The sequence below is a fragment of the Arthrobacter sp. SRS-W-1-2016 genome (assembly GCF_002009585.1).
Classification (GTDB): Bacteria; Actinomycetota; Actinomycetes; order Actinomycetales; family Micrococcaceae; genus Arthrobacter; species Arthrobacter bambusae_A.
In genome coordinates this window covers 1-57,671 of the sequence record NZ_MTPV01000054.1, presented here as the reverse complement: position 1 = coordinate 57,671, position 57,671 = coordinate 1, and the positions used below count along the sequence as shown (strand labels likewise).

Annotated in this window: 45 protein-coding genes and 1 tRNA gene (1 of these 46 running past the window's edge); 26 read left to right on the top strand and 20 right to left on the bottom strand. The window is 63.8% G+C overall.

What is annotated here, in order from left to right; all coding sequences use genetic code 11:
* Window positions 1-845 carry the 5' portion of a TadA family conjugal transfer-associated ATPase gene (locus tag BMF89_RS13620; RefSeq protein WP_078107643.1) on the bottom strand. It extends 439 nt beyond the left edge of the window, so only the first 845 of its 1,284 coding nucleotides appear in the window; it begins with the start codon at window positions 843-845; its stop codon lies beyond the left edge, outside the window.
* Window positions 842-2,065, bottom strand: a complete 1,224-nt coding sequence (gene ssd, locus BMF89_RS13615; protein ID WP_078107642.1) for a septum site-determining protein Ssd — start codon at window positions 2,063-2,065, stop codon at window positions 842-844. Before ssd ends, BMF89_RS13620 begins: the two co-directional genes overlap by 4 nt.
* 218 nt (window positions 2,066-2,283) lie before the next feature.
* Between ssd and BMF89_RS13610 the strand changes: the two genes are divergently transcribed.
* From BMF89_RS13610 to BMF89_RS13600, 3 genes are all read left to right on the top strand, one after another.
* A complete protein-coding gene (locus BMF89_RS13610) occupies window positions 2,284-3,978 on the top strand; it encodes a bifunctional 3'-5' exonuclease/DNA polymerase (RefSeq protein ID WP_078107641.1) in 1,695 nt (564 codons plus the stop codon).
* A 44-nt stretch (window positions 3,979-4,022) separates the two neighbouring features.
* A complete protein-coding gene (locus BMF89_RS13605; protein WP_171983494.1) occupies window positions 4,023-4,886 on the top strand; it encodes a CHAD domain-containing protein in 864 nt (287 codons plus the stop codon).
* Between the two features lie 240 nt (window positions 4,887-5,126).
* A complete protein-coding gene (locus tag BMF89_RS13600; RefSeq protein WP_078107639.1) occupies window positions 5,127-5,327 on the top strand; it encodes a DUF1508 domain-containing protein in 201 nt (66 codons plus the stop codon).
* A gap of 58 nt (window positions 5,328-5,385) precedes the next feature.
* Here BMF89_RS13600 and BMF89_RS13595 read toward each other — a convergent pair whose 3' ends face one another.
* The 3 genes from BMF89_RS13595 to BMF89_RS21965 are packed head-to-tail and all read right to left on the bottom strand — an operon-like array spanning window position 5,386 to window position 8,047.
* A complete protein-coding gene (locus tag BMF89_RS13595; RefSeq protein WP_078107638.1) occupies window positions 5,386-6,066 on the bottom strand; it encodes a CoA pyrophosphatase in 681 nt (226 codons plus the stop codon).
* Window positions 6,063-6,854: an endonuclease III gene (nth, locus tag BMF89_RS13590; RefSeq protein ID WP_078107637.1), complete on the bottom strand. Its 792-nt coding sequence runs from the start codon at window positions 6,852-6,854 to the stop codon at window positions 6,063-6,065. Before nth ends, BMF89_RS13595 begins: the two co-directional genes overlap by 4 nt.
* A gap of 11 nt (window positions 6,855-6,865) precedes the next feature.
* On the bottom strand, window positions 6,866-8,047 hold the full coding sequence (locus BMF89_RS21965) for a hypothetical protein (RefSeq protein ID WP_078107636.1): 1,182 nt from the start codon (window positions 8,045-8,047) through the stop codon (window positions 6,866-6,868).
* A 427-nt stretch (window positions 8,048-8,474) separates the two neighbouring features.
* Between BMF89_RS21965 and acs the strand changes: the two genes are divergently transcribed.
* From acs to BMF89_RS13555, 6 genes are all read left to right on the top strand, one after another.
* Window positions 8,475-10,511 (top strand): acetate--CoA ligase, encoded by a 2,037-nt coding sequence (acs, locus tag BMF89_RS13580; RefSeq protein ID WP_078107635.1) that lies wholly within the window; start codon window positions 8,475-8,477, stop codon window positions 10,509-10,511.
* A 197-nt stretch (window positions 10,512-10,708) separates the two neighbouring features.
* Window positions 10,709-12,025, top strand: a complete 1,317-nt coding sequence (locus tag BMF89_RS13575; RefSeq protein WP_078107634.1) for an ABC transporter substrate-binding protein — start codon at window positions 10,709-10,711, stop codon at window positions 12,023-12,025.
* Window positions 12,026-12,039: 14 nt separating this feature from the next.
* Window positions 12,040-13,044, top strand: a complete 1,005-nt coding sequence (locus BMF89_RS13570) for a sugar ABC transporter permease (protein ID WP_078107633.1) — start codon at window positions 12,040-12,042, stop codon at window positions 13,042-13,044.
* Window positions 13,041-13,952: a carbohydrate ABC transporter permease gene (locus BMF89_RS13565; protein ID WP_078107632.1), complete on the top strand. Its 912-nt coding sequence runs from the start codon at window positions 13,041-13,043 to the stop codon at window positions 13,950-13,952. Before BMF89_RS13570 ends, BMF89_RS13565 begins: the two co-directional genes overlap by 4 nt.
* 6 nt (window positions 13,953-13,958) lie before the next feature.
* On the top strand, window positions 13,959-16,013 hold the full coding sequence (locus tag BMF89_RS13560; RefSeq protein WP_078107631.1) for a beta-galactosidase: 2,055 nt from the start codon (window positions 13,959-13,961) through the stop codon (window positions 16,011-16,013).
* A 29-nt stretch (window positions 16,014-16,042) separates the two neighbouring features.
* A complete protein-coding gene (locus BMF89_RS13555; RefSeq protein ID WP_078107630.1) occupies window positions 16,043-16,822 on the top strand; it encodes a DeoR/GlpR family DNA-binding transcription regulator in 780 nt (259 codons plus the stop codon).
* An 88-nt stretch (window positions 16,823-16,910) separates the two neighbouring features.
* On the opposite strand, the gene BMF89_RS13550 is transcribed toward BMF89_RS13555, so the two are convergent.
* Together BMF89_RS13550 and BMF89_RS13545 are read right to left on the bottom strand one after the other, a co-directional pair.
* Window positions 16,911-17,930: a LacI family DNA-binding transcriptional regulator gene (locus BMF89_RS13550; protein WP_078107629.1), complete on the bottom strand. Its 1,020-nt coding sequence runs from the start codon at window positions 17,928-17,930 to the stop codon at window positions 16,911-16,913.
* Between the two features lie 13 nt (window positions 17,931-17,943).
* Window positions 17,944-19,146 carry a Gfo/Idh/MocA family oxidoreductase gene (locus BMF89_RS13545; RefSeq protein WP_078107628.1) on the bottom strand — a complete coding sequence of 401 codons (1,203 nt, stop codon included), beginning with the start codon at window positions 19,144-19,146 and terminating at the stop codon, window positions 17,944-17,946.
* Between the two features lie 385 nt (window positions 19,147-19,531).
* On the opposite strand from BMF89_RS13545, the gene BMF89_RS13540 reads away from it, so the two are divergent.
* The 5 genes from BMF89_RS13540 (at window position 19,532) to aroQ (ending at window position 25,667) form a co-directional block, all read left to right on the top strand.
* Entirely contained in the window at window positions 19,532-20,353 is an 822-nt protein-coding gene (locus BMF89_RS13540; RefSeq protein WP_253190820.1) for a sugar ABC transporter permease, read from the top strand.
* A 9-nt stretch (window positions 20,354-20,362) separates the two neighbouring features.
* The gene (locus BMF89_RS13535) at window positions 20,363-21,277 is read left to right on the top strand and encodes a carbohydrate ABC transporter permease (RefSeq protein WP_078107626.1); all 915 of its coding nucleotides are present in this window, start codon (window positions 20,363-20,365) and stop codon (window positions 21,275-21,277) included.
* 77 nt (window positions 21,278-21,354) lie between these two features.
* Window positions 21,355-22,707, top strand: coding sequence for a sugar ABC transporter substrate-binding protein (locus BMF89_RS13530; RefSeq protein WP_171983493.1), 1,353 nt, complete (start codon window positions 21,355-21,357; stop codon window positions 22,705-22,707).
* Between the two features lie 165 nt (window positions 22,708-22,872).
* A complete protein-coding gene (locus BMF89_RS13525; RefSeq protein ID WP_078107625.1) occupies window positions 22,873-25,077 on the top strand; it encodes an alpha-galactosidase in 2,205 nt (734 codons plus the stop codon).
* Window positions 25,078-25,202: 125 nt separating this feature from the next.
* Entirely contained in the window at window positions 25,203-25,667 is a 465-nt protein-coding gene (aroQ, locus tag BMF89_RS13520) for a type II 3-dehydroquinate dehydratase (RefSeq protein ID WP_078107624.1), read from the top strand.
* Between the two features lie 540 nt (window positions 25,668-26,207).
* Here aroQ and BMF89_RS13515 read toward each other — a convergent pair.
* Window positions 26,208-27,392 (bottom strand): MarP family serine protease, encoded by a 1,185-nt coding sequence (locus BMF89_RS13515; RefSeq protein ID WP_078107623.1) that lies wholly within the window; start codon window positions 27,390-27,392, stop codon window positions 26,208-26,210.
* Window positions 27,393-27,639: 247 nt separating this feature from the next.
* Here BMF89_RS13515 and BMF89_RS13510 point away from each other — a divergent pair, with 247 nt between their 5' ends.
* The gene (locus BMF89_RS13510; protein WP_011775987.1) at window positions 27,640-28,317 is read left to right on the top strand and encodes a Crp/Fnr family transcriptional regulator; all 678 of its coding nucleotides are present in this window, start codon (window positions 27,640-27,642) and stop codon (window positions 28,315-28,317) included.
* Window positions 28,318-28,406: 89 nt separating this feature from the next.
* Here BMF89_RS13510 and BMF89_RS13505 read toward each other — a convergent pair whose 3' ends face one another.
* The 3 genes from BMF89_RS13505 to BMF89_RS13495 are packed head-to-tail and all read right to left on the bottom strand — an operon-like array spanning window position 28,407 to window position 30,030.
* A complete protein-coding gene (locus tag BMF89_RS13505; RefSeq protein ID WP_078107622.1) occupies window positions 28,407-29,318 on the bottom strand; it encodes an NUDIX hydrolase in 912 nt (303 codons plus the stop codon).
* Between the two features lie 17 nt (window positions 29,319-29,335).
* Window positions 29,336-29,872, bottom strand: coding sequence for a RidA family protein (locus BMF89_RS13500; protein ID WP_078107621.1), 537 nt, complete (start codon window positions 29,870-29,872; stop codon window positions 29,336-29,338).
* A gap of 2 nt (window positions 29,873-29,874) precedes the next feature.
* Entirely contained in the window at window positions 29,875-30,030 is a 156-nt protein-coding gene (locus tag BMF89_RS13495; protein WP_009359196.1) for a DUF4177 domain-containing protein, read from the bottom strand.
* Here BMF89_RS13495 and BMF89_RS13490 point away from each other — a divergent pair.
* The 5 genes from BMF89_RS13490 (at window position 30,029) to BMF89_RS13470 (ending at window position 37,449) form a co-directional block, all read left to right on the top strand.
* Entirely contained in the window at window positions 30,029-32,353 is a 2,325-nt protein-coding gene (locus BMF89_RS13490; RefSeq protein WP_253190818.1) for a transglycosylase domain-containing protein, read from the top strand. The genes BMF89_RS13495 and BMF89_RS13490 overlap by 2 nt on opposite strands.
* Entirely contained in the window at window positions 32,346-33,308 is a 963-nt protein-coding gene (locus BMF89_RS13485; protein ID WP_078107619.1) for a metallophosphoesterase, read from the top strand. The genes BMF89_RS13490 and BMF89_RS13485 overlap by 8 nt, the downstream gene beginning before the upstream one ends.
* A 336-nt stretch (window positions 33,309-33,644) precedes the next feature.
* On the top strand, window positions 33,645-35,474 hold the full coding sequence (locus BMF89_RS13480) for an ABC transporter ATP-binding protein (protein WP_078107618.1): 1,830 nt from the start codon (window positions 33,645-33,647) through the stop codon (window positions 35,472-35,474).
* The gene (locus BMF89_RS13475; RefSeq protein WP_078107617.1) at window positions 35,471-37,288 is read left to right on the top strand and encodes an ABC transporter ATP-binding protein; all 1,818 of its coding nucleotides are present in this window, start codon (window positions 35,471-35,473) and stop codon (window positions 37,286-37,288) included. Before BMF89_RS13480 ends, BMF89_RS13475 begins: the two co-directional genes overlap by 4 nt.
* 84 nt (window positions 37,289-37,372) lie before the next feature.
* Window positions 37,373-37,449, top strand: a tRNA-Pro gene (locus BMF89_RS13470).
* Window positions 37,450-37,745: 296 nt separating this feature from the next.
* Here the strand turns inward: BMF89_RS13470 and BMF89_RS13465 are convergent.
* Window positions 37,746-38,009, bottom strand: coding sequence for a hypothetical protein (locus BMF89_RS13465; RefSeq protein WP_059389476.1), 264 nt, complete (start codon window positions 38,007-38,009; stop codon window positions 37,746-37,748).
* A gap of 138 nt (window positions 38,010-38,147) precedes the next feature.
* Between BMF89_RS13465 and BMF89_RS13460 the strand changes: the two genes are divergently transcribed.
* Window positions 38,148-39,434, top strand: a complete 1,287-nt coding sequence (locus tag BMF89_RS13460; RefSeq protein ID WP_078107616.1) for a helix-turn-helix domain-containing protein — start codon at window positions 38,148-38,150, stop codon at window positions 39,432-39,434.
* A gap of 61 nt (window positions 39,435-39,495) precedes the next feature.
* On the opposite strand, the gene BMF89_RS13455 is transcribed toward BMF89_RS13460, so the two are convergent.
* Window positions 39,496-40,431, bottom strand: a complete 936-nt coding sequence (locus BMF89_RS13455) for a phosphoribosylaminoimidazolesuccinocarboxamide synthase (protein WP_078107615.1) — start codon at window positions 40,429-40,431, stop codon at window positions 39,496-39,498.
* A gap of 3 nt (window positions 40,432-40,434) precedes the next feature.
* Entirely contained in the window at window positions 40,435-41,745 is a 1,311-nt protein-coding gene (gene purD / locus BMF89_RS13450; protein WP_078107614.1) for a phosphoribosylamine--glycine ligase, read from the bottom strand.
* A 238-nt stretch (window positions 41,746-41,983) separates the two neighbouring features.
* On the opposite strand from purD, the gene BMF89_RS13445 reads away from it, so the two are divergent.
* The 3 genes from BMF89_RS13445 to BMF89_RS13435 are packed head-to-tail and all read left to right on the top strand — an operon-like array spanning window position 41,984 to window position 45,040.
* Window positions 41,984-43,561 carry a molybdopterin-dependent oxidoreductase gene (locus BMF89_RS13445; protein WP_078107613.1) on the top strand — a complete coding sequence of 526 codons (1,578 nt, stop codon included), beginning with the start codon at window positions 41,984-41,986 and terminating at the stop codon, window positions 43,559-43,561.
* A gap of 36 nt (window positions 43,562-43,597) precedes the next feature.
* Window positions 43,598-44,614: an asparaginase gene (locus BMF89_RS13440; RefSeq protein ID WP_078107612.1), complete on the top strand. Its 1,017-nt coding sequence runs from the start codon at window positions 43,598-43,600 to the stop codon at window positions 44,612-44,614.
* Window positions 44,615-44,629: 15 nt separating this feature from the next.
* Window positions 44,630-45,040 (top strand): sterol carrier family protein, encoded by a 411-nt coding sequence (locus BMF89_RS13435; protein WP_078107611.1) that lies wholly within the window; start codon window positions 44,630-44,632, stop codon window positions 45,038-45,040.
* Window positions 45,041-45,100: 60 nt separating this feature from the next.
* On the opposite strand, the gene dctA is transcribed toward BMF89_RS13435, so the two are convergent.
* From dctA to BMF89_RS13420, 3 genes are all read right to left on the bottom strand, one after another.
* Complete coding sequence (gene dctA, locus BMF89_RS13430) at window positions 45,101-46,591, bottom strand: C4-dicarboxylate transporter DctA (RefSeq protein ID WP_078107610.1); 1,491 nt, start codon at window positions 46,589-46,591, stop codon at window positions 45,101-45,103.
* Window positions 46,592-46,709: 118 nt separating this feature from the next.
* On the bottom strand, window positions 46,710-49,490 hold the full coding sequence (locus BMF89_RS13425) for a beta-eliminating lyase-related protein (protein ID WP_078107667.1): 2,781 nt from the start codon (window positions 49,488-49,490) through the stop codon (window positions 46,710-46,712).
* A gap of 104 nt (window positions 49,491-49,594) precedes the next feature.
* Window positions 49,595-51,193, bottom strand: a complete 1,599-nt coding sequence (locus BMF89_RS13420; RefSeq protein WP_078107609.1) for an amino acid permease — start codon at window positions 51,191-51,193, stop codon at window positions 49,595-49,597.
* 272 nt (window positions 51,194-51,465) lie between these two features.
* Here BMF89_RS13420 and BMF89_RS13415 point away from each other — a divergent pair, with 272 nt between their 5' ends.
* Both BMF89_RS13415 and BMF89_RS13410 read left to right on the top strand, forming a co-directional pair.
* The gene (locus tag BMF89_RS13415) at window positions 51,466-53,082 is read left to right on the top strand and encodes a helix-turn-helix domain-containing protein (protein WP_253190817.1); all 1,617 of its coding nucleotides are present in this window, start codon (window positions 51,466-51,468) and stop codon (window positions 53,080-53,082) included.
* A gap of 5 nt (window positions 53,083-53,087) precedes the next feature.
* On the top strand, window positions 53,088-53,999 hold the full coding sequence (locus tag BMF89_RS13410) for a glutaminase (RefSeq protein WP_078107608.1): 912 nt from the start codon (window positions 53,088-53,090) through the stop codon (window positions 53,997-53,999).
* Here BMF89_RS13410 and BMF89_RS13405 read toward each other — a convergent pair.
* From BMF89_RS13405 to BMF89_RS13395, 3 genes are all read right to left on the bottom strand, one after another.
* A complete protein-coding gene (locus BMF89_RS13405) occupies window positions 53,996-54,760 on the bottom strand; it encodes an SDR family oxidoreductase (protein WP_253190816.1) in 765 nt (254 codons plus the stop codon). The two genes, BMF89_RS13410 and BMF89_RS13405, sit on opposite strands and share 4 nt — an antisense overlap.
* Before the next feature lie 22 nt (window positions 54,761-54,782).
* On the bottom strand, window positions 54,783-55,541 hold the full coding sequence (locus BMF89_RS13400) for an aspartate/glutamate racemase family protein (RefSeq protein WP_078107606.1): 759 nt from the start codon (window positions 55,539-55,541) through the stop codon (window positions 54,783-54,785).
* Window positions 55,542-55,696: 155 nt separating this feature from the next.
* Complete coding sequence (locus BMF89_RS13395) at window positions 55,697-57,265, bottom strand: NCS1 family nucleobase:cation symporter-1 (RefSeq protein WP_078107605.1); 1,569 nt, start codon at window positions 57,263-57,265, stop codon at window positions 55,697-55,699.
* Window positions 57,266-57,671 lie beyond the last annotated feature (406 nt).

Here is a 57,671-nt window from a genome sequence, read left to right as displayed (position 1 = left end):
CACTCGCCCACGACCAACCGGTCCGGCCGCATCCGCAGCGCCTGCCGAACGAGTTCGCCGAGGTCGAGTGCGCCCCCGCCTTCAAGGTTTCCGTGCCTCGATTCAAGGGAAACCACGTGCGGGTGCACGGGATTCAGCTCGGAAGCGTCTTCAATCAGGACAAGCCGATCATGCGGGCTGCTCAAGCCGAGCATCGTGGACAGCAACGTGGTCTTCCCGGAACCCGTGGCACCGCTGATCAGGAAGCTCAACCTGCGGTCAACCATCGCGTGCAGCACCTGCTGGACCGGTGCTGCGAACATGCCTCCCGTACTCAGCTCGTCCATGGAGAAGACCTCCTCGCGCCGGATCCGCACGGACAACAAAGTCCCCTCAGTGGAAATCGGAGGCAGTACGGCGTGCACCCGGTATCCACCGTCGAGACGGACGTCAACGCAGGGCGAACCGTCGTCCAAACGACGCCCACCGGCCGCCACCAGCCGGGATGCCAAGGCGCGGATCTGGGGTTCACCGTCGAAATGCACCTGGGCGCGTTCCAGCCCCTTACCGCGATCGAACCACACCGAGTCCGGGCCATTCACGAAGATGTCCGTCACTGAGGCATCGCGGGCAAGCTGTTGGAGAGGTCCAAGTCCGCTCAATTCGGCGCTGATCGATTCGACGGCGGCAAGCGCCCCCGCGGTTCCGAGGAGCCGGCCCGTCGCATGGACGGCCGCGGCCACGCGCGACGGAGTGACCGGTCCGGCGTCGGCCATGACGGTTTCCCGCACGGTTTCAAGCAGCGCGGCGTCCAAGAGCCTGGTATTGCGCCAGCGTCCACCGCTGGGGAAGGCAGAAGCACTCATGCTGCTCCCTCGTCGAGTAGGTGAAGGACGGATTCCGCAAAGCGACGCACGGCCTTCCGTTTGCCGAATTCCAAAAGGCGTCCGAGCTCCGCCGCCGCGGCCGTACCGCGGAGTTCGGGGAGCACGCCGTTAAGGGGCAGACCCAGCGAATCGGCTACGAGGGGTGCGTCCAAGGCCGAACCGGCAGTTCCACGGATCACCAAGGCTGTGTCAACAGGCGGCAGATCCTGGAGAAGCCTGGCGGCGGCGACTGCTGCGCGGAGTTGAGCCGGTGCCACCATAAGGATCCTGTCGCACTCCCAGGCGAAGCAGCCAAGCGATTCTGTTCCGCGACCGATATCGACAATGACCAATTCAAATCCGCGTCTCGCCGCATCGAGGACAGCCGCGACAGCGCCGGGCTCCACGTCCAGGAAACGGTCGCGACTGCCTGGCCAAGACAAGAAGGAGAATCCTCCGGCTGTAGGCAGGGAGTCGCTTAGCTGCCCGGTGCCGATGCTCCCGCTGGCACCTGCAAGATCGGGCCAGCGCAGTCCCGGCGCATCTTCGGCAGCCAGGTAAAGCTCAAGCCCCCCTCCCCGGGGATCGCCATCGACCAGCAGCGTCCGTATTCCATGGACCGCCGCTTCCTGAGCCAGCCAGACCGCAGCCGTGGACGCGCCCGCACCGCCGCATCCTCCTGTCACCCCGAGCAACAATCCTCCAGGGTCCGGGTCGGGGGACCGACCGAGGTGCTCGGCCAACCAGGCTGCAGCTTCCGGCAAGACTGCCACGCGTTCGGCCCCCAGCGCCGCTCCCAATTGCCACAATGAATCCCCTTCACCGTCGAGGCCCAGCAAGACTGAAGGCGCACGACGACGGGGCGGAAGTTCGCGGACGTCGCTGCCGAGAAGCACCATTCCCGCGGTGTCCCACATGGGCAGCGCGGCCGATAAATCGACGACTGTCCGGAGACTGGCACCGACAGCGGCGGCGATCCTTTCGGTTTCAGCTTGTAGCCGGACGTTTCCTGTCACGAGAAGGACTTCGCTGGAATCGGCAGGAACCCACGGCTCTCCAGACGACGGGCCAGGCGCCGGGCCAGGCGCCGGTCCTGGCGGTGGACCGGATCCCCCGGATCGGGCGCGACCACCGGATCCCCCGGATCCGGGGCCGCGGCGTTGAAGCACCGACGAGCCGCGATTGGTGCCGTGGTTCCGCTCAAGATGTTGCCCGCTCATGAAGCCACTCTCTCTGTTTCGCCGCGGGCAGTGAAGGCCCGTATCGGCCTATGTGGATAAGCAACGGCAAGAACGCCTGTGGACGGGGAGTCCTCGTTCGAACCGCACCACCGCGAACCCCACCACCCCGGACGGCACCACCCCGGACAGAAGTATCGCGGACGGCAACTGTCCGCAAAGTGCAAGGTTCCACGGAATCACAAGGCAGAATTGTCAGCATGTACCTGCTGCTCGCCGCCCATCCAGACGGCGCAGCCATTCAGGAAAGCGATGCGGCCGGAGAAGCCGTCACAGAGCCGCGCGTCGTACGAAAGGCCGATCTGGCCGACGTCGTCAGCGTGTTGGAGAAGAGTCGTCCGCGCTGGGTCTGGAACCGGACCCAGGATTGGTACCCGGCGATGCTCCGGGCCGGGGTGGAACTGGAGCGCTGCCACGACCTCACACTCTGCCGCGCCATCCTGGTCCATTCCGAGTTCACGGCCCACACGGACTATGCCCGCAGCGCGGAAAAGCTCACGCAAGACGACGAAATGCCGGTTCCGCCGCGCATCCTCCAGCCACCCCCGCCGCCCGCCGATCAGGACGCGCTGTTCGACGACCTGGTCCCGCGCAGCACCCAGCCAAGCCTGAACGAGATCCGTGCCGAATTCGCGGCCCAGCAACATGCGCTCGGCCGGGCCTCCAAGGAAGACGGCCGGCAGCACCGACTGAAACTGCTGCTGGCGGCCGAATCCGCCGGCGCCATGATCGCCGCAGAAATGCAGTTCACGGGCGTGCCGTGGCAGGAGACGCTGCACGAAGAGATCCTTGAACGCCACCTGGGTCCCCGGCCTCCCGCCGGGCACCGGCCAGCCAGGCTGGAGGCGCTCTGCAACGAGCTTCGCGGGATTCTCCAGTCTCCGAAACTGAATCCGGATTCACCGCAGGACCTCATGCGTGCCCTGCACCGGAACGGCATCGAGGTAAAATCCACCCGCCAGTGGGAGCTCAAGGAATCGAAGCATCCGGCCATCGAGCCGCTGCTGGAGTACAAGAAGCTTTCCCGCTTGTTCGCTGCCAACGGCTGGTCGTGGCTGGACGCCTGGGTGAGCAAAGGGCGGTTCCGGCCCGAGTACGTCGTGGGGGGCGTGGTTTCCGGTCGTTGGGCGTCCCGGGGCGGCGGGGCATTGCAGATTCCGCGCCAGATCCGGGGTGCGGTTCACGCCGACCCGGGCCACAAATTGATCGTCGCAGACGCCTCCCAGCTCGAGCCCCGGGTTCTGGTGGCGCTTGCTCAGGACTCGAAAATGGCAGAGGCCGCACGGGACAAGGACTTGTACGCCGGTATAGCCGCCCAGGGTTTCGGTGGCGACCGCTCGAAGGCCAAGATCGCCCTGCTCGGTGCAATTTACGGCGCTACCACGGGCGAATCCGGACGCCTCATGCCGCAGCTGACCCGGACGTATCCCCGGGCAGTCGGCTTCGTCGAACAGGCAGCCCGCGACGGCGAAGGCGGCCGCACCGTGACCTCAAGGTTGGGACGCAGCAGCCCGCCGCCGTCGGAACGCTGGGTCCGCAGCCAGCAATCCACGACGGCGGAAGAGCAGCGGCGCGCGGACAGCATCGCGCGCTCGCGGGGACGTTTCACGCGGAACTTCGTGGTGCAAGGTTCCGCGGCGGATTGGGCGTCGTGCTGGCTTGCCGAACTTCGACGGCGGCTGCGCACAGCACGTGCCTGCGGCTTGCCTGCCGGGGAACTCGTGTTTTTCCTGCATGACGAGGTCATGGTCCACGCCCCTACGGAGTCGGTGGAAGCGTGCATCAAGGCCATCGAAGAGGCCGCGGCCGCAGCGAAGGAACTGCTGTTCGGGCGGGTTCCGGTCGAATTTCCGGTGAGTGTTGCCGTCGTCGATTCCTACGACAAAGCGAAGTAATCGGCGCTATTGCCCCGGGCGCAACAGCAGAGGACGATTGCCCCGTGGGACACAAAGGCCAGGCACCGCTGGCTGCATACATCGCCTTCCAACTGACGGAGTTGGAGGCACAATTGCCGCTGATCGCAGCGGCCGACCCGGAGGCCGTACACAACGCCAGGCTTGCCCTTCGCCGGCTCCGTTCAGTGCTCAGCTGCTATCGCGGCATGATCCCTCGTCTCCCCCGGACGGCCCGGGGGGAAGTCAGTTGGCTCGCAACGTCGCTCGGCGAGTCCAGGGACGCCTATGTCCTGGCACAGAGAATACGGCTGTCCCTGGACACAAAAGACTCATGGAAGAGCCCCGACACGGTGCGCCTGGCCGTGGAGGAACTGGAAGCGTCCAGCGCGCGGCTGGCTGCTTCCCTTGGCGGGCGCAAGCGCAGCAAACGCACCGTGAGGGCCGCAAGGGCGGCGCTGTTGGAAGTGCCCACAGCAAGGGAATACAAGCACCCGACGGCGGACCTCGCGGAGCGCCTCCAGGCCCGGTGGGAGCGGTTGCAGCAGAGCCTCGCGGAACAGGCAGGCAACAGCGACGCGGAGGTGCGAAACGCAGCACTCCACCAGGCGCGCAAGGACGTCAAGTGCCTCCGCTACTCGGCGGAAGCGGTCGCGGACGCCTTCAGCCATCACGCCTCAGGGGTGATTCAGCCCGCCATCGGCCTGCAGCGGTTGTTGGGCGAGCAGCATGACGCCGTCGTGGCCGGCGAATGGATCAGGGAACTGGCAAAAAGCCCGGGAATTGACGCTGGAGACGCCCAAAGGCTGGAATCGATGGAGGTCCGGCGGCGGCTCAACGCAGAGGAAGAGTTCCGCATGGCGATCGCGGAATATCCGGTGCCGGCGCCAAGGCGTGCCCTGACCTTTTGAAGCCCGGAACCATAACCGCAGGTGGGCCCCGAAAGCGAGTCATATGGCGGAAACGAACCCGGCATGACCCGGGCAAGTAATGTACCCCAAAGTAACTTCAGCACTCCCCTCTGTTCTCGATAGTCTCGCCTTGTGGTGTTCGACGTGAGGAGCGCCACAGTGCAAAGACGCACCCGCTGCGCAGGTCACTGTGCTGTGCGGATCACTATGCGAGGCAGTATCCAAGGGGGAACAGCAACGATGGCTGGACGATTCGAGATTCTCAAAGACGGCGAGGACGGTTACCGGTTTCGGCTGACGGCTGCCGATGGAACCCTGGTAGCGGAATCGCCGCGGTTCAAACACCTGAAGGCCGTAGTGGCCGGCATCAACGCCGTTCGGGAGAATGCCGCCACGGGCATCGTGGTGGATCACTCCAAGACAGCCCGACGCGCTGCATAGCCCCGGCGGCGCAGCGGTCGGAGGCCGCACTCGGCGTCCTGCCGGCTACGGCGAGAGACTAGATCTCGATTTCGAGCAGGCGCTCCGGGTCCCACGGAACAGTCCAGCCCAAGGCGTCAAACAGGCCGCTGAGCACCATCCCGGTGAATCCCCAGACCACGAGTCCGTTGACTTGGAACACCGGGCTCGAGAAAGACCTGCCGAGCCTCGTCAGCGTTCCGGTGTATCGGTTGTCGGGATCGAGCAGATCGCGCACCGGAACACGGAACACTTGGGCGGACTCGCCGTAGTCCACCACCCTCACGGGCGAGGGCGACGCCCACCACGCCAGGACCGGGGTGACCACAAAATTGCTGCGGATCAGGCCAAGTTCCGGCATGACACCGAGCACCTGCACGCCTCCGCTGTCCAGTCCGGTCTCCTCCACCGCTTCCCTGAGGGCCGCCGCCACGGCCGACTCATCGCCGGGATCGATGCTGCCGCCCGGGAACGCCACCTGTCCCGGATGGTCGTCCAGGGTGTGGGCGCGTTCCAGGAGCAAGACGTCCAGATCCGCCGGGGCCACGGGCTTCCCGGATTGGGCGGGGACGTTGTCCAGGACGCCGAAGAGCATGAGCACAGCCGCTTTCCGAGCCTTGTCCGGATCGACAGTTGCAGCTGCAATCCGCGGATCCGGGCCAGGATGGAGGCCGGAATCAATCCTGGTGATCAGGCTGACGAGATCCTCGAGCGCGGTCATGCAGGTCTCCTTTGCGATTCCATCCGAATCTCCGCCGCGCGATGCGTCTCGGCAAGCAGCTTCGCGAGAAGCGCTTCGTTGCCCGGGGCCAGTTCGTACTTGAGCAACTTGGCGGCTTTGACGGGATCCTTTTCGCCTTCGCCGTAACTCGGGCACCAATTGGCCACCGCACACGCTCCGCACGCTGGCCGGCGCGCATGGCAAACCCTCCGGCCATGGAAAACGACGCGGTGGGACAGCATGGTCCAGTCCCTGGGCTCGAACAGCTCCGCGACATCGAACTCGATCTTCACCGGATCCTCGGACGTCGTCCAGCCAAACCTGCGCGCCAGCCTGCCGAAATGCGTATCCACAGTGATTCCGGGAACCCCGAAGGCGTTGCCGAGCACCACGTTCGCCGTTTTGCGACCGACGCCGGGAAGCGTCACCAGATCTTCCAGCCGTCCGGGAACCTCGCCGTCGAACCCGTCCACCAAGCGTGTGCTGAGCGCCAGGACGTTCTTCGCCTTGGCACGGAAGAAACCGGTGGGCTGCAGGATCGCCTCCAGCTCGGCAATCTCGGCCTCGGCCATGCTCCGGGCATCCGGATAGCGCGCGAACAGGATTTTCGTTACCTGGTTGACCAGCACATCGGTGGTCTGGGCGGACAGCACCGTAGCCACGACCAGCTCGAACGGGTTCCGGAAATCAAGCTCAGCGTGGGCGTAGGGATAAAGCTCAGCGAGCGCCTTGTTGATTTTGCGCGCCCGCCGCTTCAAGGCCAGCGGGGTTTCGACGACGGTGTCCACGGCCGGCCTGGCTAGCCGCGTTCAATGTGGCTGAGGTCGCGCAGAACGCCCACTTTGCCGTCAGTGTCCTGTACGAGGAATTCCTGGCCGCGGTCTTCGAGGGCCAATACCCACGCGCCCGGTTCGATGGTGAAGGCAGGGATTCCTGTGTGCTCGTCGACAACGACGCGGGGATGGGCCACGGCGAACCAGAATGCCTCGTACCCGGCGTCGTGTTCGGAGTCGTCCCTTCGCGCGGCCGGATCAACGGTGGCGCCGATGGGCTCGTGTCTCCGGGGCTGATCGACCGTGCCGATGTACTGGGTGGCAGCCCCGGCTCCCGTCTCTGCGCCGCCGACAATCGGCGTCGCCATGGTGGCAGCGGGCAGGTGCTTGGGTTCCTCGGGCGTGGGCGCCTGCCCGCTCCGTCCGCCGTCGGCAACTGCGGGCTCGGCGGGTTCAGGGCGCACGACGGCGGCGGCTTCCGTGGCGGCGGGCTCGGGACGTACGACGGCGGCCGCCTCGGTGGCGGCGGGCTCGGCGGGTGCAGCGGCCGGTGCAGCCGGGACCTCAACGGGTGCCAGGCCGGCAGGTGCCGGTTCAGGCTTGGCCGGTTCAGGCTTAGCCGGCTTCGGCACGGCAGGCTTGCGCGTTGGAATGACCGATTCGCGGGCCACAACGTGGGCGGGCTGTTCGGCCCGGTCCTTGAAGTCGTCGCGGAGGAGCGGCAAATGGGGAGCCAGGACCGTCGCAGCCAGAAGACCTGCCGAGCCGATGAGTCCGACGAGCACGAACACGGTGAACGCGCCTGCCGCGGACAGGAAGAACAGGGTCAGGGCGAACGACGCCACGACGGAAGCGAATTGGTCAGTAGAAAGGGAACCGATTCGCACAACGTTCCTCGGCTGCAGGCGCCGGGAAACGAACAAAGCGGCAACAACCAGGGGAAGAAGGATGCCCAGAGCCAGGAAGAAAAGGTTGTTCAAGTTCCACAGGTTGTAGCGCCCGCCAAACATCGGCAGGAGGGACCCCACAAACATGAGCAAGGCGGAACCGAAAACGGTCACGTCCCGGATAGTGAACGGACCCAGGACGGCCTGGTACTTCGGGGAGGTCAAGCTGCCGGGCTCTGGCGCCCCGGATCCAGCTGCTGCTTCAGGGGCCGATCCGGGCGCTTGCGCACCGCTTTTCGGACCTTGGCTCGTCTGGTTCATGTGCAAAATCTCCTTAGTGCGGCGGTGTTCCGGACGCTGCCGCCCAAGGCTACACCCGGTATTTTCCGGGCCGGACCGGGCGGCAAGTTTCGCGTCTCGAGACTTCTTCAGCCTATGCCACCCGTCTGAGAGTCCACTAGTTGGCGCGGGGTCGGAGGCTGGGATGCCGCACCGTAATATTGGCCCGCGTTGGGAGCCCGGCCTGGAGCCTTTCGGCGCCGTTCGGCGCGGATCCAATGTCCCGCACGGTCCAGAATGTGACCGCAGACACTTGTTGTGGCCTCAAAACGCTAAGGTGGGTTCCGGAAAAGCTCTTTGCGGAATCCCGTGAGGCGCCGCAGCCCAACGCCGTGCACTTTTGGCGCGATTGGGTCGGCCTCGCCACGGGACACCCGCGCGGCAGAGATCGATGAATGAAGAGGTTCACATGTCCCAGGACGCCAATGGATCGACGACCACCGCTGCAACCGGATCCGACGAGGCAGGCAACGGCGATGCCCTCGAAAACCTTCTCCACGAAAACCGGAAGTTCGCACCCACCCCTGAGTTCGCGGCCAACGCGGTAGTCCGGGCCGAAGTCTACGATGAAGCGAGTGCGGACCGTCCCGCGTTCTGGGCCAAGCAGGCCCGGGAACTTCTGGACTGGGACACGGACTTCACCGAAGCCCTGGACTGGTCCAACCCGCCGTTCGCGAAGTGGTTCGTCGGCGGACAGGTCAACGCCGCATACAACGCCCTGGACCGGCACGTCGAGAACGGGCTCGGGGACCGGGTGGCCATCCACTTCGAAGGCGAACCCGGCGACACCCGTTCCTACACCTACGCCCAGCTCACCGACGAGGTCAAGAAAGCCGCGAACGCCTTCGAGTCCCTCGGCGTGGCCAAGGGTGACAGGGTGGCCGTGTACCTGCCGATGATCCCGGAAGCCGTGATCACCATGCTGGCCTGCGCCCGGATCGGGGCCGTGCACTCGGTGGTGTTCGGCGGCTTCTCCGCCGATGCCTTGCGCTCCAGGATCGATGACGCCGAGGCCAAGCTCGTGGTCACCGCCGACGGCACCTACCGGCGCGGCAAGCCCAGCCCGCTCAAGCCGGCCGTGGACCAGGCCCTCGCCAAAGAAGGCCACTCGGTCCGGAACGTCGTGGTGGTCAAGCGCAACGGCGAGCCGGTGGACTGGCACGAGGGCAGGGACCAGTGGTGGGAGGACACGGTCGGCGCCGCCTCCGGCGAGCACACCGCCGTCGGGCACGACGCCGAACACCCGCTGTTCATCCTCTACACCTCCGGGACCACGGGCAAGCCCAAGGGCATCCTGCACACCACCGGCGGCTACCTCACCCAGACCGCGTACACGCACAAGGCGGTCTTCGACCTGCACCCCGAAACGGATGTGTTCTGGTGCACCGCCGACGTCGGATGGGTCACCGGCCACTCGTACGTCGCCTACGCACCGCTGGTCAACGGCGCTACCCAGGTCATGTACGAAGGCACCCCGGACTCCCCACACCAGGGCCGCTGGTGGGAAATCGTGGAAAAGTACAAGGTCTCCATCCTCTACACCGCCCCGACGGCGATCCGGACGTTCATGAAGTGGGGCCGGGACATCCCGGGCAAGTACGACCTATCCTCGATCCGGGTCCTGGGCTCGGTGGGTGAGCCCATCAACCCCGAGGCCTGGATGTGGTACCGGGACGTCATCGGCGGCAACGCCGGCAAGAACGGCGAAAAGAAGGAACACCCAGCCCCGATCGTGGACACCTGGTGGCAGACCGAAACGGGCGCCCAGATGATCGCGCCCCTGCCGGGCGTGACAGCGACCAAGCCGGGCTCCGCGCAAGTCCCGCTGCCGGGCATCGCGATCGACGTCGTGGACGAGGCCGGCGAGTCCGTCCCGGACGGGCACGGCGGCTACCTCGTGGTCCGCGAACCGTGGCCCGCGATGCTGCGCGGCATCTGGGGCGATCCGGAACGGTTCAAGGACACCTACTGGTCCCGCTTCGAGGGCATGTATTTCGCCGGCGACGGGGCCAAGAAGGACGACGACGGCGACGTGTGGCTCCTGGGCCGGGTGGATGACGTGATGAACGTCTCCGGACACCGGCTCTCCACCACCGAAATCGAGTCCGCCCTCGTCTCGCACCCCTGGGTGGCCGAAGCCGCCGTCGTCGGAGCCTCCGACGAAACCACCGGCCAGGCCGTCGTCGCGTTCGTGATCCTGCGCGGGGATGCCGTGAACGACGGCGACTCCACCGTCGCCGAGCTCCGCAACCATGTAGGCAAGGAAATCGGCCCCATCGCCAAGCCCAGGCACATCCTCGTGGTACCCGAACTGCCCAAAACCAGGTCGGGGAAGATCATGCGCCGCCTCCTCAAGGACGTGGCAGAAGGCCGCGAAGCCGGCGACGCCACCACCCTCTCCGATCCGACGATCATGACCCAGATCGCTGAGTCCCTGAAGAAGTAGGCACTGCGCCGAACCACCCGGCGCCGAGCCCCGAAGCAAAAGCGGCGGTCCTCTCCCACGAGGACCGCCGCTTTTGTCTTAAAAAACCCCCCGTCGCAAGAATGTTATATTTAGTTCTTTCATGTTCTCTTTTGAGCGGTTATAGTCGAGTTCTACGTGAGAAAACTCACAAGCACCACGCTTTCAAGGGAGAGAACATGGCAGCGAATCTTGACCCGTTCCAGTCGGCCCACAATGCTGGCCCTGGACGCCGCACCATCCTGAAAACGCTCGGTATCGGTGCTGCCGGTCTCGCCGGCATTCCGCTGCTGGCCGCTTGCACCGGCGGATCCGGCCCAGCTCCGGGAGCCTCTTCGAACAGCCTGACCTTCGGCTCGGGCTCTTCCGACGATGTTCCCAAGGCCGCTTACAAAGCCGTCACCGATGCCTTCACCAAGAAGTCCGGCATCACCGTGGCCACCAACGTCGTCCCGCACAACGACTTCCAGAACAAGATCAACTCCTACCTCCAGGGCAGCCCCGACGATGCCTTCACTTGGTTCGCCGGCTACCGCATGCAGTACTACGCGGGCAAGGGCCTCCTGGCTCCCGTGGACGACGTGTGGGCAACGATCGGCAGCAACTTTTCCGACGCGATGAAGAAGGCCTCCACCGGGCCCGACGGCAAGATGTACCTCGTCCCCAACTACAACTACCCGTGGGGCTTCTTCTACCGGAAGAGCTTCTGGGCAGAAAAGGGCTACGCAGTCCCCAAGACGTTCGATGAGCTGAAGACCTTGGCCACCAAGATGAAGGCCGACGGCATCATCCCCATCGGCTTCGCGGACAAGGACGGCTGGCCGGCCATGGGCACCTTCGACTACATCAACATGCGCCTCAACGGCTACCAATTCCACGTGGACTTGACCGCCCACAAGGAAAGCTGGGACCAGAAGAAGGTCAGCGACGTCTTCGACACGTGGAAGGCCCTCCTCCCGTTCCAGGATCCTGCAGCCCTCGGCCAGACGTGGCAGGACGCGGCCAAGGCCCTCGAAGCCAAGAAGACCGGCATGTACCTGCTGGGTTCGTTCGTCACCCAGCAATTCACGGATCCCGCCGTGCTGGCGGACATTGACTTCTTCCCCTTCCCGGAAATCGCAGTGGAAGGCACCGATGCAGTCGAAGCCCCCATCGACGGATTGCTCCTCTCCAAGAAGGGCGGCGACAACAAAGCGGCGCACGACTTCCTGGCGTTCATGGGATCCGCCGAAGGCCAGAACGCCTACTCGGCCGTGGACGGCTCCAATATCGCCACCGTCAAGGGCGCCGACACGTCAAAGTTCACCCCGCTGAACAAGAAGTGCGCGGACACCATCGCCAATGCCAAGTACATCAGCCAATTCCTGGACCGGGACGCCCTCCCTGCCATGGCCAACAACGTGATGATTCCCGCGCTGCAGTCCTTCATCAAGGACGGCACCGTGGACGTCAAGAACCTTGAAGCGCAGGCCAAGACCCTTTACGCAGCCCAGTAGCTGAAGGAATCCCCATGAGTACTACCGCCGAGAAACCGGCCGCCCCGGACAGCGAACCCGGCGCGGCCGGGCGATCCATGGCCGGCAAAAGCCAGCCGGGCGCCGGCAGGCGGACCGGCAAAGCGGGCAAAGTCCGCCGCCTCACCCGCCGTGACAAATTCGTCCTCGCGATCATGGTGGGCCTGCCAACCCTGATCCAACTGCTGCTGGTCTGGCTGCCTACGCTCTTCTCCATTGCGCTGAGCTTCACCCGCTGGAACGGCCTGGACCTGAAGGACATCAAGGCCGCAGGAGCCGACAACTACCGCTATGTGGTCCAGGACTATCCCCCGTTCTGGCCCGCGATCCAGCACAACGTCCTGTGGCTCGTCTTCCTGGCCCTGATCGCGACACCCCTTGGCCTGCTGCTGGCCGTGCTCCTGGACCAGAAGATCCGCGGCAGCAAGATCTACCAGAGCATCTTCTTCACACCCGTCATGTTGTCCTTGGCCCTCATCGGCATCATCTGGCAGCTGTTCTACAACCGGGACAGCGGACTCCTGAACTACCTCCTGGGCACGGCGGGCACGCCGCAGGCCGTGGACTGGTTCGGCGATTCCAATGTCAATATCTGGGCGGCCATGGTTGCGGCCACCTGGCGTCACGCGGGCTACGTGATGATCCTGTATTTGGCCGGACTCAAGGGCGTGGACCCCTCGCTGCGGGAAGCCGCGTCGATCGACGGCGCCAATGCGGTACAGACGTTCTTCCGCATCGTCTTCCCGGCAATGCGCCCCGTGAACATCGTGATCGTGGTCATCACAATCATCGAGTCGCTCCGTGCCTTCGACATTGTGTACGTGATCAACCGAGGGACCAACGGACTTGAACTGATCAGCGCCCTGGTGATCCAGAACCTGATCGGCGAAGGCCAGGTGATCGGAGTGGGCTCGTCCCTCGCGGTGATTCTCCTGGTCATCTCGCTGATCCCCATCGTCTTCTACCTCATCCGCACCTTCGGCAAGGAGAGCAAGGCATGAGCACCCTCGCCAATCCCATCCCGCGCACGACAGCAGCCTCAGGCACAAGCCGGAATTCCGGCAAGCGCCACTACGGGACCCATATCTTCCTGACCGTCATGGCAATCATGTGGCTGATTCCGTTGGGTTGGTCCTTGTTCACAGCCTTGCGTCCCAAAGCGGATACGGACAAATACGGCTACTTCAGCCTTGGCGGCACCTTCAATTTCGACAACTTCATCACGGCATGGACCCAAGGCGGATTCTCGAAGTACCTCCTGAACTCGGTGATCATCACCGTGCCCTCGGTGCTCCTGACCTTGTTCTTCGCCTCGATGATGGCATTCGCCGTCTCCCGGGTGAGCTGGAAGTTCAACGTCACCCTCCTGATCATGTTCACGGCCGGCAACCTGCTGCCCCCGCAGGTCCTTGCGGCTCCGTTGTTCGAGATGTTCAAACATGTCACGCTGCCCTACTCCTTCAGCGATTCCGGCAACCTGCTCAACACCTACATCTCGGTGATCGCCGTGGACACGGCTTTCCAGATCGGTTTCTGCACTTTCGTGCTCTCCAACTACATGAAGGCCCTCTCGTCCGACCTGACCGAGGCCGCCCTGGTGGACGGCGCCGGGATCTGGAGGCAGTACTGGAACATCATCCTGCCGCTGTGCCGCCCCGCACTCGCGGCGCTCGGAACCCTGGAAGTCATCTTCATCTACAACGACTTCTTCTGGCCGCTGCTCTTCATCCAAAGTGGAAACCGGCTGCCGATCACCACCGCCATCAATAACCTGCAGGGCGAGTTCCTCAGCAACTACAACCTGCTGGCGGCTGGCGCCACCATCACCGTGATACCCACCCTGATCATCTACCTCGTGCTGCAGCGCCAATTCGTGGCCGGTCTCACGCTCGGTTCCAGCAAAGGATAAAAACGCATGGCAATGGACTACATCGTCGACAAGCTGGGCGGCCGCATCGCGTTCGGCGGCGACTACAACCCCGAACAATGGCCCGAAGAGGTCTGGAAACACGACGTCGCCCTCATGAAGGAAGCGGGGGTGAACCTGGTCAGTGTCGGCATCTTCAGTTGGGCGCTTCTGGAGCCCGAAGAAGGCCGGTACGAATTCGGCTGGCTGGACAGGATCCTGGACCTGCTCCACGCCAATGGCATCAGCGTGGACCTCGCGAACGCGAGCGCATCTCCCCCGCCGTGGTTCAGCCGCAAGTACCCCGATTCGCTCCCGGTGGATGCCGACGGCGTGCGGCAAAGTTACGGTTCGCGGCAAGCCTTCGCGGCCTGCTCACCCGACTATCGCCAGGCGGCAGCAGCCCTGACGACGGCGATCGTGCAGCGCTACGCCGGGCACCCCGCCGTCGTGATGTGGCATGTCCACAACGAATACGGCTGCCACAACCAGCCGGATTTCGGCCCCCACGCGGAGCGCGGCTTCCAGGAATGGCTCCAGGCCAGGTACGGGAGCCTTGACGCGCTCAACGAGGCCTGGGGCACTGCCTTCTGGTCCCAGCATTACTACGACTGGGCCGAGATCCTGCCCCCGCGCCGCTCGGGAACGTGGGTGAACCCCACGCAGCAACTGGATTTCGCGAGGTTCTCCTCCGATGCCCTCCTTGAATGCTTCATCGCAGAGGCAGACATCATCAGGGCGCATTCGAAGCACCCCGTGACCACCAATTTCATGGGTTTCAACATGGGCCTGGACGCTCCCGTTGATTACTGGCGCTGGTCCGGGCACATGGATTTGGTGTCCAATGACCACTATCTGATTGCCGCCGACGAACGGAACTTCCAGGACCTGGCCATGACGGCCGACCTCACCCGCGGGTGGGCGCTGGGCAAACCCTGGCTCCTGATGGAACACTCCACTTCGGCAGTCAACTGGCAACCCCGCAATGTGGCCAAGGCCCCGGGAGAAATGCTGCGCAACTCCCTGCAGCACGTGGCCCGCGGAACCGACGGAGTCTTGTTCTTCCAATGGCGCGCCTCCCGCGCCGGGGCCGAAAAGTACCACTCCGGATTGGTCCCCCATGCCGGCCGCGACAGCAAAGTGTGGCGCGAAGTGGTGGAGCTGGGCCGTGCGCTCGAGAGCATTTCCGAGGTGGCCGGCTCCACCGTCCAGGCCGACGCCTGCATCATCCACGACACCGACGCCCGCTGGGGCACCGAACTGGACTCGCACCCCAGCGAGGACGCCCGGAACCTCCCGGAAACGCGGCGCTGGCATGACGCCCTCTACCGGGCAGGCGTCACCACCGACATCCGGCAAAGCACCGACGACCTTTCCGGCTACAAATTGGTGATCGCGCCCATGCTTTACCTCGTCACGGACGAGGCCGCCGCGAAGCTCCACGAATATGTCGAAGCCGGCGGAACCCTCGTGATCACCTATTTCTCCGGAATCGTCGACGAGAACGACCACATCCGGATGGACCCGGTCAACGGCGGCGGCTATCCAGGGGCGTTCTCCGAACTGTTGGGCGTGAGCATGGAGGAATTCTTCCCCCTGCGCTCGGGCGATGCCGTGGGATTGAGCCGCTTCGGCGCCGGGACGGTCTGGAGCGAGCTGGGGAAGGCAACCGGGGCGGAGGTTCTTGCCACGTTCGACGGCGGTGCAGCCGCAGTCGGGTCCGGCGTCGACGGTTCTCCGGCGGTGACCCGCCGGGCGGGTTCCACCGGACGCGGCGCCGCCTACTACGTGGCCACGAGCCTGGGCCGCGAGGGGCTGGCAGAACTGGTCCAGCTCCTTTGCTCGGACGCCGGGGTGGAGCCGGTCCTGGGCGTCCGGCCTCCGGAAGACGTGGAAATCGTCCGCAGGAGCAACGGCACCAAGGACTGGACCTTCGTCATCAACCACAGTGCACAGGACGCGCAGGTGCCGCTCGACGGCGTCGAACTCCTGAGCGGGACGCCCACCGGAGGTACGCTGAACCTTACTGCCGGGGGCGTCGCCGTCGTCGCCACTCCCGCCTAGCCACCCGCCGTCCCTCCAGAAAGGCTCCGATGCTTCAGGCAGCCCGCCACACCGCCATTGTCGACGCCGTCCAGCGCGAACGGGTTGTCCGCGTCTCGGATCTCGCGCAACTGCTGGGAGTCTCGGCCATGACCGTTCGGCGCGACATCGAGTCGCTGGAGGAGTCCGGACTCGTCGAGCGCATCCACGGCGGGGCCAAGATACCCGGCGATGCCCGGACGCACGAACCCGGCTTTGAGCTGAAATCCACCCAGTTGATCGAGGAGAAGCACGCGATCGCGGTCGACGCGGCCACCTTGGTCCATGAGGGGATGGCCGTGGGCCTGAGCGCCGGAACCACCACCTACGAGCTCGCCAAGGTACTGCTGGAAGGCCCGCGGATCACGGTGGTGACGAACTCCATCAGGATTGCGGATCTCTTCCACAACGCCTCAGGTTCCAGGGAGGGTTTCCCGGTCATCGTGACGGGCGGCGAGCGCACGCCGTCGGACGCTTTGGTAGGCCCCATCGCCACGGCCGCGCTGAAGCAATTGCACCTGGACACCCTGTTCCTGGGTGTCCACGGCATGGATGCGGACGCCGGATTCACCACGCCGAACCTGCAGGAAGCCGAAACCAACCGGGCCTTCATCAGTGCGGCCCGCAACGTGGTGGTCCTGGCGGATCACAGCAAGTGGGGAACCGTTGGCATCGCCTCGATCGCCCAGCTGGAGGATGCCGACGTGCTTGTGACGGACTCGCAGCTCGGCGAGGATGCCCGGCGCATCCTCGCCGACGGCGTGGGGAAGCTCCGGATCGCCGCACCTTAGCCAGTGGGAGACCCAACTAGCTCGCAGTTGTTGTCGTTATGAGCCCTCAAAACGACAACAACTGCGACTCAGTTGGGCTGGGAACCCGCTACGGGCACCCGCACGATTGCCGGATCCGCAACTGCGTGGGGAAGACCCTGTGCTGCGGCGGTTCGTTGCGGTTCTCGCCCACCAGCGCCGACACGGCGGCCTCCGCCATGTCCCATACCGGCTGCTCCACAGTGGTCAGGGCCGGCCAGCTGTACTCGGCCTCCACCGAACCGTCGAAGGACGCCACGGCAATATCGTCGGGAACGGACAGCCCGGCCTCGCGGATTGCCCGCAGAACCCCGATTGCCTGCATATCGGAGCTGGCGAAGATCGCCGTCGGACGTTTGTCCGCGGCCAGGAGGAGTTGTCCGGCAGCGTAGCCCCCGGGCCGGTCGAACCCGCCACGTGCCAGCGGCCCGACAGGGAGCCCGGCAGCTTCGAGCGCCCGCCGCCAACCCTGCTCGCGCCCGTCGGCCTCGTCGTCGGCCGTGATCCCCATGGCGAGTCCGATGTTGGTGTGGCCGTGGCCGATCAAATGTTCCACCGCCAGGCGGGCTCCGGCTTCAAGGTCCACGCCTACGCTGTTGAATCCAGGAGCGATCGAGGCGTGGTTCAGCAGGACCGAGGGGATTTCCGCGTCAACAAGCTCCACGAAGTCGGGTTCAAACATGACGCTGGCCAGGACCACTCCATCAACCTGCCGGGCGGCGAGGTTGCGGATGTGGCGGCGTTCTGAGTCCAGCTGGTTGTCGGAATTCGTCAGCAACAAGGCATATCCACGCCCGGCGGCAGCTACTTCCACCGCATGTCCCAACAGCGCCCAGAACGGGTTGCTGGAATCCGGGATCACGAGGCCCAAGGTTTGGCTGGACCCCATTTTGAGCGCGCGTGCGGCGGCATTCGGCCGGTATCCCAGGATCCGGATGGCCTCCTGGACTTTCGCTTCCGTCGCGGGCGCCACCTTCTTGGGGCCGCCGTTCACCACATAGCTCACGACGGCGGTGCTCACCCCGGCGTACCGGGCCACGTCCTTGCGCGTCACCGGTCCGCGCGGGGTGTGCACTGCCGAAGTAGTCATTGGATCATGCTAGCTACAAAGCCTCCGGAGCATCTCCGAAATCGCGGATGGGGAGCCGTTCGCCGCCGCGGAGCGCCGATTCGTGCGCTACGACGCCGGGGAGCGTGTAGCGGGCCGCCACCCACGCGTTGACAGGCGGAAGGCTTCGCTTGTTCACGGCCGTGACGAAGTCGTCCACCAGGAACTGATGACTGCCTTCGTGCCCGTTCGGAGCTCCCTCGAATTCAACGGGCAGCCTGGCGGCGTCGTGCACCGGAGCGAGGCCGGAGATGAAAGCGCCGCGAAGTTCGGGGGCGACGTCCGCCAACGAGGGGTCATCGGGCGACATGCTCGGCTTGGTCTCCACCTGGTCCGAGATGTCGAGTACGCCCTCCTTGTCCTGCCACAACGTCGTGGTGGCCAGCTGCTCGAAGCTTGCCTCGGTGCCGAAGAAGCGGAAGCGCGATTCGCGGATATGCGAGGGGTAGCCCACGCGGCGCATCTCGTTGGTGCGCATCGCGCCGCCGTCGTTCATTTCGAAAAGCGCCGTGGCGTTGGAGAAGTCATTGTCGAACATGCTGACGTCCTTGTCGAAGACGCCGTCGCCGCGATCGTCCTTGACGCCGATGCAGCTGACGCTCACGGCGTGGCCCGGTATGGCGCCCAGTACGCCGCCGATCGCGTGGGTGGGGTACAGCATGGGCGGGTAGCTGGCGGTTGCTTTCCAGTTTTCGCCGCCGCTGTACTGGTAGGCCTCGTAGAAGCCCAGGTCCATGTCGTGGACGTAATCGCCTTCGGTGTAGAAGATGCGGCCGAACTTGCCGGCAGCGTGCTGCTTGCGGGCATAGACGGTGGCGGGGTTGTAGAAGCTGGTCTCTCCCATGGCGTAGACAAGCTTGGTCTCACGCACGGCTTCGATGATTCCGGCGATCTGCTCCTCGGAGATTGCCATCGGAACAGCCGAATAGACGTGTTTTCCGGCGCGCAGCGCCTTGATCACCAACGGCCCGTGCGTCCAGCGCTGCGTGAAGATGGCGACGGCGTCGACGTCGGAGGCCAGCAATTCGTCGAAACTTGCCATGGTGCCGTCCAGCCCCAGCTGTTCCACAGCTTTCGACGCCCGTTCGGGGAGTTCGTCCACGGCGTAGACCGCGGAAACCCCGGGGTGGAGCTTGAAGAGGTGGGCAAATTGGCCGCCGAACTGGCCAAGGCCTACTACTCCCATAGAAAACGTCATTGTTAGCCCTTCGATTCATGTAGGTGGCTTCAGAATGCCCCCGCCGCGCCGGGAGGGCTCGACGAGTGACTCAGGCCAGTGAATCACTGGGATCTACTCGAGTCAACAAAACGCAATAAATCCAAAATATTCGAACAAAACTTCACAGACTTGCTTGACCCCTTCAGATCTACTCGTGTAGATTCAGGGCAGATGTTAGCCATGTCACACTCACGAAGGGTCGAAGATGACCACCCTCACCAAACATCCTGATCCGGAGCTTTCGGCTTCTGGAAAACCCGGGAACTCGCGGAGATCACGGAAACCACATAAAAGGGGAAAGCCCGCTGCAGGCTTCCGCGGCATCGGGGACCTCAAGATCGCGCTCCTGTTCATCGCCCCGGCGATGGTCGGCTTCCTGCTCTTCTACCTGGTGCCGACCATCCGCGGCATCTACCTGAGCTTCACCGAGTACAGCATCCTCGGCGACCCCGAATGGATCGGCGTCAAGAACTACCAACAGATCGCGAAGGACCCTCTTTTCTGGAATGCCCTCGGGGTCACGTCGGAATATGTCGTCATCAATATCGTGCTCCAGACGCTCCTGGCCCTCGGCCTCGCAATCCTCATGCACCGGGTCGCCAAGTCAACCCTCATCCGCGGGGCGCTCCTGCTCCCGTACCTCATGGCGAACGTCATCGCCGCGCTTCTGTGGTTCTGGATGCTCGACTACCAGATCGGCATCGTGAACCAGTTCATCGAGTGGTTCGGACTGCCCCGCGTTGCCTTCTTCGGCAGTGAGGAATGGGCCATCCCCACGCAGGCGCTCATCAACACCTGGCGCCATATGGGTTACACCGCGCTGCTGATCTTCGCCGGACTGCAAGCCATCCCCCACACGGTGTACGAAGCCGCCAGCATCGACGGGTCCAAGGCGTTCAGCACCTTCTGGCGGATCACCCTCCCGCTGCTGCGCCCCGTTCTCGTCCTGGTGCTCGTGGTGACCGTCATCGGTTCCTTCCAGGTCTTTGACACCGTTGCCGTCACCACCCAGGGCGGCCCCGTCAACGCAACCCGCGTGCTGCAGTACTACATCTACCAGCGCGCCTTCAACGAGCAAGACTTCGGATATGGCTCGGCCCTCGCCGTGATCCTCTTCCTCATCCTGGCAATCGTGGCCTTCATCCAGATGAAGCTCCTCCGCGGCAACCAGTCGGACCTGGACTAAGGACACAACATGACCACCCTCTCCTCCCCCAAGGCAGCCACCCGCCGTCGTCCGTTCAACTGGCGCCGCACAAGCGCCTGGGTGCTGCTTGCCATCGCCATTGCCGTGAGCGTGCTGCCCTTTTACTGGGTTCTCCGCACGGCCTTCTCCACCAACGGCTCGCTTGCGTCCAACTCGGCAAGCCTCCTCCCCGCCGATTTCAGCCTTGGTGCCTTCAAGCGCGTCTTCGGCCTCCAGACCGCTTCCGAAGCCATCGCCGAGGGCGGCTCCGGGGCCTCCATCAACTTTTGGCAATATCTGTTGAACTCATTGCTGTTCTCAAGCATCACCACCGCGGGCGCCGTATTCTTCAGCTCAATGGCCGCCTATGCCTTCGCACGGTTGCGTTGGAAGGGCCGCGACGGCGTCTTCACCCTTTTCCTCGGCACCATGCTGGTCCCGCCGATCTTCACGGCACTGCCGAACTTCCTCCTCGTGAAAAACCTCGGCCTCCTCAACTCAATGCTCGGATTGGTCCTGCCTTATCTGTTCATGACCCCGTTCGCGATTTTCTTCATGCGGCAGTTCTTCCTCAACATGTCCCGGGAGGTGGAGGAAGCCGCGATGCTCGACGGCGCGAAGCACTGGCGGATCTTCTTCCAAATCGTCATGCCCAACGCCGCCGCACCCATCGCGACACTCGCCCTGCTCACGTTCATGGGCCAGTGGAACGAATATTTCTGGCCCCTCCTGGTCGGGACCTCCGAGGAATCGCGAGTGCTCACGGTGGGACTGGGCGTCTTCAAATCACAGTCCCCGCAAGGCGCCCCGGACTGGTCCGGCCTCATGGCCGCGACCCTCGTCTCCGCCCTTCCAGTGCTCATCCTGTTCTCGATCTTCGGCAAGAAGATCGTCAACTCGATCGGCTTCAGCGGCACCAAGTAATCCTTCCCGCCATCACCTCTCCACCAGGGGCCGGCCCATGCCGTGCGCCCGCCCTTCCCCACCCGAAAGGACCCATCATGAAAAAGAAAGTACTCGGCGCCGTCGCCGCTGCCGCTGTGGCCACCCTCGCCCTCTCCGCTTGCGGAAGCGGAGGAGCCAGCAGCGCCGACTCCGCCAAGGGAGAGATCAGCTACTGGCTCTGGGACTCCAACCAGCTTCCCGCCTACCAGCAGTGCGCAGACGACTTCCACAAGACCAACCCGGATATCACCGTCAAGATCACCCAGACGGGCTGGGATGACTACTGGGGCAAGATCACCAACGGAATGGCCTCCGGCACCGCCCCCGACGTTTTCACCGACCACCTTTCCAAGTACCCGGACTTCATCAAGACCAAACAGCTCGTCGCGCTCGATGACGCAGTGTCCAACGACAAGGTGGACCTCACCCAGTACAACGCAGGCCTTGCGGACCTCTGGGTGGGCCAAGATGGCAAGCGTTACGGCCTTCCGAAGGACTGGGACACCGTTGGCCTCTTCTACAACAAGAAGATGGCCGCCGACGCCGGTCTCTCGCCTGAGCAGATGGCCGCCTTGACCTGGAACCCGCAGGACGGCGGAAGCTATGAGAAGGCCATCGCCCACCTCACCGTCGACAAGAACGGCAAGCGCGGCGACGAACCGGGCTTCGACAAGAACAACGTCGCGGTGTATGGACTTGGCCTGCCGGGCTCCGACGCCGAAAACGCCGGACAGACTCAATGGAGCTTCCTCTCAGCCACCACGGGCTGGAGCGCCACGGACAAGACCCCTTGGGGCTCGCACTTCAACTACGACGACAAGCGCGTCCAGGACACCATCGCTTGGTGGGCTTCCCTTGCCCAGAAGGGCTACATGCCCAAGCTCGAAACCACGGTCGGCGCCAACGCACCCGACGCCTTCGGCGCCGGCAAGGCCGCCATCAACGCCAACGGCGACTGGATGATCGGCCAGTACAAGGGGTACAAGGGCATCGACCTCGGCATCGCCCCCACCCCCACGGGAGTTGACGGCAAGAGCGCCTCCATGTTCAACGGCCTGGCCGACTCCATCTGGGCCGGGACCAAGAAGAAGGACGCCTCCATCAAGTGGGTCGAGTACCTCGGCTCCTCTGCCTGCCAGGACGTCGTAGCCGCCAAGGCCGTTGTCTTCCCCGCGATCAAGTCCTCCACCGACAAGGCCGCCGCAGCCTTCAAGGCAAAGGGTATCGACGTCACCGCCTTCACGCAGCACGTGAAGGACAAGTCCACCTTCCTGCTTCCCATCACGGACAACGCCGCCAAGGTGGCGGGCATCATGAAGCCCGCCATGGACGCCGTCATCGCAGGCAAGGCACCGGCAAGCTCCCTCTCAGCTGCGAACGACCAAGTCAACGCCCTCTTCTCGAAATAGTCCCCGGGCGGGAGCCCATCAGCGGCCGGGCTCCCGCTATCCTGATCTGCAACGCCGCAGCCCCGCAAGCAGTCCGGGCGCCGCCGCTTTCACTCCTTTGACGGCGGCGTCCGGGCTCTCCATCCCCTCCATCGCGACACACGACTCCCTGAAAGCGAACAGCCCATGGACCCGCTCCACCTCCGTTCCGCCGGCACAAGCCTGGTGCTCAGTTTCGATAACGGAGAGGCTGAAGTCATCCACTGGGGTGCCGATCTCGGCAGCACGCTCCCCGACCTCGCCATCCTGGGCGGACCCATCCCCCACTCCGCCATCGACGTGACTGTCCCGGCCGCGCTCCTCCCCCAAGCTTCCTCAGCATGGCAAGGCCGCCCGGGCCTGCGTGGCCAGCGAATCGCCGACGGCGTCCCCGGACTGGACTTTTCGCTCCGGTTTCGCGTGGTGGACGTACAGGCTGACAGCAGCTCCGCCGTCGCCACTGCCGCGGCCGCCTCTGCAGTGATTGTCCAGCAGGATCCCGACGCCGGAATCACCGTGACGTCCGGCCTCACCCTTCACCCGGGAGGCCTTCTCGAACTGCGCCACACCGCCGTCAACGACGGCACGTCCCCTTTCCAGCTCGACGAACTGGCCACCGTCCTCCCGGTGGGGCCGGACGCCGTCGAACTCCTGGACCTCACCGGCCGCTGGTGCCGCGAGCGGCACCCGCAGCGCCGACCCGTCCAACAAGGGACGTGGGTGCGCACGGGACGCCACGGCCGCACGGGGCACGATTCCTCGCTGCTCTTCGCGGCGGGTACTGCCGGATTCGGGAACCGCCACGGGAAGGTCTGGGCCACGCACTTGGCATGGAGCGGCAACCACGAACAATTCGCCGACACCGTGGCCGATGGCCGCACCGTGATCGGCGGTTCCGAGCTCCTGGGCCCGGCCGAAATAGTGCTCCAGCCCGGCGAAAGCTACACCACGCCCGCACTATTTGCCGCCTACTCGGACCGCGGACTGGACGGCATCAGCGAAGCTTTCTACGGCTGGTTCCGGTCCCGCCCGCATCATGTCCTTCCCGCGGCTTCCACGGGGCTCCCCGCCGGCAAGCCCCGCCCCGTGGTCCTCAACACCTGGGAGGCCGTGTACTTCGACCACCGGCTGGACACCCTGCTGGAGCTCGCCGAGTCCGCGGCGGAACTGGGCGTTGAGCGCTTCGTGCTCGACGACGGCTGGTTCCGCGGCCGCCGCGACGACCATGCGGGCCTGGGCGACTGGTACGTTGACCGAACCCTTTGGCCAGATGGGCTGACGCCGCTCATCGAGGCCGTGAATTCGCACGGCATGGAGTTCGGACTCTGGGTGGAACCGGAAATGATCAACCTGGATTCCGATGTTGCACGATCGCACCCCGACTGGATCGTGGGCCCCTCGGCCCTCTCCCACAAGGACGGCGGCCGCCTTCCCCTGGAATGGCGGCACCAGCACATTATCGACCTCGTCAACCCCGCAGCCTGGCGATACGTCTTCGACCGGATCGACGCGCTCCTTCGGGAAAACAACATCAAGTACCTCAAATGGGACCAGAACCGGGACCTCAGCGAGCACGGCCATGCAGGGCGGGCCTCCGTACATGGGCAAACCCTGGCCGCCTACCGGCTCTTCGACGAGCTCCGCAAAGCCCACCCCGGCGTCGAAATCGAAAGCTGCTCTTCCGGCGGTGCCCGGGTGGACCTCGGCATCCTTGAGCGGACCGACCGGATCTGGGGATCGGACTGCAACGACGCCCTCGAGAGGCAGACCATCCAGCGCTGGACCGGCGTCGTGGTTCCGCCGGAACTGGTGGGCGGGCACATCGGACCCACCACCTCGCACACCACGGCCCGGACGCACGATCTCTCCTTCCGCGCCATCACTGCGATGTTCGGGCATTTCGGCATGGAATGGGATGTCCGGCAGGTCCAGCGAGCCGAACGCGAGGAACTCAAGCGCTTCATCGGCCTGTACAAGGAGCACCGCGGGCTCATCCACAGCGGGCGGATGGTGCGTGCGGACGTCCCGGACGACTCGCTGATGGTGCACGGTGTGGTCTCCGACGACGGCGGCTCCGCGCTGTTCGCCGTCGTCAGCACCCGGACGTCGTTTGCCGAACAACCCGGGCGCGTGGCCATTCCGGGCCTCGATCCCGAGCGTTCCTACATGGTTCAGGCCATTTTCCCGGCCCCCGGCGACGCCGACTATGCCCGCACGTTCACCCAGGTGCAGCCGCCGGCATGGCTGCCGTCCGGGGCTGAGGCAAGTGGCCGCTTCCTTGCTGAGGTGGGGCTTCCCATGCCGGTCCTGAATCCGGAACACGCGCTGCTGCTCCGGATCACGGCTGTGTAGTTGCTGTTTGGTGTTTCTTACGCTGCTTATGGGAGGGACGCAGCCGGGCGGCGTAAGCCCGGCCGCGTAAGCCCGGCGGCGTAAGAAACTCCAAGCAGGCTCGGCGCACCTATAGATTGGGAGTTATGACTGAAGCTCCCACCGCCACCGCAGCCGGTCGCGGCACCATCCTCGTCCTGAACGGCCCCAACCTGAACCTGCTGGGCACGCGCGAGCCGGAAAAGTACGGCACCTCCACGTTGGTCGACGTCGAACAGCTCGCCATGGCAGCCGCGGAGGCCAACGGCTTCACCGTGGACTGCGTCCAGTCAAACCATGAGGGCGACCTCTTGGACGCCATCCACGGCGCACGCGGAACCGCCGTCGGGATCGTCATCAACGCGGGAGCATACACGCACACTTCCGTGGCACTGCGGGACGCGCTTGCGGCAGTGCAGCTTCCCGCCGTCGAGGTCCACATCACCAACGTGCACCAGCGCGAGGAATTCCGGCACCACTCCTACCTGTCCCCGGTGTGCTCCGCGGTGATCGTCGGCGCAGGAGTTCAGGGCTACAAGCTGGCCATCGACTACCTCGCCACCGCGGTCTAGTCCCTCGAACGGAGCGGGGTTGCTTGGGGGCACACCCTGTGTCCGCACTTCCCCTCCGGACATGCCCACTCTTCAAGCCCAAGGCTGGACATGTCCGCCTCATCCCTGGGGACATGCTCACTCTTCGCAGCCAGCACTGGACATAAACGCAATATGTCCAATGCTCAAATCAAACGCAGAGCATGTCCCTTGGTGGGCAGGGCTACTTCTTCGATCCCTGGCAACGGCGCATGCTCATTCTTCAAGCCCAAGGCTGGACATGTCCGCCTCATCCCTGGGGACATGCTCATTCTTCGCGGCCAGCACTGGACATAAACGCAATATGTCCAATGCTCAAATCAAACGCAGAGCATGTCCCTTGGTGGGCAGGGCTACTTCTTCGATCCCTGGCAACGGCGCATGCTCATTCTTCAAGCCCAAGGCTGGACATGTCCGCCTCATCCCTGGGGACATGCTCATTCTTCGCGGCCAGCACTGGACATAAACGCAATATGTCCAATGCTCAAATCAAACGCAGAGCATGTCCCTTGGTGGGCAGGGCTACTTCTTGGTGCACTGGCCCGACGACACTGCCGTGCTCAGGGATGATGCTTGCTGGACCACCGGCGAGAGCTCGTCCATGGTGAGGGCGTAGCCCACGGCCACATCCGAAGTGGTCTTGGCGAAGACCACGCCGGCAACCTGCCCCTGGGTCGTCAGCAGCGGACCGCCCGAGTTGCCCGGCTGCACGTCTCCCGCAATCTTGTAGACCTGTTCCGGGGACGGGTTGTTGCCATAGATGTCCGGGACCAGCAGGGTCGAGATTCCCTCCACCGCAGCCGGTTTGGACTGGAACGGACCACCGTGGGGGTACCCGGCGAAGGCCGCGGGCGAACCGGCCGGAAGGTCGGCGCTCAACTGGAGGGGCGCCGTCGGGAGCCCGTCGACGGCGACTACGGCCAGGTCGCGCTGGCTGTCGAAGTAGACCACACGGCCTGGCAACGCACCGCCGTCGGGGATTTCCACCACGGGCTGCGACACACCAGCCACGACGTGCGCGTTGGTCACCACACGGCCAGGGGAGACGACGAAGCCGGAGCCCGTCTGGTTTTGACCGCATTGGTAGGCCGTACCGGCAATCTTCAGCACGGAATGGGCCGCATTGTTGAGTGCGGGAGTGTCCGTGCTGGTGTTCGGAATCGGCACAGGCGCCACGGGGCCGATGCCCTCGATGAGCTGCGGAATCCCGTTGCCCATGACCGTGGAACGCAGTTGCGCGACGCTTGCCTTGACAGGCGTTGGCGTCATGGTGTCGATGAAGCGGATCACCTTGGAACCTGCCAGCTGCTGCGAAACGAAGGGCACACCCAGGGAACCGATGCTGAACGCCAACAGGGACATGACCAGTGCCGCGACAACCAGGCTGACAAATCCACCCAGCAGACGGTCGAGTGCGTGCAAGGGCTGGATGCGCACGGCCTTGCGGACCTTTTGACCGATCCAGGTGCCAAGCCCATGCCCCAGGACAATGAGCACCACAGCCGAACCGATAATGGCGGTCAGCCTCCAACCGCTGTCCTTTACCCAGTCGCCGACGAGCGGAACCGCGATAAAGGCAGCCATTGCGCCCACGGCGAAGCCTGCGATTCCACCGAGCGTCACGAAGAAGCCGTTGCGCAGTCCGTAGATCAGGTAGGAAAGAAGCGTCAAAATCAACGCCAGGTCCAAGATGGTCAAGCCGAACACCAATGCTCCTCACAGCCGAGTAAGCCCCAATTGTAGTTGCACAGACTGACAGCTTCCCTTCGGAAGCAGGCGGTCGTCCAGGTCTCGAAGCCCGCGCCCAGCGGAACATTCCCATCGGGTTGAGGCCCGATTTTGGGCCTGTTCCGCGTGATTTCGGGCGTTTCGGCTGCCAAGTACGTCACAGACGCGACAAAATTCTGAAACAATGGCTGAAGCGCCCCAGCCGAACTTTTACTCAGGAGATTTCATGGATATCGAGGTATTGCGCCGCGCACCCCTCTTCGCCACCCTTGACGACGACGCTTTCCGTCTGCTGACGGACGAACTCACAGAGGTGGACCTTTCACGCGGAGCGTCTGTTTTCCGCGAGGGAGATCAGGGTGACCAGCTGTACTTCATCGTGTCCGGCAAGGTTAAGCTCGGCCGCACCTCTCCGGATGGCCGCGAATCCCTGCTGGCCATCCTGGGCCCGGGCGAGCTCTTCGGCGAAATGGCCCTGTTCGACCCGAGCCCGCGCACCGCGACGGCTACGGCCGTTTCCGAGACGCGACTGGCTGGCCTGAAGAACGAAAGCCTCAACGCCCTGCTGCGCACTCGTCCCGAGGTTTCAGCGCAGTTGCTGCAGGCACTCGCCCGACGCTTGCGCCGCACCAACGACTCCCTGTCCGACCTCGTTTTCTCGGACGTCCCGGGCCGCGTCGCCAAGGCCCTGCTGGATCTCGCCGACCGCTTCGGCCGGCCCGCGACCGACGGCGTCCTGGTGGCCCACGAACTTACGCAGGAAGAACTGGCCCAGTTGGTCGGAGCTTCCCGCGAGACGGTCAACAAGGCCCTCGCCGAGTTCGTCCAGCGCGGTTGGCTCCGCCTGGAAGCCCGCGCGGTAGTCATCCTGGACATGCAGCGCCTCCGCCAGCGCTCCCGGTAATTTCTAGCGACACAGAAAATGCCTGGCGACTCCGGAATTCCGGAGTCGCCAGGCATTTTTCGTATCGCCAGCGTCGCAGGTCGTCGTCGTCAGCGCTCCCGCTGCGGCTCCCCTGAAACCGTGCGGGCGGCTTCGACTTCGAGCATGAGCGCACCATCCTCTTCAATGAGGTGCGGCTGGTACATATGCGGCTTGCGTTTGTAGCTGAGGTACGCGATGCAGCCTTGGGCGGCAGCCATCTTTTCGAGAATGATCTCCGAGCCGGGCACCAGCAATTGGCCCAATGACAAACCGACCGTGTTTTCCTGGCCGACTTCGTTCCCAAGCTCAGTGGTCTCGCGATCGGCCATGAGTTTGGAAACGCATACCCAGCGCCCCCAGACACCCTTGCTCGCCAGCAGCGAAGGCTGTTGGTTCACGGGAAGAGTCGCCGCGAAGTAGCGGGTGTTGAACCGCCGATGCGCAAAGTCCGGGCTGAGCCAGTTGACGAGCGGCTTGAGCAGGTCCGTCCGGAGCGACAAGCCACGCTTGGCCAGGACATCCGTGAACGACTTGTCCTGGGCAGCTACGGCCTCACGCGCCTTCATCCACTCGGGAGTCGAGGTTGCCTCGACCGTGGAGGACAAGTCGGGACCGGCCAGCAGCACGCCGGTTTCCTCGAACAGCTCGCGGATGGCGCCCACCACGTGTCGGCGGGCAAGTCCGACGTCGGCGGTCCCCAGCGCGTCAGCCCAATGCTGAGGCGAGGGGCCGAGCCAGCCGAGGGCGTCGTCGTCGCTGGGTTCCAGCGATCCGCCGGGAAACGCGACAACACCCAACGGCGAGGAACCGGGACGGTAACCCATCCACGTTTCCAGGCCGGTAGGCGAATCACGCAGCAGGACAACAGATGATGCAAAGCGCGCGGCGCGGGGGGCCCGTTCGCCGAGCTCAAGCCAGTTCCGTGCTGCCCCTTCTAGTTCAGGGGGTAACGCAAACAGGCGTCGGGCAAGTTGTGGCAATTGAGTGAACCGGTTCCTTAGCTGAATTCAGCGATCAACTCGACCTCGACGGGAGAGTCGAGCGGAAGGACTGCAACGCCGACGGCGGAACGCGCGTGCTGCCCTTTGTCGCCGAAGACACGCCCGAGGAGCTCGGATGCACCATTGATAACACCGGGCTGGCCGGTGAAGGAGGCATCGGAGGCCACGAAGCCGACGACCTTCACGATGCGCGTGATGCGGTCGAGGTCTCCGATGACGCTCTTGACGGCAGCCAAGGCATTGACCGCGCAAACGGCTGCATACATCTGCGCGTCTTCCGGAGACACCGTGGGCTCTTCCGAAAGGCCTTCCTCGCCGCTGGAGACTTTGCCCGTAGCTTCGAGTTTGCCGTTAATAAAGGGCAGTTGTCCGGAAGTGTAGACGTGGTTGCCGGAGACGATGGCCGGAACGTAGGCGGCCACTGGAGCGGCTACAGCCGGCAGGGTCAGTCCAAGTTCGGCAAGGCGCTGCTCGACGGCGGATGCCGGAGTTGCGGAATCCGCGCCAACGGTGGCTTCTGCGGGGGTTGTCATTGTTACTGCTTCTCCCTCTTCAAGTATGCAACAAGTCCGTTTCCATCGGGTCCGGGGACAACCTGGACGAGCTCCCAGCCGTCCTCTCCCCATTGGTCCAGAATCTGCTTTGTGGCGTGAATGATGAGCGGAATCGTCGCGTACTCCCATTTGGTCATGAAAGAAAGACTAGCCCTTGCCGGTAAAGTGGTGAACATGGTGACTCGTAGGAACCCTCTATTCGACACTGCCACCACTCTTGGAAAGATCCTCGGATTCCTCGGTGTGAGCGCTATTTGTGGTGTCCTGGTGGCGGGCTTGCTCGTCCCCGCGGCCGCCGTTTCAGGCAGTGCGGCGAGTGGGTCCATTCAGTTCTTCGACACGTTGCCGGCGGAGCTTCAGGTGACCCCGCCCAGCCAGGCGACCACCATCCTGGCCGCGGACGGCAGCCAGATCGCCTCCATCTACTCCGAGAACCGCACGCGGGTCTCGCTCGACCAGATGAGCCCTTTCATCAAGGACGCGATCGTCTCGGTCGAGGACAGCCGCTTCTATGAGCACGGTGGCGTCGACGCCACCGGCATCATGCGCGCCATCGTCAGCACGGCGCGCGGCCAGAAGCAGGGTGCCTCCACCATCACCCAGCAGTACGTGAACAACGTCATCAACGAGTCCCTCGTGTCCCAGGGCCAGTCGGCCGATGTGAAGCTCAATGGCGTCAACAAAGGCGTTGGCGACAAACTCCGCGAAATGAAGCTGGCTATCGCCTTGGAGAAGAAGTTCTCCAAGCAGCAGATCCTTGAGGGCTACCTCAACATCGTCTTCTTCAATAAGGACGCCTACGGCATCGAGGCCGCCTCGAGGCTCTTCTTCAGCACCAGCGCCAAGGACCTCACCTTGCCGCAGGCCGCCTTGCTGGCCGGCGTGGTCAACAGCCCGTCCTACTACGACCCGGTGACCAACCCGGACCACGCGAAGCAACGTCGCGACTTGGTCCTTGGCCTCATGCTGGATCAGGGAAAGATCAAGAAGGCTGACTACGACGCCGCCATCGCGACGCCGGTGACCACCAAGGTCACTCAGCCTCGCCAAGGCTGCCCTTACTCCGCCACAGCGGCGTATTTCTGCGACTACGTGCTTCACTTGCTCTACAACAACCCTGCGTACGGCGCCACGCAGGACGATCGCATCAACCGAGTCTCACGTGGCGGCCTGACCATCCAGACCACACTGGATCCCAAGGCTCAGGCCGTGGCCCAAACCCAGGTTGACGCTTCCGCCGGTGCCAACCCGGACAAATGGGGTGCCTCCCTGGTCTCGGTCCAGCCGGGCACTGGCAAGATCGTTTCGATGGCCCAAAATACTGTCTGGTTGCCGGCTGACGGGAAGTTCCAGGCTGAGCAGAACTTTAACGTTGACAAGCTCGATGCCAACGGCAACGACCTCAATGGCTTGGGTGGTTTCCAGCCCGGTTCCACCATGAAGCCCTTCACGTTTGCCGAATGGTTGAACGAGGGCAAGTCCATGAACACGGTTCTCGACGGCACGGTTCGGCGCTACGCGCCGGGATTCCCATGGAAGAACACCTGTCCGACCCCGGAGGACGGCTTCTACGACAGCACCGTGCCGGGCAGCTTCGACCTTCAGAACGCCGAGGGCGGGTATTACAAGCCCATGACGGTAGTCGATGGTTTGGCCAACTCCATCAACACGATGACCTTTGCCACGGCCGCACGGGTTGACCTGTGCGGCATCCAGAAGATCGTCGACGCTGTTGGCATCCACGGCGGCCTCCCCAACGCAAATAATGGCGACCCGAATCCCAAGATTCCCATGACTCGTTTGTCCAACCTGATCGGCGCCACCCAGACTGCGCCGCTCACCATGGCCAGTGCTTTCGCCACTTTTGCGAACAACGGCACGTACTGCGAGCCGATCGCCATCACTTCGGTAACCGACCAGACTGGCGCCAAACTGCCGGCCCAATCCACGAGTTGCAGAAGTGCGGTCAGCCCTGAGGTCGCTCACGGCGTTGCGTACGCCATGCAAGAGGTTCTGAACAAGGGTTCTGGCTCGCTGATCCAGCCTCGAATCTCTACCAAGACCAACTTCCCGATCGCGGCCAAGACCGGAACCAACGACTCCAATAGTTCCACCTGGGTTGCCGGTTACACGTCCGGTCTTGCGACAGCCACCTGGTTTGGCGATCCGCTTGGCGACCAGCGACGACCCGGTCAAAATGTGACAATCAATGGCAAGTTCTACCAAGGCATTGATGGTTACATGATCGCTGGCCCGCAGTTCGCCAACTACATGCTCCAGGTTGCGCCCGCCTATGGCACCAATCCGTTCCCGGCTCCGCCGTCGAACTTGACGGATCCACCCGGGTACCGGACGTCGACGCCGAGCAACACCACTCCGAACAACATCCTTCCGGGCAACACGACTCCGAGCACCCAGCCGAGCAGCAACGGAAACGGCAATGGAAAAAAGAATGGCTAACGGCTCCAAGCCCGTCATTGCATCGCTGGCAAGCCGCGTCCGAAGCATCGGACGCGGCTTTGCCGTCGCCGCAGGGGCGGGTGCAACCGCGGGCGTAGCTGGCTTTGCCTATGGCCTCTGGGAGAAGAACCAGTTCGTCCTCCGGGAGGAAACCCTTCCCATCCTGCCGGCAGGCTCGGCTCCCCTCCGGGTGCTGCACATAAGCGACATCCATTTCGTACCAAGCCAACGCAAAAAGGCCGAATGGTTGCGTTCGCTCGCGGCGCTTGAACCTGACCTCGTGGTGAACACGGGTGACAATCTCAGCCACCCGCACGCCGTCGTGCCGCTGCTGGATGCGTTGCGGCCACTGTTGAAGTTCCCGGGTGTCTTTGTCCCCGGCTCCAACGACTACTACGCCCCTCGGTTCAAGAACCCGACCGCGTACTTCCTCGGACCCTCGCGCGTCAAGAACAACCCGGTGGAGCTTGACTGGCCGCGGCTTCGTTCGGGATTCGGGATGTCCGGCTGGATCGACCTCACCAACAGGCACCAGTCCCTGCCCATCAACGGGATCCGCTTCGATTTCTCCGGAGTCGACGACCCCCATCTGAACCGGGAGCGCTACGCCGGCTGGCCACGGGGCACTGCCGGACAGGACTCCCGCCCGCACCTGCGCGTTGCCGTGATCCACGCGCCCTACCAACGGGTCCTGGACCACTTCACGAACGACTCAGCAGACCTCATCCTCGCCGGACACACCCACGGCGGCCAGATCTGCATCCCCGGTTACGGCGCCTTGGTTGCCAATTGCGATCTCCCCACCTGGCGCGCCAAGGGCCTGCACGACTGGGAAAACAACGGACGCACGACGCCGGTCAACGTCTCAGGCGGCATCGGCACCTCACGCTTCGCCCCGGTCCGCATAGCGTGCAAGCCTGAGGCGGTACTGCTGACACTCACGGCCCGCCGCTAGCCATCGCCCACCACCGAGCATGCGCCCCGGTCCGTGCCAAGGATGGACATGTCCGCCCTGCACCAATGAGCATGCGCAACGCTTCGCGCCAAGGGTGGACATAACAGCATTATGTCCACCCTTTGCTTTCAAAGCTGGACATGTCCGGGGGCGGGCAAGCATTCGAAAGCCGGGCATGTCCGGCGCGGAGCCGCTCCCAATGCCTCCTATCACGGAACGCAATGGTGCTGTGAATCCCGTTACGCGATGACATAGGGTAGTTGCTACAGGAAACTACCTCCGTGCGTCGCGCCGGGAAGGCGCGGAACGCCGGGACAAAGCTGTTGAGAAGCGGGCATGGCCAAACAGACTTCATTCTTCACCTCGATCAAACGTCTCTACCCCCACGTCAGACCGATCCTCCCCAGGCTTTTCATGGGGTTGGTCAGCGCGTTGCTGGCCAGCATCATGGCGCTTGCCATCCCGCAGGTGCTGCGGGTACTGATCAACGGCTCCCTCCACCCCGGCGGCCCCACCAACGCCGTCTGGACCGCCGCGGCCGTGGTTCTGGCACTCGGCATCGCAGAAGCCGGGCTTGTGGCGTTGCGGCGGCAGTTCGTCATCAATCCCGCAACCACCGTGGAATCGAGGATGCGGGTGTCCCTCTACGGGCATCTGCAGGATCTCACCGTTTCCTTCCACGACCGTTGGGGTTCCGGGCAGCTCCTGTCCCGCGCCATGACGGACTTGAACTTCCTCCGGCGTTGGATGGCGTTCGGCGCAATCATGCTGGTGGTGACCACCTTGACGGTGGTGATCGGCGTCGGGGTGATGTTCGCGATGAGCTGGCAGCTGGCTTTGATCTTCCTCGCCGCCGCCGTGCCCATCATGATCTATTCCTTCCGCTTCCGCCGCCGGTTCAGCCAGGTCACCCGGCTGAGCCAGGACCAGGCCGGCGACCTCGCCACCACGGTTGAGGAGTCCGTTCACGGCATCCGCGTACTCAAGGCGTTCGGCCGCAGCCGCGAAGCGCTGGAGAACTTCAACGAGCAGGCCGAGGAGCTGAGGCAGACCGAGATAGCCAAAGCCAAGCACCAAGCCACCTTCACGCTGGTGGTGACGCTGCTGCCCGAGCTGGCGCTCGGCGTCGGGCTCGTGGCGGGCGTCCTGCTTGTCTCCACGGGCCAACTCAGCATCGGTTCCCTCGTAGCGTTCTTCGGCACCGCGGCGGTTGTGGCGGCACCGGTTGAATTCTCGGGGACCCTCCTGGCCATGGCCTTGACCGCAAAGACCGCCCTCGACCGCCACTTCGAGGTCATGGACACGCCCAATACGATCACCAGTCCGGCGAACCCCAGGACACCCAAGGAACTGCGCGGGGCATTGAGCTTCAAAGGCGCCGCGTTCGGTTTCGACGACGGCTCACGGCTCCTGCAAGACATCACCCTGGACATCAATCCCGGCGAAACCATGGCACTTGTGGGCATTACCGGCAGCGGAAAGAGCGCCCTGCTCCAGCTGGTCCCCCGGCTCTATGACGTGAACGAAGGATCCGTGACCATTGACGGCGTGGATGTCCGCGACTTCAGCGTCGAGCAGCTGAGGTCCATTGTGGCGGTCGCCTTCGAGGACACCACCCTGTTTTCCAGCTCGGTCCGGGACAACGTGTTGCTCGGCGCGCCCGACACGTCCGAGGAAGCCCTTGAGGAAGCGCTCGACGTCGCGCAGGCGCACTTCGCGTATTCGCTGCCCGAAGGCGTCGGGACCCTCATCGGCGAAGAAGGCCTGAGCCTTTCCGGCGGCCAGCGGCAGCGCATCGCGCTTGCCCGGGCCATCGCAGCCAAGCCCAAGATCCTCGTGCTGGATGATCCGCTCTCCGCCCTGGATGTGAACACCGAGGAACTCGTCACGGCCAGGCTCCGCGAAGTCCTCCGGGACACCACCACGCTGATCGTCGCGCACAGGCCGTCGACCGTTGCCTTGGCCGACCGGGTGGCGCTGCTCGAAAACGGAAAGATCACCGCCGTCGGGACCCATACGGAACTGTTGGCCAACAACGCACACTACCGCTATGTGATCGCGAGCCTCGACGCGGGTCCGAAGGACCTCGACCTCGAACTCGACGAGCTGGAACACGAGTTGGACTCGGAACAGCACATGGACCAAGCCGGGGAGGGCCGCCGATGAGCACGTTCGGAACCGCCAATGAAGACAACGCCCACCTGAGCCGCAGCGACAGCAAAGCAGTACGACGGCGGTCGGTAACCTTGCTGGGGTCACTCATCCGCCCGGTGCGGTTGCGGTTCTGGCTCACGCTCGGCATGGTGGTGCTCTCCCAGGCCACCCGGGTGGCCGGGCCGACGATCATCGCTTTCGGCATCGACCACGCACTGCCCTCGTTGCTCGCCGGAAACAACATGCCCGTGGTCCTGGCCGGCGTCCTCTATCTGACGGCGGCCGTCGCCACGGCGATTTTGACGGCCCTCTACGTGACCTCCACGGCGAAGCTGAGCCAATCCATGCTGCTTGATCTTCGGCTGCGGGTCTTCCGGCACACCCAACGGCTCAGCCTGGAGTTCCACGAGAAGTACACCTCGGGCCGGATCATCGCACGCCAGACCTCAGACCTTGAAGCGCTGCGTGAACTCCTCGATTCGGGCGTCAGCTCCCTGGCTTCCGGGATCCTGTTCATGCTCTTCACGGCATTTACGGTATTTGCGCTCGACTGGCGCAGCGGGCTGCTCATGCTCGCCACGGGCGTACCCGCATACTTCCTGGCCCGTTGGTACCAGAAGCACTCGCAGATCGCCTTCCGCGAATCGCGGGTGGTATCGGCGAGGCTGATTGTGCACTTCGTGGAGACCATGACCGGTATCCGGGCCATCAAGGCATTCCGCAAGGAACCCGAGAACGCCCAACGCTACGCCGAACTCTCCGAGGACTACCGAAAAGTCACGGTCCGCTCAATCAACCTCAATGGCATCTTCCAACCGGGCCTGGTCCTGATCGGCAACGTGTGCGTGGCAGTGGTCCTGTTGTTCGGCGGCTTCCGGGTGCTCTCCGGAGACCTGGCAGTGGGCGTGCTCCTGGCACTGATCCTTTCAACGAAGCGCTTCTTCCAGCCCGTGGACCAGATGGCCATGTTCTACAACTCCTTCCAGAGCGCCCAGGCTGCGCTGGAGAAGGTCTCGGGCCTGCTCGAAGAAGTCCCCACCGTCCGGCCGCCCAAGAACCCTGTGCCCTTGCCCCATGCCCGCGGCGAAATCGACTTCCGCGGCGTGGAGTTCGGCTACGGCAACGGCAAGGTGGTTGTTCCCAAACTTGACCTTCACATTCCCGCCGGACAGACCATAGCGCTCGTCGGACAGACCGGCGCCGGCAAATCGACCTTCGCCAAGCTCATCGCCCGCTTCTACGACGTCACCGAAGGATCCTTGACCCTCGACGGCGTCGACCTTAGGGAGCTCTCGACGGCGGACCTGCGCCGCGCCGTCGTGATGGTCACCCAGGAGGCCTTCCTCTTTAGCGGCTCGGTCGCGGACAACATCGCCTTGGGACGGCCTGAAGCCACCCGTGCGGAGATTGAAGAAGCTGCCCGGGCAGTGGGCGCACACGACTTCATCTCGGCGCTGCCGGACGGATACGACACCGACGTCAACAAGCGCGGTGGCCGGGTCTCAGCGGGGCAGCGGCAATTGATCGGCTTCGCCCGGGCGTTCATCGCGGCACCGGCAGTACTCATTCTCGACGAGGCGACATCATCGCTTGATATCCCTTCCGAACGGCTGGTGCAGGCCGGCCTGAGCAGCTTGTTGTCCGGCACGGACTCCGAACGGACCGCCATCATCATCGCCCACCGGCTGTCCACTGTGGAGACCGCGGACCGGGTGCTGGTGGTGCACGAGGGACTCATCGTGGAGGACGGCACACCGGCCGAGCTCATCGGCGGCGGCGGACGTTTCGCCCGCTTGCACGGCGCCTGGAAGGACTCGCTGGTCTGAGGCTGCCGTTCCCTCAGGGGCGCCTCTCGATTTCGCATCCGGGGAGGGATCGGCTATTCTTGAACAGTTGCTTTCGCAGCGGATCGGGATGTAGCGCAGCTTGGTAGCGCGCTTCGTTCGGGACGAAGAGGTCGCAGGTTCAAATCCTGTCATCCCGACCAAATGGTAGAAGGCCTTCCACTCGGAAGGCCTTCTACTTTATTTAACGAGCCTTTCCGCCCTCCCGAAAATCGCAAGAAACATTCCCCTGACCGGTTTTCCTCAGCTGCCCAGGGTTTAGAGACAAGTGTTGTTAACAACCCCGACACAATGACTCGGGGGCCATATCACGGCCCGGGCGGCTCTTCGCGCAAAAGAAATCCCCGGTGTGTCGATTTCCGACAACCGGGGACTTCTTCACTTCATTTGAATTATCCAGCGGCTACCATGACCTCCGGGAGCCGCCGTCGAGCCTCACCTACACGGGATCGGGCCAGTTACCGATAGCCTGCGAGACCCGCATGGGATCAGGCCAGTTACCGATAGCTTGGGAGACCACGCCCATCGGGTCGGGCCAGTTACCGATTGCCTGTGAAACCCTCATCGGGTCAGGCCAGTTACCAATGCTGAGCACCGTGCTGACGGTGTCTGCCACAGGGGCTGCGGAAACCACGGCTGGCGCCGCGGCGGAGAATGCAAGAGCGCCGGCCAAGGCCACTGCTGCAGCAATCTTCTTCAACATAATTTTTCCTCAATGCGAGTCGGATTCGTTACGGAAATTACGCGGTCCCTGTTGACATTCATTGTAAAATGTTTTCCACAGCGACTGTCAAGCTTTAGGCGGAAAGACGGCGCAAAGACAAGCCTCTAGGAGGAACCTGTGGGGAACGGATTCGGAGAAAAGCTCCGTGCCGAACGGCTCGAACGTGGGCTGACCCAGGCTGAATTGGGCAGGGACCTTTACTCACCCAGCTACATTTCACTTCTCGAAACCGGCCGGCGGGAGCCCACGGCCGAAGTCATTGAAGAACTCGCCCGCCGCCTGGAACTGGCACCAAAAGCCTTGGAAGCCTGGAGCCAGCCCGTATCCGTCAGTGACGCCGAATACGTGCTCGCGGGGCTGTACGCCCGGCAAGCCTGGGACCTCAGGGACTACCCGCTTGCCGCAAGCCATGCCTCAACCGCCGCCCAAATCGCGCTCGAGGCAAAGAACACCAGCGCCTGGTGGAACATGACCTACATGCAGGCGGAATGCCTCATGAAGCAAGGGCAGTTGAAGGAATGCCAGCAGATCATCCAGCATCTGCTGGAACATCCCATGGCTACGGAATCCGCCGGCCTGGGCGTCCGTGCCCGGCAGATGCTTGCCGCTGTCTGCCACGGACAAGGGCAGCTGGCCACCGCCGTCGAGCACGCCAAGGAAGCCGTGAGGCTGTCCGAGCAGCTGCCCAAAGGCTCAACGTTGATCATCGGTGCGCACCGGGCGCTGATCGGAGCATTGGCCGAGAGCGGCAGGTTGGACGAGGCCTGGACGTATTGCCAGGCCATGAACAACCAGATGGACGACCATTCGATGTCGCAGCTCGCAGGAGAAGTGGCCTGGGTGGTGGGAAACGTGGCCTTCATGCGGCACGACTACGTGGAAGGCATCAAGCATCACGAGCGTGCCGCGAAGCTGCTCTCCCCCGCCAATGATATTGAGCTGTGGGCGCGCTTCAACAAGGCATCGGCGGCAGTCCGGCTCTCCTCGGGAATCGTTGAGCCGGAGACGCTCTCGGCCATCGAACGTGCCGAACTCGCCCTGTCGATTGTTGGCGGAAACAAGACCGACCAGCTGGAAGTCGCCTTCATCCGCGCCCGCTGGCTCTACCTGACGGGCGACATCCCTGCCGCCATCACCAAGTTGCGTGAAATCCACGCGGACCGCGACGTCCTCGCCCGGCACACTGCAGGCGAAGTCGCTTTCCTCCTCGGCAAGGCCCTCAAGGCCGCCGGTGAAAACACCGACGCATTGGTTCATCTCGAAGAAGCCCAACGCGACTTCACTGCTGCCGGAGCGGCAGACCGCGTCCAGCAGGCCATGGACTCCGTGCTGGAGATCCGGCTCGCGGAACGTCGGGCGGCGTCGGGCCATGGCGGCAGCGCGCAGTCTTCCCGCGCAAGCTAACGAACCCAACTACCTCGCAGTTGTTGTCGTTTAGACGCGTCTAAACGACAACAACTGCGAGTCAGACGAACGTCCGACCGGTCAGCTTTTCGTAAGCCTCCACGTAGCGGGCACGCGTCTTCTCGACGACGTCGGCCGGCAGCGCGGGCGGCGGGGCGTCACTCGAGCGGTCCCAGCCCGATTCCGCGGAAGTCAGCCAGTCACGCACAAACTGCTTGTCGAACGACGGCTGCGCCTTGCCTGGCTCGTACGTGGAAGCGTCCCAGAAACGCGAGGAATCCGGCGTGAGGACCTCATCGCCCAGGGTGATGACGCCCGTGGTGACATCGATGCCGAACTCAACCTTCGTGTCGGCCAGGATGATGCCTCGGCCGCGGGCGATCTCTTCCGCTCGGGTGTAGATCTTCATCGTGAGTTCACTCAGGCGCGCTGCGATATCGTCGCCCACCATCGCGACGACGTCGTCGTAGGTGATGTTCTCGTCGTGCTCGCCGACTTCAGCCTTGGCAGAAGGCGTGAAGATGGCGTGATCAAGGCGCGAGCCGTCAACCAGGCCTTCCGGAAGGGGGATGTCGCAGACCGTGCCCGATTGGCGGTACTCGGCCAGGCCGGAGCCAGTGAGGTACCCGCGGGCAATGCATTCCACGGGGAACATCTCCAACCGCTTGCAGATCATCGCGCGGCCCTCGACTTCCTCGGGCACTCCCTCGGCGGCCGTGGACGCAAGGACGTGGTGCTCCACGCCAAGCTGTTCGAACCACCACAGGCTCAGCTGGGTGAGGACCCGGCCCTTGTCCGGGATCTCGCTGCTCAAAACGTGGTCGTAGGCGCTGATCCGGTCGCTCGCCACCACCAGCACGCGGTCCTGGCCAGATGCGGCCCCCTCGAGATCATCGGCCGGAACATAGAGGTCGCGGACTTTGCCCGAGTAGAAGTGCTTCCACCCCGGGAGGTCAAGGGTCTCGGTCTGCAGGCCGTTGACGTTGCTTTCGGACATGGTTCAGGCCTTCACATTCGGGATGGAGCCGGTGGCCGGGGAGACCACATGGATCTCGCCGCGCGCTGCCTTGCCGGCGATATCGGTACGGAACTGTCCGCCGTCGAGCTGGACCAGCTCCACGCCGTCGTAAGCCCGCTCGCGGGCCTCCACGAGGTCCGTTCCCAACGCCACAACGGCCAGCACGCGGCCCCCGGCGGAGACAATCCGGCCTTCTTCGTCCAGCTTGGTGCCGGCGTGGATGACGTGGACGCCTTCGAGCGCGTCTACCTTGTTCAGGCCGCGGATGCGGTCCCCGGTGCGGGGCGCGTCCGGGTAGTTTTCAGCGGCGACGACGACGGCGACGGCCGACTCCTTCGACCAGCGCAGCTCTTCGGCCTGGTCCAGTTCGCCCTTCGCGGCTGCCAGCATGAGGGCACCGAGAGGGGTCTTGAGCCGGGCCAGGACGGCCTGCGTTTCGGGATCGCCGAAGCGGACGTTGAATTCAATGACGCGCGTGCCGCGGGAAGTCAGGGCCAGGCCGCAGTAGAGGACGCCGACGAACGGAGTTCCGCGGCTGGCCATCTCGTCCACGGTGGGCTGGGCGACGCGGTCGATGACTTCCTGGACCAGGCCAACAGGTGCCCAGTCGAGAGGGGTGTAAGCCCCCATGCCACCGGTGTTGGGGCCTTCGTCATTGTCGAAGATCCGCTTGAAGTCCTGCGCCGGGGACAGCGGCACCGTGGTGCGGCCGTCGCACAGCACGAACAGGGAAACCTCGGGTCCGTCGAGGAACTCCTCGATCACCACGGTTCCACCGGCGTCGAAACATGCCTGGGCGTGGGCGAGTGCTTCCTCGCGGTCATTGGTGACCACAACGCCCTTGCCTGCAGCCAATCCGTCATCCTTGACGACATGCGGAGCGCCGAAAGTGTCCAGCGCGTCAGCAGCCTCTGCGGCGTTTGTTGCCACGCGGGCCATGGCGGTGGGCACGCCGGCTTCGGCCATGACTTCCTTGGCGAACGCTTTGGAGGCTTCGAGCTGCGCAGCGGCCTTGCTGGGGCCAAAGACCGGAATGCCGATTTCGCGGACAGCATCGGATACGCCTGCCGCGAGCGGAGCCTCCGGCCCGACAACAACCAGGTCAACCGCGAGCTTCGCAGCAAGCGCCGCGACGGCGCCGGGGTTGTTCCCGTCGATCGCGTACGTGGGGACCAGCTTGGCGATGCCCGCGTTTCCCGGAGCCGCGTGGACCTCGGAAACGTTGGGATCCTTGAGCAAGGAGCGGACAATTGCGTGTTCGCGGCCGCCGGGGCCAATGACGAGTACCTTCACAGTCTTCAAGGGTACTTTGTGCGGGGGCAGGACTCCTAAGCTGTCTCCACCACTGGACATGCCCCTTCTTCTGCTGCCTCCACCACCGGACATGCCCACCCTTCGCTACGAGCAACGGACATAACACTGATATGTCCACTCCTGAGGACCAACGCGGAGCATGTCCCTTCCAGGCCGCGGGCACCAAGACGGAGCATGTCCAACCCATCTCGGGGGCTTCCGGCTACGAACAACCTGCATGAAGAAGCTCAGGAACTGGCTCAGGGGACCCACCGTATTGGCTGCACTGGCCGGGGTGGCCGCCGCCGCCGTCGTACTTTCCGTTGCGGAACTGATCGGCGCCTTCTTCACGGCCCGGGCTACTCCCGTGATTGCGCTGGGTTCTACGTTCATCGACTTCACGCCGCCGTGGATGAAGGACTTCGCCGTCACCACGTTCGGAACCAATGACAAAGCCGCCCTGTTCGTCGGCATGGGCCTGACCATCTTCGTGCTCGCATGCGTGCTGGGCGTCGTTGCCTTTCGCAATTGGGCCCTGGGCGTGTTGGGCGTGCTGGGCATGGGCGCAGTGATTGTGGGTGCCGTGGTGACCCGGGCCAGCGTGAAGCCCGTGGATTCCATACCGAGCCTGATCGGGACAGTGGCCGGACTCATCGTGCTCCGCTTCTTGGTGGCCCGGCTCTGGCGCCTGCGGTCCTTCCCTGACGCCCCGGCCGACACCGCCGCCAAAGGCCTCGAACGTCCCGCCACCACGCGCCGAACCTTCTTCGCCGCTACCGGCATTACCGTTGCCGCAGCGGCCATCGCTGCCGGCGGCGGCCGGTTCCTCAGCGCCGCGCGCAGCAATGTGGCGAAGGCACGGGATTCGCTGAAACTTCCAGCTCCGGCCCGGGCGGCTGCTCCGGTCCCCGCGGGCGTCCAGTCCCCGACGCCGGGAGTCACCCCCTGGCTCACCCCGGCCAAGGACTTCTACAGGATCGACACCGCCTTGAGCGTGCCGGAAATCAACGTCCAGGATTGGGAACTGCGAATCCACGGGCTGGTGGAACAAGAGGTCCGGCTGAGCTTCCAGGATCTGCTCGACGCCCAACTGATAGAAACCCACGTATCGCTCACTTGCGTGTCCAACCCCGTGGGCGGAAACCTGGCAGGCAACGCCAAATGGTTGGGCATGCCCATCCGCGATGCGCTCAAACAGGCCCGGCCCAAGCCCGGAGCGGACATGGTCCTCTCCACCTCGATCGACGGCTTCAGCGCCTCCACTCCACTGGACGTGCTCCAGGACGGGAGGGACGCCATCCTGGCCATCGGCATGAACGGCGAACCCCTCCCGCTGGAGCACGGCTACCCCGTGCGCATGGTGGTTCCCGGCCTCTACGGCTTCGTCTCCGCAACCAAATGGGTGGTTGACCTGGAAGTCACCAGATTTGCCGACAGCAAAGCCTATTGGACCACCCGCGGCTGGTCCGAGCGGGGTCCCATCAAGACCATGGCCCGCGTGGAAGTACCCAAGTCCTTCGCCAGGGTTCCGGCCGGCAGGGTCGCGTTGGGTGGCACGGCCTGGGCCCAGACCCGTGGCATCAAGAAGGTGGAGATCCAGATCGACAACGGCCCGTGGGCGGAAGCCACCCTTGCCGCGGAGGCGTCTGTTGTGACGTGGCGCCAGTGGTCCTACAACTGGGACGCCACTCCCGGACCCCACTACATCAAGGTCCGGGCCACCGACGGAACAGGCGAACTGCAGACTGAAAAGCGGGCGGATCCCGTGCCTGACGGCGCCTCGGGATGGCAGTCCGTCATGGTGACCGTGGAGTAGCCCGGGAAGACGGTTTCTTCACCCTAGACTTGCATCATGCCCTTGAGTTCGCATGAAACCTTCAGCGTTGAGTCCGCCGTCGAACTGGCAGTGATCGAGCGCAGCGGCTTCATCGAATCGCGCCATATCGGTTCCGCCGTGGTTCTTTCCGCTGACGGCTCCGTTGTGACCCGGCTCGGCGACATCACCACGCCCATCTACGCCCGCTCCGCGCTCAAGCCTTTCCAGGCCCTCGCGTCAATGCAGTCGGGCGTACCGCTCCGCGGCGCCCAGGTGGCTTTGGCCTGCGCCAGCCATGTGGGCTCGCTGGACCACATGGACGTGGTGGAAGGCATGCTGAAGGCGGCCGGCGTCCGGGAAGAGCAACTGCAATGCCCCCCGGCATGGCCGCAGGACGAGGTCGCCCGCAATTGGCTGATCCGTTCAGAGCATGGCAAGTCCAAACTGGCCTTCAATTGTTCAGGCAAGCATGCAGCGTTCCTTTGGGCCTGCACCGAGAACGGCTGGGACACCCACAGTTACCTGGAGCCCAACCATCCGTTGCAGCAGCGCGTGCGGTCCGTGATCGAGGAATACAGCGACGAGAAAATCGCCCACTTGGGCATCGATGGCTGCGGTGCACCCGTCGCCGCGATTTCCCTGACCGGGCTGGCCCGGGCCTATTCACGCTTGGCCCGGGCCCCGCGGGACAAGAGCTCCAACGCCCGCGCGGCCACCATTGCCACGTCCATGCTGGACTACCCGTGGGCAGTGCAAGGCCGCGGCGAGGCGAACACCATCGTCATGGACGAACTCGAAGTGCTCGCCAAGGGCGGCGCGGAAGGTGTCCTGGTCTTGGCAACCCCCACAGGCGCCTCTGTCGCGGTGAAGATCCTCGACGGGAATCCCCGCGCGGCCACTCTGGTCGGGCTCACGCTTCTGGCTGTTGCGGGCGCTGTGGACATTCCCGGCGTCTCTAGCGTGCTCGAAAAAGTCGTGGAGCCCGTCCTCGGCGGCGGCCACTCGGTGGGCAGGATCCGCCTCGGCCATGCCGTTTCGGCGCTGCTGGACTGATTGGAACTACGGACCATGGCAATTGCACGACGCCGGATCGACCTTGAGGAAGGCCGCGCGGCACTCGCCGCATGGCAGGCCGCCGTCGGGCAGGAAACTGCGGGACAAGAAGCCGGGCCGGGGATGTCGCCGTCGCGCGCCGTGCTGGCCACGGCGGTGCGTTACTCGCTGGAAGAACTGACCGCCCGGGCCCCGGGCAATTCGGTGGAAGTCAGGGTCCCGCCGTTCGGCGTCACGCAGTGCGTGGAGGGCCCGCGGCACACGCGGGGCACCCCACCCAACGTCATAGAGTGCGACGCCGCCACCTGGCTCGCGATGGTCACCGGCCGTTTGGCGTGGTCCGCAGCCGTCGACGCCGGCCGGGTAGCCGCGTCGGGCCTGCGCGCGGACTTGGCGGAGCTGCTGCCGCTTTTCGCAAGCCCCTAAGCAAACAGATCGCCCCACGGGGGCGCCGTGGGGCGATCTGTTGCGGATGGCGCGTGGTGCTCAGTCCGGGCTGACGGAGGGGCTCTGGTGCTGGCCGGGCTTGCTCATCTCGAACTGCGGAACCGCATCGGGATTCGGGCCGCCACTGAACTTCGGGGAGGGTTCGCGTCCTTCGCTGATCCGTTCGAGTTCCTGCGCTTCGAACACGTCCACGGCGCCGAGCATGATGGCGGAGTCCTCGTTGGTGATTTCGCCCCGGAAGGCGCGGACCATGACGTCGCGGTCAAACTGGCCCTCCCATTTAGCCACCACAAACGTGGCTACGCAGTTGCCCATGAGGTTCACGACGACGCGCATGGAGTCCATGAGGCGGTCGGCACCCAGGAGCAGCGCTACGCCGGCAACCGGGAAGATGCCGAGGGCAGCCGCCGTCGCGGAAAGTGCCAGGAACGAGGAGCCGGGTACGCCCGCCATGCCCTTGGACGTCAGCAGCAGGACGCCCAGGGCGGCCAACTGCTGGCCGAGGTCAAGGTGGTGGCCGAAGGCCTGGGCCAGGAACAGCAGGGAAATCGAGAGGTAGATCGCGGCGCCGTCGAGGTTGAACGAGTAGCCGGTGGGGACCACCAAACCGGTGGTGGCCCGGGAGCAACCCGCGTTCGTCAGCTTGGTCATGATGCGAGGGAGGACAGACTCCGTGGATGCCGTGCCGAGTGCCAGGAGGAACTCTTCCCGGGTGTACTTCAGGAATTGCCACAGCGGCACCCTCGCAAAGCTCCACGCCACCAGGAACAGCAGGGCGATGAACACTATGGCAGCCCCATAGCAACAGGCGATGAGGAGTGCGTAGGTCCCAAGCGTGTCAAGCCCGTACTGGCCGATGATGTACGCCATGGCACCGAATGCGCCGATGGGTGCCACCTTCATGATCCAGGACATGATCTTGAAGACCAGTTCCAGGACGGTTTCCATGAGGCTGATGACCGGGAGGCAACGCTCGCGCCCGATGACGACGATGGCCGCGCCGAAGAAGACCGAGAAGAAGAGGACCTGGAGCAGGCTATTGTTCGCGAATGCTCCGATGACGCTGGTGGGGATCACGTCGAGGATGAAGGAAGCGGCATCCTTGGGCGCCGCATTCCCGGTCTGGGCTTTCAGGGCATCCTGCGAAAGTGAGTTGGGATCGATATGGAGTCCGGCACCCGGTTGGACAAGGTTTCCGACGATCAGGCCGAAGACCAATGCGAAAAGCGTGGCGCCGGTGAAGTACAGGAGGGCCTTGACCCCGACTCTTCCGACCGCCTTGACGTCGCCCACTGCCGAGATGCCCGTGACGATCACGAGGAAGATCAGCGGGGCGATGATCATCTTGATGAGTTGAATGAAACCATCGCCCAGTGGCCGGAGGGTGGACCCGATGTTCGGCCAGAAATGGCCGATGAGTACACCTGCGACGACGGCGATCAGAATTTGGAAGAAGAGCGACTTGTACAGTGGCTTCTTCTTCCGCGGGGCCGAACTCGCCTTCAGCGCCGCAGAGTCTGGGATCTTCATTGATCTGAACCAATCAGTTTGGGAACAGCCCCTGATTTCGGGGTTGTTTTCAAATGTAATCCCGCTCACACGATTCCACAAGGGGAAATTCAAATTTCACAATGTGGAATGTATGGATTCAGTGCTGCGCGTCCTCGACCGCCTCGTCCGCGAAGATCCTGAACCCACGAAGTGGGTCGAAGCCGTGGACTTCCCGCGTATCGAGAGCCTCCATGAACTCCAGCGCCTGGCTGGTGATGACCTGGCCCGGGACCAGGATGGGGAAGCCCGGAGGGTAGGGTGTGACGAATCCGGCCGAAACAACTTCCCCGCCTTCCGCGATCCTGGCCTTGAGGTCTCCGGCGGACAGGTAGGTGGTTGATCCATCCTTGTAGCTCTCGAAATAGGCGGCACGGATGTCCCCATCAGGACTGAGCGGATCGCACCGGTAGCGGTCCGCGAAGCTGCTGAAATCGGGCAACGGCGGAGTGGTTCCCGTGAGGCCCGCGGCGAGACCTTCGTCTGCCGTTTTCCGCGCCGGCTGTTCCTCGTCGAAGGACTCGGCCAGCTTGACAAGGACTTCGATCAGGTAGGCAACCGCGCTGCGGGAGGTGCCGATGTTGGTCATGAAGAGCACGGTGTTCCGGGACGTCTTGTTGACTTGGATGCCGTGCTTGTCGGCGAGGTACCGGTGCCGGAAAGTATCGCCGTCGATCCCTGTCCGGCTGATGTCCAGCGTGAGGCGGCTGGGGTCGACGACGAACTCGTCGTGCAGCCAGGCGTCGGCCAGTGCAGCCAGCCCATCCCGGAGCGGCATGGCACTGCCGGTTTCCCGATAGGGCGCCGCAATAAGGTCCCTCGACGTGAGGACCCGGAAGTATTTCTTCAGCAAGGGGTGGCGGGCCACTGCCTGGGCAACGATGGTTGCCAGATCCGCCTGTTTCTGAACCAGCCCGAAACCCTCAAGCTCCACCTGGCGGCGGCCGATGTCGAGCGAAGCAAGGATCTGATAATTGGGCGACGTGGAGGTGTGGGTCATATATGCTTCGCGAAATGACTCTTGGTTATGCTCGCTGAAGTCTTGGTCGAAGACATGGATCATGGATCCCTGACGTAGCGAGGTGAGGGTCTTGTGGGTGGACTGCGTGGCGTAGACGCGCAGCCGCGCTTTCACTGGATCCGGAATAAGCCGGGTCTTCAGCCAGTGTTCATCATCGGCGGGCGCGCCCGTCACCGGGTCGTGGAGCGATGTCGCTTGTTCGGCGTGCCTGGCGGCATAGCCGGGATCACTGAATGAGGCCTCAAGCTTCCTCGCCGCGGCCATGGCCGTCCTGCGCCGAAAGACAGGGTGGGACCGGGCGAAGGCGAACCAGGCCTCGTCCCAAAGGAAGACCAGGTCCGGTTTGATGGCGAGACATTCTTCCATGACGCGTTCTACGTCATAGACGATGCCGTCGAAGGTGCAGTTGGTCAGTGTGATCATCTTGACTTCATCCAGGCGCCCGGCACGTCGGTAGGCCAGCAACCGGGCCTTGATCGTGGCCAAGGGTACGGCACCGTAGAAGGCGAATTTGTCCAGTGGGTAGGCGTCCAAGTAGGAAACCCGGGCTCCGGCGAGGACGAAAGCGTAGTGATGTGATTTGTGGCAGTTGCGGTCGACGAGGACCACATCCCCTGGAGCAAGGATGGACTGATGGACGATCTTGTTGGCGGTGGACGTTCCATTTGTGACGAAGAAGGTTTTCTGGGAACCGAAAGCCCTCGCCGCCAAGTCTTGGGCCTCCTTGATCGATCCGTGCGGATCCAACAGCGAATCGAGGCCTCCCGACGTCGCGGACGTCTCGGCCAAGAGGAGGTTCATGCCGTAGAAATCGGCCATGTCGCGGATCCAGGGCGAATTGCCCACCGAGCCACCGCGGGAGATCGGCAAGGCGTGGAAGACGCTGGCCGGCCGCCGACTGTATTCCTGAAGCGCGGCGAAAAACGGGGTCCGGTAGCGCTCGGCAACACCCGACAACAGCGACAGGTGCAGGTCGAGATTGTCCTGCCTGCGGAAAATCCTCCGGAACCGCTTCGTCAGGGAGCCCGCGAGGCTCTCCATGGCCACACCGGCTACCAGGTACATATCCAGTTCGGGGCGTAATTCGGAGATCTGCTCGGCAAGGCTGAGGAACCTGCCCAGCGGTGGCATGCCGGCAAGTTCAGGGCCCACGAGGAAGGCAAGGTAGTTCCTCAGGTCGCGGCCAAGCGGCTGGCTGCTGGCGATGCTGAATCCCGGGCGGAGAATGCACGCTTGGATGGCTGGGTTCAGGATCAAGGCAACCAGCGCATCCTCGTAGCTGGGAACTACGATGAGTTCATAGATGAAGGCATCGGACGGCCTCCGCTGGGCCAGCAATTCCGCCTTCAGCGCATCGGCTTCTTTTTCAGTGATGTCGTCGACGAACAGGACATCGAACCGGGGACGCTCCCTTGCAGGCCGTCGCTCCCGGGAATCTTCGTCCTGAACACCCGGAATGGAGCGCTCCGCCCCGGGCTGCCCTGATTCCGGGCCGACGCGATCCGGGCTGACCGGTCCCGGGCTGGCTGGGCGCGGACCGGCTGGTCCCGGTCCCGCGGAAGGCATCAGGTGGGCCATCCCGCGGATCATGTCCAATCCGGCGTTGTAATCACCCGAATCCATGCAGTCCAGTAGCGGCGCCAACGCGGCGAGCCCCGGCGACGCCCAATACAGTTCCATGGCCTGAAGAAGGCGCAGCGCCTGGACGGCTTGGTCCTGCAGTCCGGAGCGCGACTGCATTCCCGGTCCGCCCTTTGCCAGCTGCTTGAACGCGTACCCGAGAAACTCCCACGCGTCAGCACGCGAACGCCACGCGCTGCTAGGCGTCCGGATGTCCTGCCTTGGAAGTTGGCTGTTCACGTGCCTTCGCTTGGTCGGAGTGGTTTGCGTGGTCAGGGTGGCGCTACTGTTTCGGGGCGTGATGCCGGGCAAAGTGGTTCCGCTTTCCATCAATTCGTTGTGCATCAGGAGCGTTGGCCGCCCTGGGAGAAGGAACCGGCGACGACGGGAAGGTCGCCAGTGTGGCCGTGCCGGGCCTCGGCTGCCTCCAGGATGCGTTTGCGGCAAGCGAACCAGCCGGCAATGAGCAGGGGTATCAGGAGCAGAAGGGAAGCAAGGACCCAGCGCCCCGTCTCCGAGAAGCCCATCGTGACAAGAACGAAGGCAAGGAAGGCGAGCGTGAGGTATGAGGTGAAGGGGGCTCCGAAGAGCCGGAAAGACGGGCGAACGGCCTTGCCGAGCCTGACCCAGGCCTGAAGCCTGATGTGGCACAGGATGATGGTTGCCCAGCCGCCGATGATTCCGATCGCAGAGACCTCGAGAACGATCTCGAACACTTGGGACGGGACCAGGGCATTCAGGCCGACGCCAAGCAGAGTAATCACGGCTGTCAGCAGGATGCCGCCAAACGGCACCCCCGATTTGCTCATCCTGGCGGTGAACTGTGGCGCGGAGCCATTGACCGCCATCGACCTCAAGATCCGGCCCGTGGAATAGAGGCCGGCGTTGAGGCTCGACAGGGCCGCTGTCAGGACGACGAAGTTCATCACCGATGCCGAAACGGCCGCGGCATGGGGATCTCCGAGATGGGAAAAGAAGGTGACGAAGGGCGATTCGCCGGATTTGTACGCAGTGAATGGCAAGAGCAGCGAGAGCAGCACCACGGAACCGACATAGAAGAGCGCAATCCGGAAGACGACCGTGTTGACGGCCTTGGGCATCACCTTTTCCGGGTTGGCAGTTTCGCCTGCAGCCGTACCAACTAGTTCAATCGCGGCATACGCGAACACGACGCCGCTGATCGCCAGCAAGGGTGCTACGGCACCGGTCGGGAAAGCTCCGCCGTGGTCCAGGATCACGCCCAGCCCTGGAACGCCGATGTCGGTCTTCCCACCAAAGACGATGAAGCAGACCCCGACGACGAGGAAGGCTACCAGCGCGGTCACCTTGATCAGCGCGAACCAGAATTCCATCTCACCGAAGATCTTCACGGAAACGAGGTTCAGGGCCAGGACAACGACAAGGGCGCAAAGTGCGATAAGCCATTGCGGGATTGTTTGCAGCGGCTCCCAGAATTGCCCCCAGAACTTGACGTAAAGCGCCACGGCCGTGACATCGACAATCGACGTCATGGCCCAGTTGAGGAAGTACAGCCAGCCGGCCGCATAGGCCATCTTCTCGCCGTAAAACTCCCTGGCATAGGACACGAACGAACCCGAGGATGGCCTGTGGAGAACCAGCTCGCCGAGGGCGCGCAGGATCAGGAATGCAAAGAACCCACAAAGGGCGTAAACGAAGATCAAGGCTGGGCCGGAACCGTTCAACCGGCCACCTGCCCCCATGAAAAGGCCCGTTCCGATCGCTCCCCCGATGGCTATCATTTGGATCTGCCGTGGTTTGAGCGTCTTGTGGTACCCGGCCTCCTCGCTCGAAAAGTCCTGCGCCGAAGTTGAACGGTCGCCAAGAAGCTCCCGGTTGTTTTCCAGCGAATCAGCGGGATCAAGCCCGGCAATCCGAGCCCCGGCGATCGGGCTCGGCGCAGGCGAGTTCAGTGTGCGTTTCATTCCAGGGGTCTCCTTTGACTCCGGTTCCGCGGGTGCGGCTGCATGCTCCAGAACTTGTCCCCCGGCTTGAGTGTTGGATCACAGCTGCACTGCTGGATCATCAGCGGAGGGACGGAAAACAACTCTAGGTTCCGGCGGAAGGGAAGGAACTGTCTGGCCAGCTAAATTCGCCGGATCCCCGTTGTGCGCCAATAACAACTTCGTTCCGCCAGAGTGCGAGTAATGTTCATGGCTGTGAGCGCGGCTAAGCCGCTTAGAGGAAGTGAATACGGGTGGCACCCCTTGAATCTGCTGAGCATGTCATTGGCGCCATGCTCAGCGACATACTTGAAGACATCGGCGTCGACAACGGGCAGCTGCTGGTTCCTCCCGGAATGGACAATGGCACGGTTCGTGAAACCGTGATCGTGGACGCCGAGGACGAGACGGCCGTCCAACGCGGGAGCTTGGTCTTGCTGATCGGGGTCCGGGGTCGCGCGGCACTGCCGAGCATCCGGAAGCTGATTCCGGACTACCCCGCCGCCGTCGCGGTCAAAGGGAGCGAGGAGGAACTGGACGCCGTCCGGGAAATGCTGCTTCCCACTGGAATCGGCCTGATTGCCGTGTCTCCCACAATGAGCTGGGGCACGCTGGAGAGTATCGCCAAGGACCGCATCCAGGAGCCAGCACTTTCCACGGATGCGTCCACGATCATGCACCGGGATCTCTTTGCGATCGCCCAGACCACGGCGACCCTGACCAATGGCCACGTCGTCATTGAGGATCCCGCAAACCGCGTCCTGGCGTATTCACCGGCCTCAAACGACGTCGATGAACTCCGCAGGCTCTCCATCCTGGCCCGGCGTGGACCCGAACGCTACCAAAAACTGTTGAAAGAGTCCGGGGTCTATAAGCACCTGCAAGCGGCCGAAGCTCCCATCCACATGGAAGCCAACCCGACAGAAGGTCTACGGGAACGGGTGGCCATCGGTATCCACGCGGGCAACAGGATCCTGGGGTACATCTGGCTTCAAGAAGGGAAGGAACCCCTCGCTCCCAACACGGACCAGCTCATGGTCGGAGCTGCACGGCACGCGGCGATAGAACTGGTCCGGCACCGCAACGAACAGTCCCAGGCACTGCGGCGCGACAGGATCTCCAGCCTGCTCAGCGGCACTCCGCAGATCCACTCCCAGGCACAGTCCGCGGGCATCGATCCATCCAAGCCGGCAGCGCTCGTCCTGATTTCCGCCAAAGGCGACGACGAGTCCGCAGCGGGCCTGCAACTGCGGCGCGGCGAGCTGGCGAATGTGGCATCGATCCATGCGGCGGCCTACCGACCAGGTGCCGTGGTGGGAGCGATCGGCCTGGAAATAGCCATGATTCTTCCCGATCTTGACCCAGTGAAGTCCCCGCCGGCCATCAACCGCCTCATCAACCTCATTGTCCGGGATGCAAGGGTCCACCTGCACTGCCAGGTGCAGGCCGCCGTCGGACCCGTCGTCGAACGCCTCGACGCATTGCATGGCACGCTGGAGCATGTCCGCAGTGTATTGAAGGTCCTGGAAAGCACACCCTTAATCCATGTGGCGTCCTACGCCGACGTGGAAACAACCGTTTTGACGAAGGAATTGCTGGAGCTTCTGGCGTCGAGGACCGACCTTCGGCACGGGGGCATCACCGTGTTGTGCAACCGATACCCCGAGTTCGCCACAACGCTGTTGACCTACCTTGAATTCTTCGGCGATGTGAACCGGTGCGCGGAGGAACTGGCCGTCCACCGGAATACGGTGCATTACCGCCTGAGGCGTGCGTGCGAAGTGGCGGGCATCGACCTCCACTCCGCAGAGCAACGTCTGCTCGCTCATCTTCAGCTCAGGCTGTGGACCTACTCCGAAGGACGGAACTAAGAAACATGGATCTCCAGAATCTCCTTGAAGACATCGTCGGCACGGTCCAGCCCTTGCTCGGCCAAGGAGCGCCTGCAGACTACATCCCGAGCCTGGCCGCGGTGGATACCCAGCAATTCGGCATATCCGTGGCAACCTCCGACGGCGACGTGTTCTCCTCCGGAGACGCTGACGTGCCTTTCTCCATCCAAAGCATTTCGAAGGTTTACGCCCTTGCCCTGGTGCTGGCCGGCGATGGCGACAGGATCTGGAAGCGGGTGTTCCGGGAGCCTTCCGGCAATCCGTTCAATTCCCTGGTGCAGCTGGAACACGAAGACGGAATTCCGCGGAATCCGTTCATCAACGCCGGCGCCCTGGTTGTCACCGACAGGCTGCTGAGCATCGTGGGGAGCTCGCCATCTCCCGTCCGGGAATTGCTTCGGCAGGAAAGCGGCAACAACTCGATCGATGCCGACCCGGTGGTGGCGGCCTCGGAAGCGGCGAACAGTCACCGCAACGCGTCGCTGGCACACTTCCTGGCCAGCTACGGAAACCTCGAAAACCCCGTGGACTCGGTCCTCGAGGCTTACATTGACCAGTGCGCGCTCGAAATGAGCTGCACCGACTTGGCCCTCGCGAGCAGGTTCCTGGCCAACAACGGATTGCGCGGGAACGGCACGGCGCTTTTGTCCCCGTCCCAGACCAAGAGAATCAACGCCGTGATGCTCACATGCGGGACCTACGACGCCGCGGGCGAATTCGCCTACCGCGTGGGACTCCCGGGCAAGAGCGGGGTGGGCGGCGGCATTGTGGCCGTGGTACCCAACAAATGCACCATCTGCGTCTGGAGCCCGGGCCTGGGGCGATCCGGGAATTCACTCGCGGGCGTTGCCGCTCTCGATGAGTTCACCACCCGCACGGGCTGGTCGATCTTCTAGCCGCGGCCCACGAACGGCATCCCCGCCGCGGTCACCACCACCGAACCGACATTGGCCGAAGCCGGCATGTTCGCCATCATAAGGACCGCGCGGGCGGCATCCTCCACGGGAAACATCGGCTCCACGCGCCTGCTTCCATCGGCCTGGAGCGCCCCCGAGCCCACGCCGATGGTGTCCATGATCTCGGTACGGGTGTTGCCGATATCGATCTGCCCGCAGGTAATGCCATACGGACGCCCGTCCAGCTCAATGCTCTTGGTCAGGCCGCTCATGGCGTGCTTGCTCACGGTGTACGCGACGGACAATGGCCGCGGCGAATGGGCAGAGATGGAGCCGTTGTTGATGATGCGCCCGCCCTGCGGTTCCTGGGACTTCATGGTCCGCACGGCCTCGGCCGCGCACAGCATGGAGCCTGTGACGTTCACGGACAGCGTGGCATTCCAATCGGCCACGCTGATCTCGTCCACGCCGCCGGAGGGGCCGAAAATGCCCGCATTGTTGAACAGGACATCAACCCTTCCCCAGCGTTGGCGGGCCGCTTCGAAAAGGCGCGCGACGTCGTCGGGCACTGTGACATCGCACGGCACCACGAGCGCCGCAGGGTGGCCGTCAGCGGTCTCCAGAAGCTGCGCTTCCCGCCGTCCCGCAAGGGCAACACGGTAGCCCTCCGCCAACAGAAGCCGGGCGACTGCCCGCCCGATCCCGGAGCCGGCTCCGGTGACGACGGCGACCCGGGGCCGGGTAGGGGTGGTTTCGCTCACGCGGTCCTCCTGTTTGTCGGGCTTAGCGCGCGGCGGGAGCATCCGCCGTCGTCGTGTCCGTGGTGGTCAGGGGCCAGCCTATGACGGTCTTGGGGCGCGGGGTGGCGTAGGTCCGGACCTTGGACGTGGACAGTCCCAGGCGGACGAGCGACTCGGCGATGGGCACCGCGGCTGCGACACCATCCACCACCGGAACGCCGCAGCGTTGGCGGATCTGTTCGTCGAGTCCTGCCATCCCGCCGCAGCCGAGGACGATGACCTCCGCTTTGTCGTCACGCACGGCTCGTTCAGCTTGTTCCACGATGGCTTCGACTGCGCGGTCCGGGTATTCCTCGAGTTCCAGCACTGCCATGCCGCTCGCGCGGACGGAGGCACAGCGGGCATCCAGCCCGGCGAGCTTGAGTCGGTCTTCGATGAGCGGGACCGCGCGGTCCAGGGTGGTGACCACGGAGTATTTGTGGCCGAGGAACATCGCGGTGCTGGCCGCGGCCTCGGTGATGTCGACCACCGGAACGTCGAGGAGCTCCTGGAGTCCCTCGCGGCCGTGCTCGCCATAGCCGGCCTGGATGACGGCGTCGAACGGTTCGGGGTAGTTGACCACGCGGTCCATCACGGCGATGGCGGCGAGGTAGCTTTCAAAGTTCCCTTCGCAGGAATCGGCGCCGAACCGCGGGGTGATGCCGATGATCTCGGTGCCGGGAGCCGCGACGCTCCGCGCCTGGGCTGCGATGGAGTCGGTCATGGATTGGGTGGTGTTGACGTTTGCGACGAGGATGCGCATGTGTTCCTCCTGGATGGGGTTGCCCGGTTAGCCCAACTGACTCGCAGTTGTTGTCGTTTTGACGGGCGAAACGACAACAACTGCGTGGGCCCACACCGCCAGGGTTCCCTGGCCGAGCTTGCGAGGCGAGGGTGGCGGTGGGGACCAGTTGAGTATTAGTGGTTGCTGACGACGGCGATCGGCTCGCCGGAGACGTCGGTGTGCTGCTGCTTCTTGTCCGCGAACAAGTAGTAGCACAACGCTGCGATGCCTGCGCCGAAGAACCAGGCGAACGGTGCCACGGCCTCGAGTGCGGGAACGAAGGCAATGAGGACGGCGACGACGGCGGCCGGAACCATTGCGGCGATCGCCCGGGGGTTGACGCCGCGCTTGTAGAAGTACGTGCCCGAAGGATGGTCCGTGTAAAGGTCAAGAATGTTGACCTTGCCGCGGCGCACCAGCCAGTAGTCGGCCATGACGACGCCGAACAGCGGGCCGAGCAGCGCGCCGAGTCCACCCAGGAAGTACACGATCACCAGCGGGTTGTTGTAAAGGTTCCACGGCAGGATGATCAGGCCGATGGTACCGCTCACCCAGGCTGCCTTGCGGAAGTTCAGGTGCTTGGGGAAGAGATTGGTGAGCGCGTAGACAGGTGCAACGAAGTTCGCCATGAGGTTCACTGCGATGGTCAGGATCAGCAACGCAAGGCAGGCCAGGACGAGGAAGAGCGTGTTGGGGATGCTCTGCACGATGTCCGAGGGGCTTTCAATGATCTTGCCGTTGATCTTGTACTGGCCGCCGGCCATGATGACCACGATTGCGCCGAACAGGAGCATGTTGATGGGGATGCCCCAGAAGTTGCCGCGGACGATCGACTTCTTGGACACCGAGGACCGGGTGAAGTCACAGAAATTCAGGACGAACGTGCCGTAGATGGAGACCCAGAGGGCGCCGCCGGCAAAGATCGTGCGCCACATCTCGCCGCCTTCCAGGCCCTTGATGCCGGACCACTGGATGGCGCCCCCGGCCTCCACGAAGACCCAGATGGCAATGGCCAGCATGGTGGCGAGAATGATGGGCCCGGCGAAGGCCTCGTACTTGCGGATCATTTCCATGCCGAAGCTGACGATGACCAACTGGACAATCCAGAGCGAGACGAAGGCGATCCAGCCAAGCGTGGACAGCCCAAGGATCGAGTTGGCGTCCATGTCCTTGAGGCCGGGGAACATCGCGACAAGCATGACGCGGAGCACCACGGAGGCAAGGTAGGTCTGGATCCCGAACCACGCGATGGCCACCGCGCCACGGACGAGGCTGGCCAGCTGGGCGCCCCGGATGCCGAAGCTGATCCGGCTCATCACAGGGAAGGGGACGCCGGTCTTCTGGCCCATGAATCCGGAGAAGGTCAAGAGGGTGAACAGCAAGACCGCGCCGATGCCAAGGGCCACGAGGATTTGCCACCCGCCCAGGCCAAGCGAAAAGAGGCCGATCGCGAAAGCGTAGTTGCCAAGGCTGTGAACGTCGTTGGCCCAGAGGGTGAAGATGCTGTAGCTGGTCCAGCGCCTGCCCTCCTTCTTGGTGGGGGCGAGGTCGAGGTTATAGAGGCTGGGGCTGATGGCGCGGCCTGCTGCGACGGACGCTACATCGCAGAGGGTTTCATTTCCTACGGACGGATGGACCGAACTGCCTGGCAGGATGGTCTGCTCCGGAGCCGTTGTGACGCCGACTGGGGGAGTCGATTGCATCGTGGATCTCCACTTCTTTGTGGTGCTGCAACTAGGGTTCCGAGACGCCGTGAGAGGAGTTGAAGCTTTTCGCATCGTGGAATCTAGTTATTGAATAGTGAAATAACTGTATGAGCTAGGTCACCTTTGGTCAAGGGCTCCGCTCCCAAGGCGGTCACAAATGGCAGCATCGGGGCCACGGAGTCCCGTGGGCACTAGTCTCCGCGGCGCTGGATTGACGCTTGGCGAACGCATGGCTAATCTCGAATTACAGAATTTTATTCTCACAATACGAAATTTCTATGCACGTTTCAGCGCGCACCACAGTGCAAGCGCCCAGACATTCAATGAAGAGAGGTTGGACGTGGCTGCAGGAGAAGAGACCTCACACATCCTTAGCGGGTTGACTTCCCAGCTGCCTGATCGT

Coding starts and splice junctions, on each gene's coding strand:
- BMF89_RS13565 (WP_078107632.1), top strand. CDS start 13,041: ATGAGCACCCTCGCCAATCCCATCCCGCGCACGACAGCAGCCTCAGGC.
- ssd (WP_078107642.1), bottom strand. CDS start 2,065: ATGAGCGGGCAACATCTTGAGCGGAACCACGGCACCAATCGCGGCTCG.
- BMF89_RS13500 (WP_078107621.1), bottom strand. CDS start 29,872: ATGACAACCCCCGCAGAAGCCACCGTTGGCGCGGATTCCGCAACTCCG.
- BMF89_RS13395 (WP_078107605.1), bottom strand. CDS start 57,265: ATGCAATCGACTCCCCCAGTCGGCGTCACAACGGCTCCGGAGCAGACC.
- BMF89_RS13555 (WP_078107630.1), top strand. CDS start 16,043: ATGCTTCAGGCAGCCCGCCACACCGCCATTGTCGACGCCGTCCAGCGC.
- aroQ (WP_078107624.1), top strand. CDS start 25,203: ATGACTGAAGCTCCCACCGCCACCGCAGCCGGTCGCGGCACCATCCTC.
- BMF89_RS13595 (WP_078107638.1), bottom strand. CDS start 6,066: ATGACCGCGCTCGAGGATCTCGTCAGCCTGATCACCAGGATTGATTCC.
- BMF89_RS13525 (WP_078107625.1), top strand. CDS start 22,873: ATGGACCCGCTCCACCTCCGTTCCGCCGGCACAAGCCTGGTGCTCAGT.
- BMF89_RS13575 (WP_078107634.1), top strand. CDS start 10,709: ATGGCAGCGAATCTTGACCCGTTCCAGTCGGCCCACAATGCTGGCCCT.
- BMF89_RS13435 (WP_078107611.1), top strand. CDS start 44,630: ATGGCAATTGCACGACGCCGGATCGACCTTGAGGAAGGCCGCGCGGCA.
- BMF89_RS13600 (WP_078107639.1), top strand. CDS start 5,127: ATGGCTGGACGATTCGAGATTCTCAAAGACGGCGAGGACGGTTACCGG.
- BMF89_RS13610 (WP_078107641.1), top strand. CDS start 2,284: ATGTACCTGCTGCTCGCCGCCCATCCAGACGGCGCAGCCATTCAGGAA.
- BMF89_RS13490 (WP_253190818.1), top strand. CDS start 30,029: ATGAAAGAAAGACTAGCCCTTGCCGGTAAAGTGGTGAACATGGTGACT.
- BMF89_RS21965 (WP_078107636.1), bottom strand. CDS start 8,047: ATGAACCAGACGAGCCAAGGTCCGAAAAGCGGTGCGCAAGCGCCCGGA.
- BMF89_RS13540 (WP_253190820.1), top strand. CDS start 19,532: ATGGTCGGCTTCCTGCTCTTCTACCTGGTGCCGACCATCCGCGGCATC.
- BMF89_RS13455 (WP_078107615.1), bottom strand. CDS start 40,431: ATGTCCGAAAGCAACGTCAACGGCCTGCAGACCGAGACCCTTGACCTC.
- BMF89_RS13440 (WP_078107612.1), top strand. CDS start 43,598: ATGCCCTTGAGTTCGCATGAAACCTTCAGCGTTGAGTCCGCCGTCGAA.
- BMF89_RS13400 (WP_078107606.1), bottom strand. CDS start 55,541: ATGCGCATCCTCGTCGCAAACGTCAACACCACCCAATCCATGACCGAC.
- BMF89_RS13535 (WP_078107626.1), top strand. CDS start 20,363: ATGACCACCCTCTCCTCCCCCAAGGCAGCCACCCGCCGTCGTCCGTTC.
- BMF89_RS13475 (WP_078107617.1), top strand. CDS start 35,471: ATGAGCACGTTCGGAACCGCCAATGAAGACAACGCCCACCTGAGCCGC.
- BMF89_RS13420 (WP_078107609.1), bottom strand. CDS start 51,193: ATGAAACGCACACTGAACTCGCCTGCGCCGAGCCCGATCGCCGGGGCT.
- BMF89_RS13560 (WP_078107631.1), top strand. CDS start 13,959: ATGGCAATGGACTACATCGTCGACAAGCTGGGCGGCCGCATCGCGTTC.
- BMF89_RS13550 (WP_078107629.1), bottom strand. CDS start 17,930: ATGACTACTTCGGCAGTGCACACCCCGCGCGGACCGGTGACGCGCAAG.
- BMF89_RS13570 (WP_078107633.1), top strand. CDS start 12,040: ATGAGTACTACCGCCGAGAAACCGGCCGCCCCGGACAGCGAACCCGGC.
- BMF89_RS13445 (WP_078107613.1), top strand. CDS start 41,984: ATGAAGAAGCTCAGGAACTGGCTCAGGGGACCCACCGTATTGGCTGCA.
- dctA (WP_078107610.1), bottom strand. CDS start 46,591: ATGAAGATCCCAGACTCTGCGGCGCTGAAGGCGAGTTCGGCCCCGCGG.
- BMF89_RS13510 (WP_011775987.1), top strand. CDS start 27,640: ATGGATATCGAGGTATTGCGCCGCGCACCCCTCTTCGCCACCCTTGAC.
- BMF89_RS13465 (WP_059389476.1), bottom strand. CDS start 38,009: ATGTTGAAGAAGATTGCTGCAGCAGTGGCCTTGGCCGGCGCTCTTGCA.
- BMF89_RS13485 (WP_078107619.1), top strand. CDS start 32,346: ATGGCTAACGGCTCCAAGCCCGTCATTGCATCGCTGGCAAGCCGCGTC.
- BMF89_RS13480 (WP_078107618.1), top strand. CDS start 33,645: ATGGCCAAACAGACTTCATTCTTCACCTCGATCAAACGTCTCTACCCC.
- acs (WP_078107635.1), top strand. CDS start 8,475: ATGTCCCAGGACGCCAATGGATCGACGACCACCGCTGCAACCGGATCC.
- BMF89_RS13410 (WP_078107608.1), top strand. CDS start 53,088: ATGGATCTCCAGAATCTCCTTGAAGACATCGTCGGCACGGTCCAGCCC.
- BMF89_RS13495 (WP_009359196.1), bottom strand. CDS start 30,030: ATGACCAAATGGGAGTACGCGACGATTCCGCTCATCATTCACGCCACA.
- BMF89_RS13545 (WP_078107628.1), bottom strand. CDS start 19,146: ATGACGTTTTCTATGGGAGTAGTAGGCCTTGGCCAGTTCGGCGGCCAA.
- BMF89_RS13530 (WP_171983493.1), top strand. CDS start 21,355: ATGAAAAAGAAAGTACTCGGCGCCGTCGCCGCTGCCGCTGTGGCCACC.